General features: G+C 54.8%; 50 protein-coding genes. 23 read left to right on the forward strand and 27 right to left on the reverse strand.

Translation table 11 applies throughout. The features are described from left to right. A partial coding sequence (locus tag AC222A_RS07435; protein WP_486774809.1) for a class I adenylate-forming enzyme family protein occupies nucleotides 1-1,053 on the reverse strand: 1,053 nt, incomplete at its 3' end. Next, entirely contained in the window at nucleotides 1,053-2,015 is a 963-nt protein-coding gene (locus AC222A_RS07440; protein WP_372763783.1) for a Rieske 2Fe-2S domain-containing protein, read from the reverse strand. The genes AC222A_RS07435 and AC222A_RS07440, both read right to left, overlap by 1 nt. Before the next feature lie 84 nt (nucleotides 2,016-2,099). On the opposite strand from AC222A_RS07440, the gene AC222A_RS07445 reads away from it, so the two are divergent. After that, entirely contained in the window at nucleotides 2,100-2,738 is a 639-nt protein-coding gene (locus tag AC222A_RS07445; protein ID WP_372763784.1) for a TetR/AcrR family transcriptional regulator, read from the forward strand. On the opposite strand, the gene AC222A_RS07450 is transcribed toward AC222A_RS07445, so the two are convergent. Beyond that, on the reverse strand, nucleotides 2,728-3,684 hold the full coding sequence (locus AC222A_RS07450) for a LysR family transcriptional regulator (protein WP_372747383.1): 957 nt from the start codon (nucleotides 3,682-3,684) through the stop codon (nucleotides 2,728-2,730). The two genes, AC222A_RS07445 and AC222A_RS07450, sit on opposite strands and share 11 nt — an antisense overlap. 151 nt (nucleotides 3,685-3,835) lie before the next feature. Further along, complete coding sequence (locus tag AC222A_RS07455) at nucleotides 3,836-6,016, reverse strand: malate synthase G (protein WP_372747384.1); 2,181 nt, start codon at nucleotides 6,014-6,016, stop codon at nucleotides 3,836-3,838. A gap of 383 nt (nucleotides 6,017-6,399) precedes the next feature. Between AC222A_RS07455 and AC222A_RS07460 the strand changes: the two genes are divergently transcribed. The 4 genes from AC222A_RS07460 (at nucleotide 6,400) to aceK (ending at nucleotide 11,534) form a co-directional block, all read left to right on the forward strand. Then, nucleotides 6,400-7,998 (forward strand): isocitrate lyase, encoded by a 1,599-nt coding sequence (locus AC222A_RS07460; RefSeq protein WP_372747385.1) that lies wholly within the window; start codon nucleotides 6,400-6,402, stop codon nucleotides 7,996-7,998. A gap of 118 nt (nucleotides 7,999-8,116) precedes the next feature. Then, nucleotides 8,117-8,626, forward strand: a complete 510-nt coding sequence (gene rraA, locus AC222A_RS07465; RefSeq protein ID WP_372747386.1) for a ribonuclease E activity regulator RraA — start codon at nucleotides 8,117-8,119, stop codon at nucleotides 8,624-8,626. Between the two features lie 26 nt (nucleotides 8,627-8,652). Continuing rightward, nucleotides 8,653-9,687 carry an LLM class F420-dependent oxidoreductase gene (locus AC222A_RS07470; protein ID WP_372747387.1) on the forward strand — a complete coding sequence of 345 codons (1,035 nt, stop codon included), beginning with the start codon at nucleotides 8,653-8,655 and terminating at the stop codon, nucleotides 9,685-9,687. A 128-nt stretch (nucleotides 9,688-9,815) separates the two neighbouring features. Continuing rightward, nucleotides 9,816-11,534 carry a bifunctional isocitrate dehydrogenase kinase/phosphatase gene (aceK, locus tag AC222A_RS07475; RefSeq protein WP_372747388.1) on the forward strand — a complete coding sequence of 573 codons (1,719 nt, stop codon included), beginning with the start codon at nucleotides 9,816-9,818 and terminating at the stop codon, nucleotides 11,532-11,534. Between the two features lie 67 nt (nucleotides 11,535-11,601). Here aceK and aceF read toward each other — a convergent pair whose 3' ends face one another. The 5 genes from aceF to AC222A_RS07500 all read right to left on the reverse strand — a co-directional run bounded on the left by aceF (nucleotide 11,602) and on the right by AC222A_RS07500 (nucleotide 20,509). Then, nucleotides 11,602-13,245, reverse strand: coding sequence for a dihydrolipoyllysine-residue acetyltransferase (gene aceF, locus AC222A_RS07480; RefSeq protein WP_372759789.1), 1,644 nt, complete (start codon nucleotides 13,243-13,245; stop codon nucleotides 11,602-11,604). A 17-nt stretch (nucleotides 13,246-13,262) separates the two neighbouring features. Further along, on the reverse strand, nucleotides 13,263-15,938 hold the full coding sequence (aceE, locus tag AC222A_RS07485; protein ID WP_372747390.1) for a pyruvate dehydrogenase (acetyl-transferring), homodimeric type: 2,676 nt from the start codon (nucleotides 15,936-15,938) through the stop codon (nucleotides 13,263-13,265). A gap of 396 nt (nucleotides 15,939-16,334) precedes the next feature. Then, a complete protein-coding gene (locus tag AC222A_RS07490) occupies nucleotides 16,335-19,175 on the reverse strand; it encodes an insulinase family protein (protein WP_372809402.1) in 2,841 nt (946 codons plus the stop codon). After that, nucleotides 19,175-20,260 (reverse strand): AI-2E family transporter, encoded by a 1,086-nt coding sequence (locus tag AC222A_RS07495; protein WP_372758765.1) that lies wholly within the window; start codon nucleotides 20,258-20,260, stop codon nucleotides 19,175-19,177. The genes AC222A_RS07490 and AC222A_RS07495 overlap by 1 nt, the downstream gene beginning before the upstream one ends. Nucleotides 20,261-20,275: 15 nt before the next feature. Then, on the reverse strand, nucleotides 20,276-20,509 hold the full coding sequence (locus AC222A_RS07500) for a sulfurtransferase TusA family protein (RefSeq protein ID WP_372747393.1): 234 nt from the start codon (nucleotides 20,507-20,509) through the stop codon (nucleotides 20,276-20,278). Between the two features lie 183 nt (nucleotides 20,510-20,692). On the opposite strand from AC222A_RS07500, the gene AC222A_RS07505 reads away from it, so the two are divergent. Beyond that, complete coding sequence (locus AC222A_RS07505; RefSeq protein ID WP_372809403.1) at nucleotides 20,693-22,144, forward strand: M48 family metalloprotease; 1,452 nt, start codon at nucleotides 20,693-20,695, stop codon at nucleotides 22,142-22,144. An 81-nt stretch (nucleotides 22,145-22,225) separates the two neighbouring features. Here AC222A_RS07505 and nadA read toward each other — a convergent pair whose 3' ends face one another. The 3 genes from nadA to AC222A_RS07520 form a co-directional block, all read right to left on the reverse strand. After that, nucleotides 22,226-23,269, reverse strand: a complete 1,044-nt coding sequence (nadA, locus tag AC222A_RS07510; RefSeq protein WP_372747395.1) for a quinolinate synthase NadA — start codon at nucleotides 23,267-23,269, stop codon at nucleotides 22,226-22,228. Between the two features lie 99 nt (nucleotides 23,270-23,368). After that, nucleotides 23,369-24,970: a DUF1501 domain-containing protein gene (locus AC222A_RS07515; protein ID WP_486774810.1), complete on the reverse strand. Its 1,602-nt coding sequence runs from the start codon at nucleotides 24,968-24,970 to the stop codon at nucleotides 23,369-23,371. Between the two features lie 12 nt (nucleotides 24,971-24,982). Next, nucleotides 24,983-27,007, reverse strand: a complete 2,025-nt coding sequence (locus tag AC222A_RS07520) for a DUF1800 domain-containing protein (protein ID WP_486774811.1) — start codon at nucleotides 27,005-27,007, stop codon at nucleotides 24,983-24,985. A 271-nt stretch (nucleotides 27,008-27,278) separates the two neighbouring features. On the opposite strand from AC222A_RS07520, the gene AC222A_RS07525 reads away from it, so the two are divergent. Both AC222A_RS07525 and AC222A_RS07530 read left to right on the forward strand, forming a co-directional pair. Next, nucleotides 27,279-27,911, forward strand: coding sequence for a MarC family protein (locus AC222A_RS07525; protein WP_372749581.1), 633 nt, complete (start codon nucleotides 27,279-27,281; stop codon nucleotides 27,909-27,911). Between the two features lie 3 nt (nucleotides 27,912-27,914). Next, on the forward strand, nucleotides 27,915-28,379 hold the full coding sequence (locus tag AC222A_RS07530; protein WP_486774812.1) for an acyl-CoA thioesterase: 465 nt from the start codon (nucleotides 27,915-27,917) through the stop codon (nucleotides 28,377-28,379). Here the strand turns inward: AC222A_RS07530 and AC222A_RS07535 are convergent. Next, nucleotides 28,366-29,166, reverse strand: coding sequence for a sterol desaturase family protein (locus AC222A_RS07535; protein ID WP_486774813.1), 801 nt, complete (start codon nucleotides 29,164-29,166; stop codon nucleotides 28,366-28,368). The genes AC222A_RS07530 and AC222A_RS07535 overlap by 14 nt on opposite strands. A gap of 258 nt (nucleotides 29,167-29,424) precedes the next feature. On the opposite strand from AC222A_RS07535, the gene AC222A_RS07540 reads away from it, so the two are divergent. The 4 genes from AC222A_RS07540 to AC222A_RS07555 all read left to right on the forward strand — a co-directional run bounded on the left by AC222A_RS07540 (nucleotide 29,425) and on the right by AC222A_RS07555 (nucleotide 34,148). After that, nucleotides 29,425-30,378 (forward strand): M23 family metallopeptidase, encoded by a 954-nt coding sequence (locus tag AC222A_RS07540; protein ID WP_372748197.1) that lies wholly within the window; start codon nucleotides 29,425-29,427, stop codon nucleotides 30,376-30,378. Beyond that, on the forward strand, nucleotides 30,282-30,761 hold the full coding sequence (locus tag AC222A_RS07545) for a bactofilin family protein (RefSeq protein ID WP_372748198.1): 480 nt from the start codon (nucleotides 30,282-30,284) through the stop codon (nucleotides 30,759-30,761). Before AC222A_RS07540 ends, AC222A_RS07545 begins: the two co-directional genes overlap by 97 nt. Before the next feature lie 124 nt (nucleotides 30,762-30,885). Next, nucleotides 30,886-33,483, forward strand: a complete 2,598-nt coding sequence (locus tag AC222A_RS07550) for a TonB-dependent receptor (protein WP_372798056.1) — start codon at nucleotides 30,886-30,888, stop codon at nucleotides 33,481-33,483. Nucleotides 33,484-33,653: 170 nt separating this feature from the next. Further along, the gene (locus AC222A_RS07555) at nucleotides 33,654-34,148 is read left to right on the forward strand and encodes a porin family protein (RefSeq protein ID WP_372748200.1); all 495 of its coding nucleotides are present in this window, start codon (nucleotides 33,654-33,656) and stop codon (nucleotides 34,146-34,148) included. A 24-nt stretch (nucleotides 34,149-34,172) separates the two neighbouring features. Here the strand turns inward: AC222A_RS07555 and AC222A_RS07560 are convergent, their stop codons facing one another. Continuing rightward, a complete protein-coding gene (locus tag AC222A_RS07560; RefSeq protein WP_372748201.1) occupies nucleotides 34,173-35,333 on the reverse strand; it encodes an iron-containing alcohol dehydrogenase in 1,161 nt (386 codons plus the stop codon). A gap of 221 nt (nucleotides 35,334-35,554) precedes the next feature. Here AC222A_RS07560 and AC222A_RS07565 point away from each other — a divergent pair, with 221 nt between their 5' ends. The 7 genes from AC222A_RS07565 (at nucleotide 35,555) to AC222A_RS07595 (ending at nucleotide 40,405) form a co-directional block, all read left to right on the forward strand. Continuing rightward, nucleotides 35,555-35,866 (forward strand): DUF2789 domain-containing protein, encoded by a 312-nt coding sequence (locus tag AC222A_RS07565; protein ID WP_372748202.1) that lies wholly within the window; start codon nucleotides 35,555-35,557, stop codon nucleotides 35,864-35,866. Between the two features lie 83 nt (nucleotides 35,867-35,949). Next, nucleotides 35,950-36,879, forward strand: coding sequence for an alpha/beta fold hydrolase (locus AC222A_RS07570; RefSeq protein ID WP_372748203.1), 930 nt, complete (start codon nucleotides 35,950-35,952; stop codon nucleotides 36,877-36,879). Between the two features lie 3 nt (nucleotides 36,880-36,882). Further along, nucleotides 36,883-37,557 (forward strand): class I SAM-dependent methyltransferase, encoded by a 675-nt coding sequence (locus AC222A_RS07575; protein ID WP_372748204.1) that lies wholly within the window; start codon nucleotides 36,883-36,885, stop codon nucleotides 37,555-37,557. Between the two features lie 57 nt (nucleotides 37,558-37,614). Further along, on the forward strand, nucleotides 37,615-38,070 hold the full coding sequence (locus AC222A_RS07580) for a VOC family protein (protein ID WP_372748205.1): 456 nt from the start codon (nucleotides 37,615-37,617) through the stop codon (nucleotides 38,068-38,070). Then, the gene (locus AC222A_RS07585; RefSeq protein WP_372758811.1) at nucleotides 38,063-38,782 is read left to right on the forward strand and encodes a PaaI family thioesterase; all 720 of its coding nucleotides are present in this window, start codon (nucleotides 38,063-38,065) and stop codon (nucleotides 38,780-38,782) included. Before AC222A_RS07580 ends, AC222A_RS07585 begins: the two co-directional genes overlap by 8 nt. Nucleotides 38,783-38,821: 39 nt before the next feature. Continuing rightward, the gene (locus AC222A_RS07590) at nucleotides 38,822-39,472 is read left to right on the forward strand and encodes a hypothetical protein (protein WP_372758812.1); all 651 of its coding nucleotides are present in this window, start codon (nucleotides 38,822-38,824) and stop codon (nucleotides 39,470-39,472) included. Nucleotides 39,473-39,547: 75 nt separating this feature from the next. After that, nucleotides 39,548-40,405, forward strand: a complete 858-nt coding sequence (locus tag AC222A_RS07595) for a hypothetical protein (RefSeq protein ID WP_486774814.1) — start codon at nucleotides 39,548-39,550, stop codon at nucleotides 40,403-40,405. A gap of 21 nt (nucleotides 40,406-40,426) precedes the next feature. On the opposite strand, the gene AC222A_RS07600 is transcribed toward AC222A_RS07595, so the two are convergent. Continuing rightward, nucleotides 40,427-40,990 carry a DUF411 domain-containing protein gene (locus AC222A_RS07600; protein ID WP_486774815.1) on the reverse strand — a complete coding sequence of 188 codons (564 nt, stop codon included), beginning with the start codon at nucleotides 40,988-40,990 and terminating at the stop codon, nucleotides 40,427-40,429. Between the two features lie 180 nt (nucleotides 40,991-41,170). Between AC222A_RS07600 and AC222A_RS07605 the strand changes: the two genes are divergently transcribed. After that, nucleotides 41,171-42,943, forward strand: coding sequence for a DEAD/DEAH box helicase (locus AC222A_RS07605; protein ID WP_372749366.1), 1,773 nt, complete (start codon nucleotides 41,171-41,173; stop codon nucleotides 42,941-42,943). A 58-nt stretch (nucleotides 42,944-43,001) separates the two neighbouring features. Here the strand turns inward: AC222A_RS07605 and acnA are convergent, their stop codons facing one another. Beyond that, nucleotides 43,002-45,644 (reverse strand): aconitate hydratase AcnA, encoded by a 2,643-nt coding sequence (gene acnA / locus AC222A_RS07610; protein WP_372810813.1) that lies wholly within the window; start codon nucleotides 45,642-45,644, stop codon nucleotides 43,002-43,004. Between the two features lie 173 nt (nucleotides 45,645-45,817). On the opposite strand from acnA, the gene AC222A_RS07615 reads away from it, so the two are divergent. Next, the gene (locus tag AC222A_RS07615; protein ID WP_486774816.1) at nucleotides 45,818-46,984 is read left to right on the forward strand and encodes a methyltransferase; all 1,167 of its coding nucleotides are present in this window, start codon (nucleotides 45,818-45,820) and stop codon (nucleotides 46,982-46,984) included. Here AC222A_RS07615 and AC222A_RS07620 read toward each other — a convergent pair. Next, nucleotides 46,981-47,274 carry a superoxide dismutase family protein gene (locus AC222A_RS07620; RefSeq protein ID WP_486774817.1) on the reverse strand — a complete coding sequence of 98 codons (294 nt, stop codon included), beginning with the start codon at nucleotides 47,272-47,274 and terminating at the stop codon, nucleotides 46,981-46,983. The two genes, AC222A_RS07615 and AC222A_RS07620, sit on opposite strands and share 4 nt — an antisense overlap. 41 nt (nucleotides 47,275-47,315) lie before the next feature. On the opposite strand from AC222A_RS07620, the gene AC222A_RS07625 reads away from it, so the two are divergent. After that, nucleotides 47,316-47,609: a hypothetical protein gene (locus AC222A_RS07625; RefSeq protein WP_486774823.1), complete on the forward strand. Its 294-nt coding sequence runs from the start codon at nucleotides 47,316-47,318 to the stop codon at nucleotides 47,607-47,609. A 64-nt stretch (nucleotides 47,610-47,673) separates the two neighbouring features. Here AC222A_RS07625 and dmpG read toward each other — a convergent pair whose 3' ends face one another. From dmpG to AC222A_RS07660, 7 genes are all read right to left on the reverse strand, one after another. Continuing rightward, complete coding sequence (gene dmpG, locus AC222A_RS07630) at nucleotides 47,674-48,702, reverse strand: 4-hydroxy-2-oxovalerate aldolase (protein WP_372781244.1); 1,029 nt, start codon at nucleotides 48,700-48,702, stop codon at nucleotides 47,674-47,676. A 15-nt stretch (nucleotides 48,703-48,717) separates the two neighbouring features. Next, entirely contained in the window at nucleotides 48,718-49,632 is a 915-nt protein-coding gene (locus tag AC222A_RS07635; protein WP_372759416.1) for an acetaldehyde dehydrogenase (acetylating), read from the reverse strand. 97 nt (nucleotides 49,633-49,729) lie between these two features. Continuing rightward, entirely contained in the window at nucleotides 49,730-50,515 is a 786-nt protein-coding gene (locus AC222A_RS07640; protein ID WP_372799612.1) for a fumarylacetoacetate hydrolase family protein, read from the reverse strand. Further along, the gene (locus AC222A_RS07645) at nucleotides 50,508-51,338 is read right to left on the reverse strand and encodes an alpha/beta fold hydrolase (protein ID WP_372750030.1); all 831 of its coding nucleotides are present in this window, start codon (nucleotides 51,336-51,338) and stop codon (nucleotides 50,508-50,510) included. Before AC222A_RS07645 ends, AC222A_RS07640 begins: the two co-directional genes overlap by 8 nt. A 15-nt stretch (nucleotides 51,339-51,353) precedes the next feature. After that, entirely contained in the window at nucleotides 51,354-52,565 is a 1,212-nt protein-coding gene (locus tag AC222A_RS07650) for an acyl-CoA dehydrogenase family protein (protein ID WP_486774818.1), read from the reverse strand. 205 nt (nucleotides 52,566-52,770) lie between these two features. Continuing rightward, nucleotides 52,771-53,196 carry a GlcG/HbpS family heme-binding protein gene (locus AC222A_RS07655; protein ID WP_372759669.1) on the reverse strand — a complete coding sequence of 142 codons (426 nt, stop codon included), beginning with the start codon at nucleotides 53,194-53,196 and terminating at the stop codon, nucleotides 52,771-52,773. A gap of 10 nt (nucleotides 53,197-53,206) precedes the next feature. Further along, entirely contained in the window at nucleotides 53,207-54,070 is an 864-nt protein-coding gene (locus AC222A_RS07660) for an SDR family NAD(P)-dependent oxidoreductase (protein ID WP_372750352.1), read from the reverse strand. A gap of 129 nt (nucleotides 54,071-54,199) precedes the next feature. Between AC222A_RS07660 and AC222A_RS07665 the strand changes: the two genes are divergently transcribed. Continuing rightward, nucleotides 54,200-55,420, forward strand: coding sequence for a hypothetical protein (locus tag AC222A_RS07665; protein WP_486774819.1), 1,221 nt, complete (start codon nucleotides 54,200-54,202; stop codon nucleotides 55,418-55,420). Here the strand turns inward: AC222A_RS07665 and AC222A_RS07670 are convergent. The 3 genes from AC222A_RS07670 to AC222A_RS07680 are packed head-to-tail and all read right to left on the reverse strand — an operon-like array spanning nucleotide 55,349 to nucleotide 57,658. Beyond that, nucleotides 55,349-55,765, reverse strand: a complete 417-nt coding sequence (locus AC222A_RS07670; RefSeq protein WP_372783446.1) for a hypothetical protein — start codon at nucleotides 55,763-55,765, stop codon at nucleotides 55,349-55,351. The two genes, AC222A_RS07665 and AC222A_RS07670, sit on opposite strands and share 72 nt — an antisense overlap. A gap of 18 nt (nucleotides 55,766-55,783) precedes the next feature. Beyond that, on the reverse strand, nucleotides 55,784-56,542 hold the full coding sequence (locus AC222A_RS07675; protein WP_372759349.1) for a class II aldolase/adducin family protein: 759 nt from the start codon (nucleotides 56,540-56,542) through the stop codon (nucleotides 55,784-55,786). Nucleotides 56,543-56,590: 48 nt separating this feature from the next. After that, the gene (locus tag AC222A_RS07680) at nucleotides 56,591-57,658 is read right to left on the reverse strand and encodes an NAD(P)H-dependent amine dehydrogenase family protein (protein WP_372783444.1); all 1,068 of its coding nucleotides are present in this window, start codon (nucleotides 57,656-57,658) and stop codon (nucleotides 56,591-56,593) included. Nucleotides 57,659-57,671 lie beyond the last annotated feature (13 nt).

Raw genomic sequence — 57,671 nt, forward strand, 5'->3', positions numbered from 1 at the left:
ACCTGCCGGCACGGGTTGATCATTTTCGTCCAGCAAGGCCACGTCGATGTCTGCGGCTGGCGTTCCCAGAGAGTTTGGCGGCCAGATTTTATTGCCATCATCAAACCGGCGCATCAACAGCATGATTTCACTCTGCCCAAAGCCCTGGTGTATTGCATCAATACCAAAACGCTCTTTGAAAGGCTCACGGATCGCATCGGGCATAGGAACCATCTGCGCACTGCGCACCGGATTGTCTCTATCACTCTCGAGTGCAGGCGCGGCCCATAGAAACATATGCATCGCGCCAAGGGTAAAGACGTGACTGGCGTTGTAATAACGGGTTCGATCCCAGAAGGTCGATGCGGAAAATACCGGATCGAGTGCGCAGGTTGTGCCGGTTACAAGGGCTGGGTAAATACCTGTTACCCACGCGGCCGAGTTGTAAAGCGGCAGGCAATTGTATGCCACATCACCGTCGGTAACGCCTCCCATCTGCGCGGCGCTGAGCGCACTGCGCACCCAGGCATTATGACTTTGCATAACACCCTTCGATTTCCCCGTGGTACCGGAGGTCCACATGATGGATGCGGTATCGCCGTAATGAATCGCCGGAACGTGCAGTGCACTGACATCACCAAACAAATCGGCGTCGTTGTCGCCGAGTACGCGTACGCTCACATCCGGCTCAATATCGATTTCAGCCAGTCGTGCATTAAAGCCTGCATCGGTTATCACCAGCTTTGGCTGACTATCGTTCAGGGTGTCGCGTAGCCAAGCGCCCCGGTAATCTGTATTCACTGGAATCCAGTGCACGCCGATCAGGTTAGCTGCGAAGGCCAGCAGTATAAACTCCGGGCTGGACCCCATATAGAGACAGAGCCGGTCCCCCTGATTTAACCCCATAGTCTGCAGGCCTGCTGCGTAGCATTGCGCCTGAGCGTACACCTCGGCGTAACTTAAACAGCGCTCATCGGCTTGCAAAAAGACCGCGTCTGGCCGGGTTTCAGCGTAGTGGGCGAGTATCGTCGAGAGCACACGGTTTTCGTGCCGATCAAAATCCAGGGCCGCCATTAAACGCCCTCCGCGTAAAACTGTTGCGCCCACTTGCGATAGCGAGCGATCGGACCATCGCCATCACATAATTTCGGCGACGGTTCATAGCGCTTGTTTTCCCAGATAAACGCATCGTCGGTAAGCTGACGGTTAACTTCCTTGTTAAACGCTGCGCCAATGCGATCTATTTTCGGGTCGCGCTCCGGGTTTTTATAGGATACGTGGAAGTATTGCATCACGGTTTCCTCATCTACCGGTACATTCGTCGTTAGCATGCACACATCAATCAACGTCTGATAGCGCACTTCTGCCCAACCAAAACCGACACTGGTCGATTTAAGAGTACCTTCCACGGGCCCACCGGAGCTTGGAAAAACCTGCGAGCTTTCCATAATCATAAAATGATCGCGGAATTCAAAATTGCCATATTCTGCCGAGCCGGGATGCCCATGAACCGTGACAAAGTGGGCACCATCGGCGGTATTCTCGCCCATCTCCTGGATGCAGGTTTTTATGGTGTGAACCGTGGTAAGCGGTGTGACATAGTCGGGATCATCCAACTCCGCGACAAAGGGGAGCTCATACAGAGGTGCTATGCCCTGCGGATGATACCAAGCCATGACAATGCCGTGGCGCACAGCCAAGGGATAAGTCCGCACACAAGCCTTTTCATTCAGGCGTTTGGCATAAGGAATCTCAATCACCCTACCCTCACCATTGAACACCCAATGATGAAAGGGACACTTGATTCCGTCGCCAACCACTTCGCCACCGGCACCAAAATTGGCGCCCAAATGCGGGCAGTAGGCATCCTGCAAATGCAGGTCACCCGACTCTGAGCGCCACAATACAAGCTCTTGTCCAAAATAGCGCACGGGCTTGATCTCTCCGGGCGCAACTTCATTGTCCAGCCCCACATGGAACCAGCCATAAGGAATGGGAAAGGGAAATCGCTTTTCTCGGGCTAATAACTGACTCATGATCCTGACTCTATTTGCTGACACAACTGTCAGTGACAGTAGGTTATGCTAACATGTCTGTCAATGAATAGTCGGTAATGTTTCATGACCCTACCCAGCAAACGCGAACGCCAGAAGGAGGCCACCCGCCAGGCCATTCTTGGCGCCGCCGTGGAATGCTTTGCCAGTCTCGGCTATGACGGCACCAATTTCCGGGAGATCACCCAGCGCTGCGGCGCGGATAGGCCGTTGATCCTGTATCACTTCAAAAACAAGGAAACGTTGTGGAAACTCGCTGCAGAAACCGTGGAGCAGCGCTTTACCCTGTGCTTTGAGACTCGGTATCAACCTGAAACACAAAGCCTGCGCGACGACCGCGCGAGGATCCGCTATCTGATGAGCGCCTTTATCGACGCACTAGTTGAAGTGCCGGCTTACGGCCAGATATTACTGCGCGAAGGCAGTAGTGAAGGGCCTCGAATGGAATGGCTGGCGCGCCACTTTGTGCCCGGCTCGGCCATTAATATTGCGCTGGACGACCCAACCATAATCCACCGGATACAAAAAACGGTTCTGCGCGACATACTGGCCAGCGTGATGGTGTCGTTCGTGACTCTGGGACCACTGATGGACCGCTCACTGGCACTGGTTACCGGTAAAGATTCTGCCGGAATTCACCCGCTGGCCGACCACAGCAAAGAAGCCTTTATCGACTATCTGCTGGCAATGGTATTCAGCGGTTAGGAGACTCCTGAATAATCCGCTGCCCAAGGTCAACAATTTCGCGGCGCAGCCAGATATGTCCGGGATCATGCTGCAACAGCGGACTCCAGGCGATTTTCAGTTCAATAGGAATGATCATGAACGGCGGTTTGCGGATGGCCAGGCGCGGGTCGTTGGCATTGAGCAATGCCACCTGCGTGGGCAGCGTGGCAATCAGGTCCGGTTGCCCGGCAAGCAGCGCAGCAACCTGATAGTGACGAGTAAAAAGACGGATACGACGCGTATGGCCCGACTCACCCAGGGCTTCATCAACCCAGCCCAGACGCTGCGGATCTTTTGTGCTCATACCACGTCCAACACCCATACCGGTTTTGCTTACCCAGATATGACTGGCCTCGAGATAGCTCTCAAGCGTGAAGTTTTCCAGCACCGGATTGTCAGCGCTCATCAGGCACGAAAAACTGTCGCGCCATACGGTGGCTTGATGGAAGGATTGGGGCAACTGATCGAAGCGATTGATCGCCATATCAATTTTGCCCTGTTCCAGATCCTGAAAGGACACATCACTGGGCGTGAGGATATCCAGCGTAATATCAGGCGCCGTTTCACGGAGCTTATTGAGCAGAGGCGCCAAAAGAGTTGATTCCGCATAGTCGGTAGCCATGATGCGAAATACCCGGGCGCTGGTTCCTGCATCAAACTCGGCCACCGGCAACACGGCTTTTTCTACCGAAGCCAATATGCCGCGCACCTGGGGCTGCAATTCGTTGGCGCGTTCGGTTGGCGTCATGCCTTCGCTGGTTCGCACCAGCAGCGGGTCGCCAAACAGCTCCCGCAATCGACGTAGACCATTGCTCAGAGCCGGCTGAGTAATACCCAACTGCTCTGCCGCACGTGTTACGTTCTTTTCGCGCAGCAGGACATCCAGATAGACCAGCAAATTGAGATCGACGCGGGACAGATTCATAAGGGTAATGCCTCGATGATGCTAATAATTTTTGAAAATCATTAAACCAGAAGCGTCATACAATAGAAATAATTGGAAAATCTAAAAAAAGCCCGGCAAATTGCCGGGCAAGCCTCACACTGACAGGTATGAAGTCGGTTAGGCAAAACGCTTACGCGCGTTTTGCCTTAAGCTCACGGCGTCGGGCGTGCAGTACCGGCTCGGTGTAGCCACTGGGCTGCTCGGTGCCCTTGAAAACGAGGTCACACGCGGCCTGGAAAGCAACGTTGTCATCAAAGTTTGGCGCCATATTCACGTAGTCAGGATCACCTGCATTCTGACGATCCACTACCTCAGCCATACGCTTCAGGGTTTCCATAACCTGCTCTTCGGTGCAGATCCCGTGGCGCAGCCAGTTGGCAATATGCTGACTGGAAATACGTAGGGTGGCTCGATCTTCCATCAGACCAACGTCGTTGATGTCAGGTACTTTTGAGCAACCGACGCCAGCATCGATCCAGCGCACTACATAACCGAGAATACCTTGCGCATTGTTATCCAACTCACTTTGGATTTCCTCGGCACTCCAATTGGTTTCCTTGGCAAGCGGAATTGTCAGAATGTCTTCCAGTGCGGCCCGCTGGCGCTCGGCCAGTTGTTTCTGGACGTCGGCCACATTCACTTGGTGGTAGTGCATCACATGCAGCGTTGCGGCTGTCGGCGAAGGCACCCAGGCACAGTTGGCACCCGCCTTCGGGTGGCCGACTTTGGCATCCATCATCTGGGCCATCTCGTCAGGCATAGCCCACATACCCTTACCAATTTGAGCTTTGCCAGACAGGCCACACTCCAGACCAATATCCACGTTCCAGTCTTCGTAGGCCTTGATCCAGGCCTGCTGCTTCATATCCGCCTTGCGCACGAAAGCGCCGGCTTCCATGCTGGTGTGAATCTCATCACCTGTGCGGTCAAGGAAACCAGTGTTAATGAAAATGACGCGCTCTTTCGCCATCGCAATACAGGCTTTGAGGTTGACCGTAGTGCGCCGCTCCTCGTCCATAATGCCGATTTTCAGTGTATTGCGGGCCAGGCCCAATGCATCTTCAATCCGATCAAACAGCTCGCAGGCAAAGGCCACTTCATCTGGACCGTGCATTTTCGGTTTAACGATATAGACGCTGCCCTCACGGGAATTGCGCAATGTACCGGTCTGCTTGAGGTCATGCATGGACGCCAGCGCGGTAACCATGCCGTCCATGATGCCTTCAGGCACTTCATTGCCGTCGGCATCGAGAATCGCTTCGTTGGTCATTAAATGACCCACATTGCGCACCAGCAGCAAACTGCGGCCGTGGAGCGTCAGCTTGGAGCCATCTTTGGCAGTAAATACTCGATCATCAACCAGACGACGGGTAATGGTTTTGCCGCCCTTCTCCAGCGATTCCTGTAGGTCACCTTTCATCAGACCCAGCCAGTTGCTGTAAACGACCACTTTATCTTCAGCATCAACAGCGGCGACGGAATCTTCACAATCCTGAATGGTGGTCAGCGCGGCTTCCAGCACAACGTCTTTTACATTGGCTGGATCGGTTTTGCCGATGGGGTGTTCCGCATCAACTTGAATATCGATATGCAGGCCGTTGTTCACCAACAAAATGTTGCTAGGCTTGCTCAGATCACCAACGTAACCCACAAATTGCTCTTTGTTGGCAAGCGCCTGCGTAGTGCCGTCTTTAAGACTGACCGCCAGCTCACCGTCAACAACCGCGTAACGGGTGGCATCAGCATGTGAACCGCTGGCCAGCGGGGTGTGCGTATCGAGAAACTTACGGGCGTAGGCAATAACCTTTTCCCCGCGCACGGGGTTGTAACCCTTGCCTTTGTCGGCGCCATTATCTTCGGGAATCACATCGGTGCCGTAGAGGGCGTCGTAGAGGCTACCCCAACGCGCATTGGCTGCATTCAGGGCGTAGCGAGCATTCATGACCGGCACAACCAGCTGCGGCCCGGCCAATGTTGCTATCTCGGCATCAACGTTTGAGGTGCTTACCTCTACGTTTGCAGGCTCTGGCAGGAGGTAGCCCAGATCTTCAAGAAAGCTGCGGTATTTATCTGCATCAAAGGTCGGATTTTCCCGATGCCAGCTATCTATAGTGGCCTGCATTTCGTCGCGCGCAGCTAGCAAGCGCTTATTCTTGGGCGCAAGGTCTTTAAGGATGGCGGCAAATTCAGACCAGAAATGATCCGGCTCTATGCCAGTACCCGGTGCAATTTCTTCATTGACCAGGCGATATAGCACCTCTGCAATCTGCAGTCCGCTATGTTCTATACGCTTGGTGGAGGTTGAAGACATGCTTGCTCCTTATATACAGGTCTGTTCGTAAAGGTGCTTCGCTACTGTGACCCTGCGTCTACAGGGAAACCGCTGATTGCACTACCGCTTTGGCCGAATCTTAGCGAGGGCAGGATAATTTCGCAAATTAATCCATATTATCCGCGCAATTCATTTGAAAAATAAACAATACTACCGAGATTACTCTCACGTCTTTCATTTATAGACGCTATATCTCTGTCTACAATACTTTTTGTTGGCAGTAATTCTCCTGAATGATGAGAAACAATTTATTAATATAGAAAATACTCGCTATAGAGTCTATAAATTAGATAAATTAACAGCCCGACCCTAGAATACATGGCATCCGACCACTCCACTTTCGACACTAGAAGGGATCGAATATGTCTGATTATCGCTCTACTATCGAACACATCGCCAAACTGCGCGAGCAGATGGGTGATTCCTGGCGCGACATCCAGCCCGAATACGCGGCTCGCATGAAGCTCCAGAATCGTTTCAATACCCACCTGGACATTGCCAAGTACAACGCTGGCATCATGCGCAAGGACATGGCCGAGTACGATGCGGACAGCAGCAAGTACACCCAGTCTCTGGGCTGCTGGCACGGCTTTATCGGTCAGCAAAAGCTGATCTCAATCAAAAAGCACTTCGGCAAAACAGACAAGCGCTACCTCTACCTGTCTGGCTGGATGGTCGCAGCGCTGCGCAGCGAATTTGGTCCCCTGCCCGACCAGTCTATGCACGAGAAGACTGTCGTTGCTGACCTGATCCGTGAACTGTACACCTTCCTGAAGCAAGCTGACGCTTGGGAACTGAACCACCTGTTCCGCGCTCTGGACGACGCTCGCGAAGCTGGTGACAGCGCCAAAGAAAACGAAATCATCGACAAAATCGACAACTATGAAACTCATGTTGTGCCGATTATTGCTGACATCGACGCTGGCTTCGGTAACGCAGAAGCAACTTACCTGCTGGCCAAGAAACTGATCGAAGCAGGCGCCTGCTGTATCCAGATCGAAAACCAGGTATCTGACGAGAAGCAGTGTGGTCACCAGGACGGTAAAGTCACTGTGCCGCACGAAGATTTCCTCGCGAAAATTCGCGCCTGCCGTTACGCCTTCCTCGAGCTGGGTATTGACGACGGTGTTATCGTTGCCCGTACCGACTCTCTGGGCGCAGGCCTGACCAAGCAGATCGCCGTTACTACTGAGCCGGGCGACCTTGGCGACCAGTACAACGCCTTCCTCGATGGCGAATACATCGACTCTGCCGACCAAATCGAGAACGGCGACGTTGTCATCAAATCCAACGGCAAACTGCTCAAGCCCAAGCGCCTGCGCTCTGGCCTGTTCCAGTTTAAAGCCGGCACTGGCGAAGACCGCGTGGTTCTGGACTGTATCACCAGCCTGCAAAACGGTGCTGACCTGCTGTGGATCGAAACCGAGAAGCCCCACGTCGGTCAGATCGCTGGCATGGTAAACCGCATCAAAGAAGTTGTTCCCAACGCCAAGCTGGTTTACAACAACAGCCCATCGTTCAACTGGACGCTGAACTTCCGCCAGCAGGTATTCGATGCTTGGGAAAAAGAAGGCAAAGACGTTTCTGCCTACGACCGCGCCGGCCTGATGAACGAGAAATACGACGACACCGAGCTGGGCAAATTGGCCGACGAGTGGTGCCAGAACTTCCAGCGCGACGCGTCGCGTGAAGCCGGTGTATTCCACCACCTGATCACTCTGCCGACTTACCACACTGCGGCTCTGTCTACTGACAACCTGGCCAAAGGCTACTTCGGTGACGAAGGTATGCTGGCATACGTTGCTGGTGTTCAGCGCAAAGAGATCCGTCAGGGCATTGCCACTGTTAAGCACCAGGATATGGCTGGCTCTAACATCGGTGACGACCACAAAGAATACTTTGCTGGTGACGCCGCTCTGAAAGCTGGTGGTAAAGACAACACCATGAACCAGTTTGGCTAATGAGAACGAGGTTCTCACGCTAAACAAGTGTGTAAAAAGGGGCGGCAGCGATGTCGCCCCTTTTTTGGTTTAAGGGATTAGACATACGGTTTAAGGATGACACTCTCAAGGAGGCACTATGACATCACGAATTTCCACCCCTGATCTTTGCGACGCCTACGGCGACAAGATTCAGGTTGCAGAGCCAGTGTTCCGCCACTTTGGCGGAAGTGAAAACTTCCACGGTGAAATTGCTACCGTCAAATGCTTTGAAGACAACTCCAAAGTAGGCGAATCCCTGCGCACAAACGGCGACGGCAAAGTACTCGTGGTAGATGGTGGCGCATCGCCACGCCGCTCCCTACTCGGCGATAAGTTGGCGCGCATGGCGCTGGACAATGGCTGGAAAGGCATTATTGTGTATGGCTATATTCGCGATCTCGAAGAAATCGCGGACATGAACATCGGCGTTATGGCCTTGGGCAGCATCCCACGCAAAACAGAAAAGCGCGGCGAAGGGCGTACGGGCGTCAATCTGCAATTTGCCGGACTGAGCATTCAGCCGGGCAACTATATCTACGCCGACCGCACCGGTGTTATCGTATCGGACGACGCGCTAACATTGACTGATCTGGGTGACGAAGGCTGACCGCTTCCAGACCACAAGGAGAATCTATGAAACTCGGAATGATGCTGGGCTATTCCGGCAAAAAACTTACTATCCCAATGGATCTAATCAAAAAAGCCGAATCGCTGGGCTTTGATTCGGTCTGGACAGCTGAAGCCTATGGCTCTGATGCCGTAAGCCCTGCAGCCTGGATTCTGGCGCAAACGGATAAAATCAAAGTAGGCACCTGCATTATGCAAATGCCGGCGCGTACCCCCGCCATGGCAGCCATGACTGCCAATACCCTGGATCATCTGTCTAACGGCCGTTTTCTGGTTGGTTTGGGCGCTTCCGGCCCACAGGTCGTTGAAGGTTGGCATGGCGTACCCTACGGCAAGCCGGTCACCCGCGCCAAAGAGTACATTCAGATCATGCGTAAGATCTTTGCGCGCGAAGCACCGGTGGAGTTCGACGGCAAGATGTATCAGATGCCGATCAAAGGCGAAGGCACTACCGGTCTTGGCAAGCCGCTGAAATCCATACTCCACGGCAATACCAACATCCCCATTTACCTAGCTTCCATCACCCCGGCGGGCCTGGCCAATTCTGCTGAAGTGGCTGACGGCGTATTCCCGGTGTTCATGATTCCCGAGAAATTCGACGTATTGAAGAAAGACCTGGATCGCGGCTTTGAAAAAAGTGGCCGCAGTATGGCCAACTTTGATGTTGCGCCTAGCGTACCCGTGGTTATGGACGACAATTTGGATGGTTGTCGCTACTTCATCAAAGATTTTCTCGCCCTGTATATCGGCGGCATGGGCGCCAAGGGCAAGAACTTCTACACAGACTACGCAACACGTCTTGGCTACGGCGACGCGGCCGAAAAAATCCAGGACCTGTACCTGGCTGGCAAGAAAGACGACGCCAGAGCAGCCGTACCTGATCAGTTGGTGGACGATATTGCCCTGGTTGGCCCAGAAGCCCGCATTCGCGAACGCGCCCAAGACTGGAAAGCAGCCGGCGCACGCGGTGAGATTGGCACCATGCTGATCAATGCCCAGCAGCCTGAAGTACTGCCTATATTGGCTGACGCCCTGCTGTAAGCCCATCACTTCGCCTACCGATATGGTCCCCTGCGGTACCGCCGCAGGAGACCTTTGCAGGCAAAGTCCTTCGCAACACCGCCCACAGTCGCTATCATCCCTTTTTTGCTTGTGGAGTTGTCCCGCCCGTGACCACTGTTACCCGTCGTCTCGCTCTTGCCATTCTTAATGGCTTCGATGCCTTTTTCGCCGAATACAAGAACATCACCCTCGGCGCTCAGGCGCGCTTTGAGGCTGCCGATTGGCAAGCCGCCCAGATCGCCATGCGCGACCGGCTGGAGCTGTGGAAGCAAAAGCGGAAAATTGTCGCCGAAGCCGTGACCACCATAACCGCCGGTGGCATCTACGACCGAGACAACTGGGAAGTCGCCAAAGCCGAGTATTCCGAGTTAATCCAGCATCACCCCAACTTTGAAATTGCCCAATCGTTTTTCAACTCGATTTACTGCTACATTTTCAAACACGAAAAGGTACGCGAACAACATGCGTTTGTGTCTGCGCCACACGGTTATAAACCCGAGGGTAGCGAGCGCATTATTCATGTATACCCGTTTCGCGGCGATGGCACCGACGTGGTTAGAGAAATGCTGGATAATTGCCACTTCAACGTGCCTTGGGAAGACCAAGAGCGGGATATCGGTTTTATCATGGATGTGGTCAATCGCGAGCTGCTGCCAAAGCTCGATACCAAGAACCACCGCGCTCGAGCTGAAACACTGGAATCACTTTTCTTCCGCAACAAAGCCGCTTACCTCGTCGGCCGTATTGTCTGCGGCGACGTCACCCTGCCTTTTGTTCTACCGATACAAAACACAGGCAAGGGATCTGTCTACATAGACACCCTACTCTACGACCCCGACGACATCAGTATCGTATTCAGCTTCAGCCGCAGCTACTTTATGGTGGATGCGTCTATCCCATCGGAATATGTGGCCTTCCTGCACAAGCTTATGCCGCACAAGGAAGTATTCGAGCTGTACAACGCCATGGGGATGCCCAAACACGGCAAAACGGAATTCTTTCGCTTTGCCGTAGATGACACCCTCAATAGCACCGCGCCATACATCATCGCACCGGGCATCAAAGGGATGGTGATGCTAGTGTTTACCCGGCCGGATTTCGACTACGTTTACAAAGTCATCAAGGATCGCTTTACCCCGCCCAAGGAAATGACCCAGGAGCATGTAAAGGCTTGTTATAGCCTGGTAAAACGCTGGGATCGTGGTGGACGTATGGCCGATACACAGGAGTTTAACAATCTCGCGTTTGACCGGCGTAGATTCTCAGATGAGTTGATGGCAGAGCTGGAAAAAGAAGCGCCTTCAAAAATTGTGGAAAGTGGTAACGCGTTGGTATTCAAGCACGTATACGTCGAGCGCAAAATGATACCGCTCAACCTATACCTGAAAGACTGCGATGAAGAACAACTCTACAGCGTGATGGATGAATACGGCAATGCCATCAAACAGCTGGCCTCCAACAACATTTTTCCCGGTGATATGCTGCTGAAAAATTTCGGGGTTACTCGTCATGGCCGGGTTGTATTTTACGACTACGACGAAATCTGCCCTCTACTGGATTGCAACTTCCGCTCATTGCCAGAGCCCCAAAACGACGAACAGGCTATGGCGACCCAACCCTGGTACGAGGTAAAGCCGGAAGACGTATTCCCGGAAGAATTTCGCCTGTTCTTCTCAGGCAATCAGCGGGCGAAAAAAGTCTTTGATAAGCTGCACAGCGACCTTTACGACCCGGAATTCTGGCAGGATTTGCAGGAAAAGATTCGCAACGGTTTTGTACCGGACCTGTTCCCGTATCGACGCAAGCAGCGCTTTCAACTTCGTTAGATTCCCCCTCCCTCACGGCAGGGGGGTGTATCGGTACTACGCGCCTTTCTCCCTGCGGGAGACGGGCTTACAGTAACAAGCGCCGAATATCCCCCAGCACCTCATTCAAGGTACTGAAGAAACGCCCCGCGTCAGCGCCATTGATAGCACGATGATCATAGGACAGCGACAACGGCAGCATCTCCCGAGGCACAAACTCTTTACCATTCCACACCGGCTTCACGGTCAGTTTTGACACCCCGAGAATTCCCACTTCCGGCGTATTCACGATCGGTGTAAAACCCAGACCACCAATACTACCCAGACTGGAAATGGTAAAACAGCCGCCCTGCATATCCTGCGGCTTAAGTTTACGATCTTTTGCCTTCGCCGCCAGCTCCGCCGTTTCTGCCGCAAGCTCCCACATTGACTTCTTATCAACATTGCGAACAACGGGCACCACTAGTCCAGCCGGCGTATCGACCGCAATACCAATATGAACATATTGCTTGTAGACGATGGTTTCGCCGTTATCAGCCAGCGAGGCATTAAATTTCGGGTTGGCCTTGAGCGCTGCAGCGCATGCTTTGAGCAGGAAAGGCAACGGCGTCATTTTAACGCCTTTCTTTTCAGCCTCACCCTTCAGACCTTTCCGAAAAGCCTCCAGATCTGTGATGTCAGCATCATCCCACTGAGTCACATGCGGCACATTCAGCCAGCTGCGATGCATGTTGGCCGCGGTGAGTCTATGCAACTTACTGGCCGCCTCAGTTTCGATATCACCAAACTGCGCGTAATCGACTTCCGGCACCGCAGGGATACCTGCCCCCGCCGCACCGTTGGCAACAGGGCTTTTATTCTCCACCAGGTTTTTAACGTAGTTCTGCAGATCTTCCTTTACCACGCGACCTTTCGGGCCACTGCCGGTCACGGCCTTGAGATCAATTGAGAACTCCCGCGCCAGCTTGCGTACAGCCGGCCCCGCATACACCTCAGCACCGCTACTGCGGTTCGCCTGTTCGGCCGGAGCGGGCTTCGTCGCAGACTGGCTGGCTTTCTCAGCCGGTGCAGATTCCGGCGTTACAGCGGGCCTTGGCGATTCACTCTCGCCAGCAGGCTGAGCCGCCGTAACATCGGCTCCAACGACCTGCATAACCAGCACCTGGTCGCCTTTTTTCGCCTTGCCACCCTCTTTCAACGCAACGGATTCAACTGTCCCGCTATAGGGCGATGGAATCTCCATTGAGGCTTTATCGGACTCCAGCACCACCAGTGAATCACCTTCACTGATTTCATCGCCTGCGCTGACGCAGACTTCAATCACGTCGACCTCATCCTCGGTGCCAATATCCGGCACCGAGACGGTCTGCGGACCTGCCGCCGATTGGGCTGGCTCGACCGAACTCGACGCTGCTTCAGGCGCTGTCTCTTTCTCCTTTTCAGCCTGAGTTTCTTGCGTTGGCGCGGCAGACTGCGGCTCAGGCGAAGAGTCCTCACCCACCACTTCAATCTCCACCAGATCATCACCTTCGCTAATGCTCTGCCCTTCTTTCACCAATATGGCCACAATTTTTCCCGCTTTCGGGCACGGCACTTCCATGGAAGCCTTGTCCGATTCCAGCACTACCAGCGAGTCATCAACCCCCACCTCGTCGCCCACGGATACGCTGATCTCAATGACTTCTGCTGTGTCGGAGCCGATATCGGGAATCTTGATAGTTTCTTTACTCACGATTCTATCCTTAACGCTCAGGCGTACAGTGGGTTGGGTTTATCCGGGTTAATACCCAGCTTCTGAATGGCTTTGCCAACGACCGACCGCTCAAGCGCTCCCTCGTCGGCCAAAGCCTTCAGCGCTGCCAACGCGATGAAATTACGATCCACTTCAAAGTGGTGACGCAATTTTGCACGGGTATCTGATCGCCCAAAACCGTCGGTACCCAACACCACAAGCCGCTTGTTGATATAGGGCCGAATTTGCTCGCCGTAGGATTTGATGTAGTCGGTAGCACAGATGACCGGACCGTCACGCCCCTCAAGCATCTGCTGCACATAAGGCACCTGCGCTTCGTCGTCCGGGTGCATTAGGTTATAACGCTCACAGTCAGCGCCATTACGTTGCAGCTGATTGATACTGGTCGCGCTCCACACGTCTGCAGCCACACCGTAATCGGCGAGAATATCCACCGCTGCCTCTACTTCCCGTAGAATCGTTCCAGAACCCATAAGTTGAACGCGATGTTTTGGCTTCTTCTGCTGGCTCTCACTCAGCAAATACAACCCTCGAATAATGCCCTCTTCACAGCCTTGCGGCATCTCCGGATGATGATAGTTTTCATTCATGAGCGTGATGTAGTAGAAGACATTTTCTTTGTCGTGATACATCCGCTTCATACCATCCTGAATAATGACCGTCAGCTCGTGCGCGTAGGTCGGGTCGTAGGACAGGCAATTGGGAATCATGTTCGCCATCAGGTGGCTATGACCATCCTGGTGCTGCAGACCTTCGCCATTGAGGGTAGTTCGGCCGGCTGTGGCTCCCATCAGAAAGCCGCGCGCCTGACTATCACCAGCGGCCCAAGCCAGATCCATGATGCGCTGAAAGCCAAACATGGAATAGAAAATATAAAAGGGCACCATCGGCAGGTTGTGATTGCTGTAGGAGGTCGCCGCCGCCAGCCACGCACTGAAGGCACCCGCTTCGTTAATACCCTCTTCCAGAATCTGTCCGCTTTTGTCCTCTTTGTAGTACATAATCTGATCAGCATCGTGCGGCGTGTAACGCTGCCCCTGCGACGAATAAATTCCGAGCTGACGGAACATGCCTTCCATTCCAAAGGTACGCGCCTCATCGGGAACGATAGGAACGATGACCTTGCCAACCCCTTTATGCTTAACCAGTGACGACAGCGTTCGCACAAACGACATGGTGGTAGAAATTTCCCGCTTGCCGCTGCCCTTGAGCTGTCCGCTCAAATCGTCGAGTGTGGGCACATCCAGCGATTCAAAATCTGCCTTGCGCGCCGGCAGATAACCACCCAACGCTTCGCGACGCTTGCGCATATAAACCATTTCCGGGCTGTCTTCTGCCGGACGGTAATACGGCACCTCTTTTAACTCTGCGTCGGAAATAGGAACCGCAAAGCGGTCACGGAATTTTTTCAGGCTTTCCAAATCCAGCTTTTTCACGCCGTGGGTTTCGTTCTGGGCTTCGCCGCCCTTCCCCATGCCGTAACCTTTAACAGTCATTGCCAGCACGACCGTCGGCTGGCCCTTGTGCTCCACGGCGTTGGCATAGGCCGCATATACCTTGTAGGGATCGTGGCCACCACGATTGAGATACATGATGTCGTCGTCTGACAGGTCCTTGACCAATTCCAGCAGTTCGGGATACTTGCCAAAGAAATGCTCACGGGTATAGGCGCCGCCATTAGCCTTGTAGTTCTGCAGCTCGCCATCGCAAACTTCGTTCATGCGCCGTTTTAGGAAACCCTCTTTGTCTTTTTCCAGCAGCGGATCCCAATGTCGCCCCCAGATCACCTTATTGACGTTCCAACCGGCCCCGCGGAAAACCCCTTCTAATTCCTGGATGATTTTTCCGTTACCGCGCACCGGACCGTCCAGCCGCTGTAGGTTACAGTTGACCACGAACACTAGGTTGTCGAGCTGCTCACGCCCGGCCAGCGCGATAGCACCGAGCGACTCCGGCTCATCACACTCACCGTCACCGAGGAAGCACCAAACCTTTCGATCATCTTGCTGCACCAGACCGCGACTGTCCTGATACTTCATCACGTGCGCCTGATAGATGGCCTGAATCGGGCCCAGACCCATACTAACCGTGGGAAACTGCCAGTAATCCGGCATCAACCAAGGGTGTGGATAGGAGGAAAGACCGTCGCCATCGACTTCGCGTCGAAAGTTATCGAGCTGATCTTCATTCAAGCGCCCTTCAAGATAAGAGCGAGCGTACATACCCGGCGCGCTGTGCCCCTGGTAATAAATCAGATCAGGCTTGTCGCCACCGCGGAAAAAATAATTAAAACCCACATCGTAGAGCGTCGCAGCCGAGGAGAACGAAGAAATATGACCGCCCAATGCTTCGTTGTTGTCATTAGCGCGCATGACCATGGCCAGCGCGTTCCAACGAATTAAAGACCGAATCCGGCGCTCCATAAATAGGTCGCCCGGCATACGTTTTTCAGCCGTCGGTTCAATGGTGTTGCGAAAAGGAGTGGTTATGGCGGGTGGCAACTTGGTGCCGTTCTGGGCGGCATGCCGCACCAGCATTTTCAGAAGATAGGCTGCTCGCGCTTTGCCCTGATGCCGCAATACACCGTCCAGTGCATCCAGCCACTCTTCCGTTTCCTGAGGATCCAAATCATCGCGCAGGTGTTCGCGAAGTTCTTCAAGTTCCTGAAGCATGAAACCGTCCTTCCATCGAATGTCAGTGTGATGGGCTGAGTTGAGCCCATTGTGGCCAGTGGGACCACCTTCTGCACCTTCGATATCGCGACGAGCAAACTTCGTCGTCAGACGAGTGAATGGTTGCCTAAAGTGAAGGTTATCACCTGGCCAGTTTACGCGTTCTCGCCTTGTGGGCGGAGACCCGTTTTTGTGTTTTGTTCAGATGCAAAAACGGGCCGGTCAGGCCCGTATTGCATGTAAAAATTTTACATTGAATACATAAACTTGCAAGGACAAATTCGAAACGCAAGAGAAAACCGCGAGTACTCACTGAAAACACTGACATTTTAGGTGCTTACCAGCCAAGCATCACTACATAAAATGTAGTAAAACTACATGAAATGCACTCACACTCTACTCTCCGAGTTTCGGGTGCTCATAGAGAAAAAATTCACGCTTGCCGCCCGCCTTGATCACCCCTTGCAGACTTCGTGTACCGAGATCCTTCTCTCCACGGTCACCGCCCGCCTGTAGCCACAGTGAACGCCTGTTAGCTGGCGCCATGATAGCGCCAAGTTCGCGCCGCCATACGTCGTAACCCATGGAGTCCAACACCTCAACTAACTGCTCGCGACTATTAAAAGAGGTATAGCCGTCCATCAGATCGCGCCAGTAGCGATCACCGGCCTCCCAAAGATTGCGTGGCGTCTCCATCAGCTTGACCCGCAAGGCCAGTCGATTGCGCTCGTAGAGCTCCTCGCTAATACCGTTTTCCAGCCAGCCCGACAAAAACGTGCGAAAGCGATCCTGCAAATCGGCAGTATCTGTTACCGGCGACTGCACCATGAAATAGAGTCCGGGCACTTCGCGTACAGGATAAGCACCGGCGAAGACCACGTAGCCCAACTGATCTTGCGTGCGCAACTGATTGAAAAACGCAGGCCCGACCATCTGGCCGGCAATGCCCAGCACTACGCGCGCCCGGTGTCCGGGATCCGGCGCTTGCACATACCACAGCAGCGCGGCGTCGTTGTGCTTCAGGTTATAGCTCTCGCCAAAATCTCCCTGGGGAATCCGGCGCACCTGTTCCGGGCGAGCGTCAGGTACTCGGTCGCCGAGCAGGAAGTCGGCCGCAATATTGGCGTATTCTCGCGCTTCGGTAGAGCTATAGTTACCGTGCGCCATAACGTAGAGCTGCGTGGCAGACATCGCTTCACGGCTGTAGGCCTTGATGTGCTTCATGGTGAATTTATTGGCGGCCGCAAGCCGTTCTTCGATTGACCAGCGATAGCGTTTAAGGTTTTCCGACAGACTCGCCGAAAGAAAGCGGTACGGATCGTTCAAGCGCTGATTTTCCAGATCGCGAATATAATCCAGTTTCACCCGCTGAAAACGCACCTCATCCCATTCCGGCGATCCCAGTCGACTGGCCAGGCTGTCCAGCAACATGCCCTGCTTGTCGTTAAACCCGCGAATCTCTAACTCGATTCCATCCCAGCGCGCATGCAGTGAATAATTCAACCCCGCAATCTGCGCCGGATAGGCAAAGGCATTAAGCTCGTCACGCACCATACGCACCCAGATTTCTGCGGCAGCCTGCCGCTCGGGATCACGACTGACGCTGGGCGAGCGAATAAGGATATTCAGATTGCCCTTGGGGATTGCAAACCGTTTGTCGAGCATGTGCCAGGCACCCACACGGCTGGTATTGACTACCTGTTGCGGGGTAGTCGAACCTTCTCCTGCTCGCAACGAAAGATCTGACGCGATAAACGGGTTGGGCTTAGGCAACATCAAACCCGGCATGCCGGTGCGCTGAGTCCAGCGATCACGCATGGCCGCCGTCACACCAGTGACCTTATAAGGCACCTGATAGAGCTCAGAAACCTTATCTCCATCCAGTTCGGGACGAGTAATCGCAATAACCGCGTTGTCCAACGTCAGCTGATCCGCGAGCGATTGAATCAGTTCGGCGTCAAAATCAGAAATGGCGTAGTCGCCTCGAATGATATCCGAAGGGCTATAGTAGTGAAGATTGTGCGCCAGCTGGCTTGCCTCATGGATCTCACTAGGTCTCGTTCGATAATTGAACTGCAAACGCGCATTGTCCACCAGCTCCTGAAAGCGCCAGTTTTCAACGCCGCGCTCCTGGACCAGAGCAATAGCCTCAAAAACCGTGTCGGTCACAACGTCAACAGCAGCAAGACCAGCCGGAGTCAGCTCAACGTCAATGGAAAACAGCGCACCACCGTCATACTCCAGACTGGTGCCTGCCCGCAGCCCCTCAGCCCAACCGTTTTTCTTGAGCACATAGAGCAAGCTGCCCTCACCCTCATGACCCAAAAGGTGTCCTAGGTAATGTAAAGGTTTCTTGTGATACTGCTGGCGCACATTCGGCATCGGGAAACTGATCGAGAGCTCGCGCAACTCTTTGTGGGGCTTGAGTTCAAATCGCAGCGGGAGCTCATCTACCAGTGTCTCCGTGACAGGCTTGATCTTTACGCCCCGGTTTTCTATTTCGGAGAAACGCGGCGCAACCATTGCCTGCAACTCATCCAGGCTTTCACGACCAATAACAACCAGCGTCATGCGATTAGCCGAATAATACTTTTTATAAAAATCCAGGAGATCCTGACGCAATGCCTCTTCACCACGCCCTCCCAACAACGTCGCCAGGTTACCTACCGTAAACTTGGTAAACGGATGCTCAGGATTGGCCAACTCCTTAAACACATCAAGGGTGCGGCGATAATCATTTTGAATGCGAGCCTGGTACTCAGAATTGACTGCGTTGACTTCACGACCGACGAATTCAGCATTAAATAGCGGCGCCACAAAAAACTGCGAAAACCGGTCCAGCGCATCGTCGAGATGACCTGCCCCAATGTCGAAAAAATAGTTGGTGTGCTCAAACGAGGTATACGCGTTGTGTGAACCGCCGTGACCGGCAACAAAGGTTTGATACTCTCCGGCATCCGGATATTTCTCAGTACCGAGAAAGAGCATATGCTCAAGAAAATGCGCCAAGCCTTGACGATCGCGTGGATCCTGCCGGCTTCCCACCTTGATATCCAGTGACGCCGCAGCCTTGTCCACCCGCGGGTCTGAAATCAACACCACCTGAAGGTCATTATCTAGACGCAAATGGCGCGCCTGGCGTTGATCGGTCTCCGGTAAAATGATCTGTTCAACAGGGCGCTCGCCACAAGCGGTGAGCCAGAAAACCAGAAATACCAGAGACCAGCGTTTTAACATCAAACCTTTTCCTCCTGAAGCGTTACTGACGACGAGAGCGTACCCGGCGTCGGCCAGGCATTGAGTATGGCCTTAACCAGGGTCGCCAGCGGTATGGCAAAAAAGACACCCCACAAGCCCCAGACACCGCCAAATACCAGCACGGACAATATGATGGCCACCGGGTGCATATTAACCACCTCTGAAAACAACAGCGGCACCAGAACGTTGCCATCGATGGCCTGAATCAAGCCATAGACAAACAGCAGCGTATAAAATTCCGGTCCTATGCCCCATTGCAGATAGCCGACAATCACGACAGGTATCGTGACCACCGCCGCGCCAATATAGGGAATGACCACCGACATCCCCACCAACAACGCCAACAGTGCGGCATAGTTGAGGTCGAGCCAAATAAAGCTCACATAAGTCGCGGAGCCGACAATAACGATTTCGATGCCTTTGCCCCGAACATAATTGGCGACCTGATCATTCATCTCAATCCAGATTTTGGCCATCAGTGGCCGCCGGTGCGGCAGAAAGGTTTTCAGCCAATCGAGAATCTGATCCTTATCTTTGAGAAAGAAAAACACCAGTATGGGCACCAGGATCAGGTAAATCAGCACACCCAGCAAATTGGGAAGTTGCGCGATGGAGAACGACACCACCCGCTGACCCAGCTTACCGAGCTCGGCACCAGCCGCCCCCACCAGGTCACGCACCTGTGCCTCCGAAATCAGATCGGAACGCTCCGGCCACTGCATGAGCGTTTTCTGAAGTTCACGCAGCAGCACGGGTAGCTCTTGGATCAAACTCGTCAGCTGCTTCCAGACCAGCGGCATCAAGCCGAAGATAAACCCGAAGAACAGCCCCATAAACAACAGATAGGCAAGCGTGATTGCCAACCAGCGCGGCGCGCGCCAGGCCACCAGCGTGGCGATCATACCCTGCATCATAAAGGCAAAGACCAAGCTAGCAATCACCGGAGCCAGCACATTACCAAGCGTCACAATAAGCAGCAGGCCAACCAACAACAACAGCAACAGCACTACCGTTTCTTCTTCGGCAAACAGCCGGTCTATCCAGTTGCGAATAATGCGCAACATGCTTAGCTCTCCCCCTCAGGCTTTTCTGAGAATATAACGGTACTCGCCGTTGGACTCTTCAGACAACAACAATGCATGGCCGCTCTGCTGAGAAAACACGGCGAAGTCTCGCACTGAGCCTTGGTCAGTGGCTGTTACCTCCAGCGTTTGTCCAACAGTCATTTTATTCAAGGCCTGCTTGGCCTTGAGTAGAGGCAACGGGCAATCCAGCCCCCGGGCATCCACGGAAACGTCACACGGTTGATCCATCAAGCTTACTCACACCCGACAATGGCAAAGCAGGCAGTATAACGGTCGAACCGAGCGTCGCCCAGCGTACAACGTACAGTATCAGTGCGGCACTTTTCACGATTTATCTGGTCAGAGAGAGTTAAGCTTGTTTTCATAGCCTACAAACCGCTAAAGTTGTTTTCATTTCATGAATGTAGTTACGTGATAAGAATCCTACTCCTGTCCCTGATATTCCTCCTGCCATACAGTGTGCTCGCCCAGAGTAGCAACGCTGGGGGCGGCAACGAGTATGACCTTCCCGAACTTGGTGACGGCAGCTCCCGGCACTTCAGCCTGGATCAGGAGCACGAGCTGGGAAGGGTTTGGCTGAAAGCCTTCCGTAGCCGAGTAGATACCGTTGCCGATCCGCTGATGCAGGATTATCTCGAAGACCTGACCTACCGTTTGGCCCGCCACAGCCAGCTCAGCGACAAGCGACTGGAGCTGGTTATCGTCAACAACCCGGAGCTGAATGCCTTCGCGGTACCCGGTGGCGTGGTAGGCATCAACAACGGCCTGCTAACTTACGCGGAAAACGAGGCGCAACTGGCTGGCGTACTCAGTCACGAACTGGCCCACCTTAGCCAACGCCACTTCGCACGCTCGCTCGATAAGCAACGGGCTGGCAATCTATCGATGATGGCCGGCCTGCTGGCGGGCATAGTCCTGGCAGCCACCACGGGCAGTGACGCCGGCATGGCCGCAATCGCTACCGGGCAGGCGGCCGCCATGCAGTCACAATTGCGCTTTAGCCGCGAACACGAACAGGAAGCGGATCGGCTTGGCATGCAGACCATGGCCAATGCCGGTATGGACCCCGCCGCGATTCCCGCCATGTTTGAAATCATGAATCGACGGCTGCGTTTCAACAGCAACAAACCGCCGGAATTTCTGCTTACTCACCCTCTGACCGACAGCCGAATCAGCGACAGTACCAACCGAGCTCGCAACTACAAGCGCGCGGTGTATACCGACAGCCTTAACTTCCAGTTGATGAAAAAACGGGCTGAGCTTTCACTCGCAGCCAATAAACGCGACATACTGAATCAATGGCAACACGACCTGAAAAACAATCCGTCCGAATCAGCAACCTACGGTGTGGTGATAGCACTGATGGCAAACGATCAGTGGGAGGAAGCCGGTAAGCGCCTTGAGCCGCTGCTGGCTGACGACCCCAACCGTATTGCCTATGTCGTAGCTCAGGCCAATACGCTGGCCGGCAAAAAAGCCTTCCGCGACGCCAGTGAGTTACTGCGCAAACACCTGGATCTAAACCCGGGCAACAACGCCCTGACGATGACCCTGGCAGATGTTTTGCAGCGCGGTGGCCGCCCCCATGAAGCCGAGGAATTGCTCTCGGACCACAGCAAACGACGCCCCCAGGATCCAGCCCTGTGGTATCAGCTGGCCGAATTGCACGGGCTGTCTGGCAATATTCTGGGGGTACACATGGCGCGCGCCGAGTATTTCATGCTGCGCGGCTATCTCGACAGTGCAGAAAAGCAGATGCACTACGCCTGGCCGCTCACCGCCGACAGCAACGTGGCACGCCACAAATTGCGGCAGCGGATGAAGGATTTACAGGATTTGAGGGAAACCCTCAAGAAATTCTAGTCAGGGACACTATTTGAGGGAGGCGCTGCCTGTTCCAGCGGGAACAGGCATCATCAAGGGCTTCACCTATAACGCAACCGCCTAGAGATTGCGACTGGCAAAATCAAGCATACGGTCAAGTGGCACCAGCGCGCGATCGATCAGACTGGAATCCACAAAAACCTCGTTGAGCCCCTTATCCAGTGCATCCGCCAGATTATCCAGCGCATTCATCGCCATCCAGGGGCAATTGGCACAGCTGCGGCAAGTCGCGCCATTACCGGCGGTGGGTGCAATAAGAAACTCTTTATCAGGCACCATCTGCTGCAATTTGTAGAAGATGCCTTGATCGGTCGCCACAATAAAGCGCTGATTTGGAAGGTCCCGAGCGGCATTAATGATCTGCGTGGTAGAACCCACCACGTCGGCCAGCTCCACCACCGCCTGCGGTGATTCCGGATGCACCAGCACCGCCGCATCTGGATAGACCGCCTTCAGGTCCAACAAGCCCTTGGCCTTGAACTCTTCGTGAACGATGCAAGCACCATCCCACAACAGCACATCAGCGCCGGTTTCGCGCTGCACATAAGAGCCCAAGTGCTTGTCAGGCGCCCACAGGATTTTCTTCCCCTGGGAGTCCAGATAGTCCACAACCTTTAAGGCAATACTGGAGGTGACCACCCAATCTGCCCGGGCTTTAACTGCTGCCGAGGTATTGGCGTAGACCACCACAGTTCGATCGGGGTGTTGATCACAGAAAGCCGCAAACTCATCGGCAGGACAACCAATATCCAGCGAACAGGTTGCCTCCAGCGTCGGCATCAGCACCCGCTTGTCGGGTGACAGGATTTTCGCGGTTTCGCCCATAAATTTGACGCCCGCCACCACCAGCGTGGAGGCTGGATGGTCTCGACCAAAACGGGCCATCTCCAACGAATCGGAGACACAACCGCCGGTTTCTTCGGCTAATGCCTGAATTTCCGGGTCTGTGTAGTAATGGGCAACCAATACAGCGTCACGCGCCTTTAACAAGGCCTTGATACGCTCTATCTGGGCTTCGCGGTCAATATCGACCGACTCGACGGCATTCTGGAGAGAATCCAGATGATCGCGCACCAGCTGTTGAGGAGATACTTGCTGCTCCATCCAACGAAAACCTGTGTAGTAACAACGTGGCCGCCGATTTTATCAGGAAAGCGCCAGCCAATCATGCCTGAAATGCACGTATTGCACCTTGACGCCAGCTCATAGCGATAAAGGCAAACCGGATTCCTGCGCTTTATTGAGCGCAAGGTAGGCCGACGAAGCCTCGCCTGGAGTGGCTTCAAACGCGCTCAGGTTGGGAAATAGACCCGCCATCTCGTTTTCAGCCACCCCAAACCAGTCGCACAGGGTGGCCAGATACTGGTCAATGGCCGTGGTTGGAATCAGGCGCCCCTTGGCGCGACCCGGGTTGCTGGCAGTATCGCTGTCGCCGCCCAATCTAAGGTCAGGCAACTCCCCCAATACCCGGCCGCCGTCAATACCACCGCCCAACAGGATATTGCAGCCCGCCCAGGCGTGATCTGTGCCATCGCCGTTATTGCCCAGCGTTCGCCCAAAATCGCTCAGGCTGGCCACTAGCACTTCATCGGCAATGCCGCCATTCATGTCGTCCAGCGCTGTCGTAAAATCATTGAGCGCGAGACTGATCTCCCGCAATAGCAAGGGATGCTTGCTCGCCAGATCTGTGTGATTATCAAAGCCGCCCATGCCGACAAAAAATATCTGCCGATTTAAACCAAGCTGATTGCGACCAACGTGAATCATTCGCGCAACCGCATGAAAGGACCGCAACGCCTGCCCAGACAGCCCGCGACTCAATGCCAGGTCGGCGGCATCTGGGGTGCTGAAAAGGTCGCCACCGTAGGGGTTCTGCAAACTGCCAAACATGCCTTCGGTATCGGCGTAGTAACCGGATAGCAGATTGGAAAGATCAACCGAGCGCCGGTTGGCACTGCGCAACACTCGATGCAGAGGGTGGTCGTCGGGTAGCTCTCGATTGAGCTGCCGAAAGAAATCCGCGTCGAAACGATCTTGCCTGGTATCGAACAATCGACTGCTGCTAGGCGATAGCACAGAGGGTGCATTCATCCGCCCGGTCATGAGTCGACTGTTACCGCCAAAGGAAACATTGAGCCCCAAGGCTGAGCCACCATTTACACCGCTGGCCGTATGCGCTTCCCACAAATCTGCCAGACGTCCGGCCCAGCCCATCGCAGACAAATTGTCGGCCCAACCGGTCTCCATCGCTCGAGTCTGGTGATTATGGGCAAACAGAAAGGGCGGCAGTTTTTTCTCCCCCAGCTGGTTTTTGGTCACTGGCTCCACCAAACTACCCACATTTACCACAGAAGCTGCACGGCCATCGCGGTAGAGCTGCGCCAATTCCGGCATCATGGCGTTGATGCCAATATGGGTCTCGGGCCGATAGCCATCCAACCCGGCAACATAGTCGTCGAAGGTATAAAGCCCGCCCAGATATTTTTCGGCGTCGCTGTTGCCACCTGCCGCATAGGGATTGTTACCCTGGCGATCCGCCGTCAAACCCTTGTTCGCAACAGCGATTCCTCCGCGGCTATTAGCGTATTCATCGTAACTGCGAGTACCGCTACCCATGGGAATAACCATATTGTATGCATCGTTGCCGCCATACAAATAAAACACCACCAGCGCTTTATAGTCATCAAAAGCGGGGGCGGCAGCTCGGGCAAACCCCGAGTACAGCGTGCCGACACCACCGCTTGCCGCGAGCGCCCCGCCGCCGAGCACCGCTTTAAAGAATTCCCGTCGATTTAATTCCGTCACTGTCTTTTCCTCTTACTGCTGCGCCAGATAGTCGGCGGACAGCGCAACATATTGCACAGCGCCACTCACCACCCGCAAAGCCTGTTCTGCCGGCGGCAACTGATCGTCATTAAAATAGCGCCCACCATCCAGCTGCACCATAAGATCACTGCGCAGCGGTTCTGACAGCGGACGACCGCCCAGCAGGATGTGCTCAAGCGCGCGCAACACCGCATCAATGCCCGCCTGTTTTGGTGTCTGCCCCTTTGCATTGGTATTGCGACGGTTAATATTCTGGAAATCACCGTCAGTATCGCCGTCTATTGCGAGCTCAAAGGCATCAAGCACGGGCCCAAAATTCACGTGCGCAATCATTGGCAGTACCACCCAGCGTTCCTGCGCGCGCACAAAGGCATCGACATTCCCGTGGGTCAGCACCAATCCGTTTTTTTCCAGCAATGGGCCACCGGGCAGCAACAACGACTGAAAGCCGGCAATATTGGTCGGTGTGCGCAATTGCATTTCCGGCAACACCAGGGCCGCCCCGTCGCGACCGCTATTGTAAAAATGATCCTGGGGCACAAAGTCGGGGCTGTAAAAGTTAAATACCGAGGGTGAACGCAGCGCAGCCTGACCCAGCGGCCAACGATGATCAGAGCGGAAAAAATAGAAGCCGTTCACCCGCGCTGGCTCCGGGTATTCAAGGCGCTCGTTGTACCAACCTGCAACCGGCTCGGCGTTAAAGGCACGCAGAATACCCGTCAACGTCAGCAGGGGTTCCACCACTTTGCCATAATCGGCTTGTTGAACCAGTGTCGATTTGCGCGCTTCTGAATCCAGTAAAATGGCCTTCAGCGTCGCCTTTAAATCACCGCGCACGCCCTCGCCATTATCCGCAAATACTGCAGCAACCCGCGCTACGTAGTCTGGCGTAGGATTAGAAGTAACCAGCCTCTGAATCAGGTGCTTACTGATAAAGGGAGCCGTATTCGGATGTTCAAACAGGATATCCAGAGCAACATCGAGATCGCGCCCTGCGGGAATATTTGCGGCAATCGTCTGCCCTAAAAGCTGCTTCTCGCCAAAATCATGTTCGTCGGGATTGAACTCCATCGGGTGCACAACACTACCCTCATGCTGCCACAAGCGACCGTAGGCGCTGTTAAACTGCAAATCCCAGCCAGTCACTACCCGTGACAGTTCTTCGATATCCTCTTGCGTGTAGGTTGGCACGAGGTTACCCGCCGCGTCAGTTTTCGCTGTCCCATCCTGATTGAGCTCATACAGCCCAATGGTGAACAGCTGCATTAGCTCCCGGGCAAAATTTTCGTCCGGCAGGGTTTTACGCGCAGTGTTGGCTTTTCGGTTACCCTGATGCGAAAGGTAGATACCCATGGCCGGGCTGCGCGCCATAGCACCGAGCAACACCCTGAAATTGCCAAAAGCATGTTTCGCCAGCAGGTCGTAATAGTGAGCCAGTGCTTCCGGGCGGGCATTCAGCGGAAACTCCGTGTGCGATACCACCAGAATCTGGCTGAGGGCATAGGCCATGCGCTGTCGCAACTGATCCGGCGCGTCCAGTGCCTGTTCAAACCAGATACTGTTCTGGTAGTCCAATGTATGTCTGGAAGCAGAACCGTCGAATAACGGCATACCTGATTGCGACTGCAGCGTTTGCGGGAACCAGTCGGTCATCGGCTCAACGGCCACCGCCATTGCCTGCAAACGCTCAAGATGGGTTTTGCGAAAATCCGTTGTCGAGTCGTAGGCTGAACGCATGGAAAGCTGATTATCAAGCCAACCTTCCAGACCCTGTTGCCGAATGGTACCCAGTGTTCGCGCATCAGGGCCGAAGGTAGCCTGACGCGCCAGACGAAACGCGTCGTACAGGCTGGGCGGCGTAATGCTTTTTTCTACAGCCTCTTCCGGCGCACTTGGCGTACTCTGCGGTGCATCGCTATCACTTGAGCCATTGTTACACCCTGTCAGCAACGCGCAGCACAGCATGACTGTTCGCGCTATTACCGGCACCCTCAAATCGCGTCGTATTCCATACACCCTGAATCTTCCTGTACTGGCGTGCGCGCCTTCGCACACAGGCTGTTCGTTACATGTGGTGATGCCGTGCAGCAGGCCACTTTTAGCGTTTATTGTTATGGTAGGCAATTCAACTAAGAACGCCGCTGCTGGTTATACCCCAAAATTCCCTGCTGTACAGCGCCATTGACCTTCACTGTGAAGGTGGTCACACCAGTGCGCGCAGCAGAAGCCAACAAAACGCCCAGTAAAGCACTGGACGGCCACCGAACTTCCCAGTACTTTAGCCGCCATGTACGAATACGCTGCCGTCGCCCTTACTACCTTCTTTGCCACCATCGGCCCGATCGATGTTGCCACGATGTTCGCTGCTTTTACCGTGGCCATTCCGCGACGTGAGCGCCGCAGAATTGCGGTAAAAGCCTGCCTGATTGCGCTGGGCATCTTGTTCGTGTTCGCCATCGTCGGCCAGTTCATACTGGAAAGCCTTGGCATTTCACTAGCGGCACTGCGTGCGGCGGGCGGCATTCTCCTTTTACTTATTGGCATTGATATGGTCTTTGCCCGCCCATCGGGCGCCACCAGCACGACCATCGATGAAGATAATGAAGCCATAGAGAGACACGATATCGCGGTGTTCCCGCTGGCAACGCCGCTTATTGCCGGCCCGGGCGCTATCGGCGCTACGCTGCTATTAATGGCAGATGCTCATACCAATGTGTTACATCAAGCCATGGTACTGGCGTCGATGGTCGTCATCATTGGCGTCACACTGGTATCGATGTTGATGGCGAGCGAAATTAACCGATTTCTTGGCCTTACCGGCATCCAGGTTATCACCCGTGTATTCGGCATCCTGTTGAGCGCGCTTGCCGTGCAGTTTCTATTTGATGGCATTGCCCAGGCCAATCTGTTTGGGGGCTGAGCAATGAGCGAACATAATCTGTGGGATTTGCCCACGCCCTTCATCCTCAAGTACACCGCCGAAGCTGAACATATCGACAGTCTGAACCATGTAAACAACGCCATTTATGTCGGTTGGTGCCAGCAGGCTGGTTGGCAGCATTCGCAGGCCCTGGGTCTGGGTATTGAAGACTACCGCCAGCTCGACGCGGCCATGGCCATTCGTCACGCCGAATACGACTACATCAGTGCAGCCTATATCGGCGAGAATTTGGAATTGGGTACGTGGCTGACACAGTGTGACGGCAGACTACAACTGGAGCGACGCTTTCAGCTAGTAAGGCTTGCGCGCAACGGCCAAGCTCGCGCCGAAACGATACTGCGGGGTACTTGGAAACTGGTAAGCATTTGCATGTCCAACGGCAAAGCTCGGCGCATGCCGGAAGCGTTCAAGCGGATCTACGGCGACGCTGTCGTCACTGAGCCCTGAAGGGTTGTATCAGCAGTGCCTTCAAGGTTTGCTCTTCTGGTTGTCGAAACCGCTTCAAGCCCAGCTCCATTGTCTGTGGATTCTGCTTGGCTTCCCGGCAGTAGCTGTTAAATAGCCGATCCCACACCGACAGCATAAAGCCGAAATTGCGATGGTGCTCCGCAGGGTTCACCGAGTGGTGAATGCGATGCATATCCGGCGTCACAATCAGCCCGCGCAAGTAATACTCAAACCGCGTCGGCAACTTGATATTGGCATGATTAAAGAGCGCACTGGCATTGAGCAGCATCTCAAACAGCAGCACTGCCAATAGTGGCGCGCCTAACACCGCCACCACGCCCATTTTCAGCAACATCGAAACAACAATTTCCAACGGGTGAAAACGCAGTCCGGTGGAGGCATCAAACTGAACATCACTGTGATGCATCGCGTGCATTCGCCAAAACACGGGGATCCGATGAAACAAGCGGTGTTGCCAGTACACAAGTAGGTCCAGCAGCAATAGCGATAACACCACCGCACACCAGACCGGCATCGTGATGATATTGAGTACCCCGAACCCGGTTTGCGTCGCCCAGTGCGCCACACCCACCGCCAACATTGGAAAAAACAGGCGCAAAACCCCCGCATCAACTACCGCCAACAGCAGATTGGTCCAGCGCCGTCCACCACGGGGTCGCGGCCGAAAAGGTCGCCAGCTTTCCCAGCCAGACATCAACAGCAAGACTAGAACGAACACCCATAGGCGCAAAAATTCAGCATTCACATGCTCACTCAAAGTCGCCATTCTCCAGTTCTATGCCGTCAAACCCTTTGAGTTCGGCGGTTTCAGCGAATTTTGCTGCCAGACTAACACTTTAACGATAGCGCCTTGCACCCCTTTCCCGAAAACGCGACCGTGCGACACACCTGATTAAAGATTGCGCAATACCGTGAGCTAGGTCACAATAGCCCAATAATAGGTAATATTACCGACAGAATTTTGTGTCAAAGGTAAGACGCAACAAGTTCAGCGACAAGATGTGCGAAAACAAGAGTTTAATCAATGCGAGACAGATATACCGTCACCATTACAGATTATCGAGGCGCACGCCATTTCAACTTTAGCCAGCTAATGCGCCGCATACTTGGCGCAGTTGGCACCGTGGTCACACTGGGTTTCGTAGCAGGCGGGTTGTCAATTTACTTTCTCTCGGCCAAAGTTGCCGCGCTGAACAGCAATCTGCAATCACTGGAAGAATATCAGGCCCACATTAAATACCAGAACCAGCAACTACTGAACAAGCAACGTTCCCTACTCCATGCTGTCGATGAAAAAGCCGCAGCACTGACTAAGGTTCACGAAGAGCTGGGCGACCTGGAAATTCTGATTGGTCTGAAGCCTGAGCCCAACAGCACGATTGGCGAAAGGCTCGATACGGCCAATATCACAGCCCAACAAAAGCGGCTGATGCTGGAATCCATCCCCAGCGGCATGCCGCTACAGGACACCCGGCTGACCAGCAAATACGGCATGCGTATGCATCCCGTCCTAAACCGCAAAGCAATGCACGGCGGGCTGGATATGAGTGCGGCAATCGGCACCCCTATTTTTGCCACTGCTAGTGGCGTTGTTGAGTGGGCAGCCCCCCACAAAAGCAGCGGTCTGGGGAATATGATCAAGCTGAACCACAACTATGGATTCAGCTCAACCTATGGTCACCTCAGCAAAATTCTGGTCAAAACCGGCGATTACGTTCAACGTGGCGATCTGATTGGCCATACGGGCAATACCGGCATGAGCAGCGCCCCTCATCTGCACTACGAAGTTCGCTACCTGCACCGCAGACTTGATCCAAAACCATTTACGGAGTGGTCGTTCGAGAATTATGATGTCATCTTCGAACGAGCGGAGCATATTAAATGGGAATCCTTGGCCGAGTCGGTAAGGAAAGCAGTGATCAGCCCGGAACGACTGTTGTTGCAAGCGGAACCAAGATTGTCGGTGATCTCCAACTAAACGACGACTTTCATCTGGACGGCAGAATGTCAGGCAAGGTCAATTCGAGCCTGAATGTATCTGTCGGCAAGGGTGGCGAGTTTGACGGCGCAATCCAAGCCAAAAAAGTTGTGATCAGCGGTTGCGTAGACGGCACCATAGATGCCGAGCGACTGGAAATTGTCAGCGGCGGGCGCGTAATTGGCGAAATCTTTGTTACCGAGCTGGTCATCGAACCCGGCGGCCACTTCAGTGGCACTAGCCATATCAAAAACACCGATGACGCTGAGCCACGCCGCCTGTCTCACCAAACCGCGACCGCAAACGGCGACAACCCAAATACATCAGACGACTCACTCGCGACCCAGAGCGCGTCAGAGCAGACAGAACCTCAACTCACCTAAACGGGTGATTCTCAGAGTCTCTCCACTTCCTAGAATAGCTATGGCTGCGAGATCCTAGCAGCCAACATAATTCCAATAATCAGCTGCCAGGGGAAAGCCTCCCCTGCCCTAGGGAAAGCCCACCATGAATCGAATTGCGTCGGCGGGTCTTGCTGCCACGATCACCCTTGTCTGCCAGCTTGTAAATGCGCAACAGACCGACACCAGTCAGCAAACTGCCAGTAGTAAGCGTAACTTCTCCGGAGCACTGGAAGAGGTTGTAGTTACCGCGCGTAAGCGCGCCGAAAGCATTCAGGAAACGCCGGTTGCGGTCACTGCTATCAGCGGCGACGATCTCCGTGCTCAGGGCATCGTGAATACCACCGAGCTCACCAAATCAGTCCCCAGCCTACAAATCAACGACAGCACCAGCACCCAGATATTTATTCGCGGTATCGGACAGCGGGCTGGCCTGATACGGCAAGATCCGTCGGTCAGCGTCTATCTGGACGGCATCTTCATACCCCGCGCTGATGGCCAATTACTCGATACCATCGATATCGACAGCGTGCAGGTTCTGCGCGGTCCTCAAGGCACTTTGTTCGGCAAAAACAATACCGGCGGCGCTCTGGTATTCACCCTGACCAAGCCCTCGGAAGAACAGCAGGGCTACGTCGAAGTGGCACTGGGCAACTACAATGATCAGCGTATTCGCGCTGCCTATGACTTTCCGGTGAATGACGACTTCTATACCCGCATCGCGTTCAACAGCCATCGCCGCGACGGATTTATTAAAGATCTGTCCACCTCGAACAACCAGTCGGTGGATCGTCTCTCCGCAATTTTTCAGACCCGATGGTTGATCAGCGACGAGCTAACCTTTGATACTTTCACCTTTCTCGGCAAAATTGATGAGCGCTATCCCTCCTATCACTGCAAACTGGTCAACGAAAACGCACTGTTTGTAAATGGCCTGGGTATCTTATGGCCCGGCGATACCGATCCCGCCAACCCCCGCGCCTACAAAGACAACTGCGCGGCCAATGATCGCGACACACTGCCGGATCTAACCACCAACATGGGCGCCAGCCAGCGGCAGACCAAAAAACTCGACACCCTGATGTTTGGCGCCACCTTTGACTGGGCACTCAGCGACACACACGACCTGAAGGCCATTGTGGGTTATCGGGACGCGTTGAAAACAGGGCCCCAGACCAATAGCGACGACGCAGGTCCGGAGGAATATCAAAAAGCCGTCATACTCGGCGAAGGCGACCAGGATTCCCTGACACTGGAACTCCAACTCAATGGCAGCGTGATGGAAAGCCGTGTCGATTACACCGCCGGCGTATTCTGGCAGCATGAATACAAATCAGAAACCTTCCTCACTTCCGACCCTATCATTGGCGTCGATGCCGTGGTGCTGGCAGGGCTGTTGGGTGGTCAGTATGCAGGCACACCGCCATCACTGCTGCCGCAGATCATTGGCACCCCGCTACCCATTGTGGCGGCATTGTTGCCGTTGGATACACGGCAGAATTTCGAAATCGAGGGTCAGACCAGCGCGGTTTTTTCCCAAGCCACCTGGCATATCACCGAAAACCTGGAGCTGACCGTGGGCGGACGCTACACCGAAGAACAGCGCGAATCAAAACTCGTCACCCAGATTGCAGACAACGCGGCTGTCAGCGCCATCGTTGGCGCCGATCCACGCTTCAATACCTTGTATCCCGACCTTGCCATCCATACCTTTAACGGCGCCTGGTTGCAGGACCCCATTCGCATTGCCAACCAGATCCTCAAGAACGCCGTTGGCCACCCGGATATCAGCTCACCACTGAGCGCACCAAAATACGACAAGCGCGATTCAACATTCAGTCAGTTTACCCCCATGGCGTCGGCTTCCTGGTTTGTGCCCAGCGAATGGCTCGATGACAATGCGTTGAATTCACTGCTGGTGTATGGCACCTGGAGTAACGGGTTCAAATCCGGTTTTCTGGAGCCCAGCGGCCAAGATGGACTGGTCGTAGTTGACCCCGAAAAACTTGAAAATCGGGAAATTGGGGTAAAAATCGATGCATTTGAGCGCTCGGTGCGTCTCAATATCGCACTGTATTCCATGATCTTTGAAGATATGCAGCTGATCACAGTGAAAACAGATTCCGCGAACACCCTCGTAGTAACCTCACAGAACGCCGGTGAATCGGTGATTGAAGGCGGCGAGCTCGAGCTTATGTGGATCCCCACCGCGCAAATGATGGTGACCCTGAGCTACAGCAACAACAATTACAAATTTAAAGAGTTCGTTGACCAGGACCTCACGGCACTGGCTACTCAGGGGCGCAGCGTGGAGATTGATCGCAGCGACGAGCAGTTTCCGGTATCACCAGAGCAAACAGCCTCACTGGGTATGCAGTACACTTTTGTCACGCCAGTCGGGCTGATTACGCCGCGCATTGATTTCAGCTACAAGAGCGAGATTTACCTTGGGTTTGATAACGGGTCCTGGGATGTTCGTCACACCAACCCTGAAGGCGTCTACTCAGACGCCTACACTCTGGTCGATGCCCGGGTTACCTGGAATAACAACGAGGACGACCTGAGCATTTCTGCGTATGTAAAAAACGCCACCGATGAACGTTACGACATTGGCGCTGTAGCCACCGGGGACTCTATCGGCACCTTCGCTCAGGCTCTAGGAAATCCGCGCTTTTACGGTGTTGAGCTACGCAAAACCTTCTAACCCGCGCCCAACCTGCCGCAGAGCCCGCCGCTAGGAAGCGCGGGCACTTTTTCTCATTAATTGAATAAGTTCCATGAGCTCTTTGAGGCAAATTCACACAGTTTTCCACTGAATGCCGCCCCAATTTAGGGCAGACTCGCACCACCTAACCGTGATGTGTGGAGGACTGAATGAAAGCCAAACTCGGAATTGCTGCCATTGCCCTGAGCCTGTCAGCGTCAGCCATGAGCGAAATGTATGGAAGCGCCTCTTACGGCCTGCTGGAAACAGAAGCCGGGACTACCGACTTTGACACCCCAACTCTCAACCTGACCTTTGGCGCAACGCTCAACCCCAATTTTGCACTGGAAGGCCGCCTGGGCTTCGGCGTTGATGACGACACCAAAGGGCCTTTCACCGTCGAAATCGAAGATTTTATCGGCATTTATGCCAAACCGATGCTGCCCATTTCTGACGTGGTAACACTCTACGGCCTGCTCGGCGTAGCCGAAACCAGCATCGACACCAATTTCGGCGACGACGACGATGACGACATCAGCTACGGTCTGGGCCTGAGCGCAAAACTACAGAACAATGTAGACCTGTTTGCGGAGTACATTTCCCTGTACGACGATGACGATATTGAAGTGAACGGCTTTAACCTCGGCGCCAGCCTGCGCTTCTAAAACCCGCGACACCCAGGGCGGCCATTAGGCCGCCCAAACCCTCTCGTAGAGCGCAATAATCTCACCCTTATCAGGAATCCTCGGATTATTGGCCGGCGAGCCTGAGGCAAGCGCCTGTTCCGCCATCAATGGCAGCAAGCTTTGCCACTGGGTTTGCGCAATACCAAACTCCGCAGGGCCCGGCACTTTCAGCGCACTACACAGCGCACGCAAACCCGCAACCAGCTTATCCGCAGCCGCGCCATCATTATCCTCAAGCTTCGCATAACCCATTGCCCGCGCGGCCTCGGCGTAGCGTGATCTGGCACCGTCAATAGACCAGGCGGTTATCTCGGGTAGCAACATCGCATTACTCAGGCCATGCGGCACATGAAAATGCGCGCCAATCGGTCGGCTCATTCCGTGAATCAGCGTGACCGACGCATTGGAAAACGCGATGCCGCCCTGAGTGGCCGCATGCATCATGGCCGCTCGCGCCTCCAGATTGTCGGGCTGTTCACAGGCAACCGGCAGATACTTAACAATGCTCGACATACAAGCCAGCGCAATCGGGTCTGTAAACGGGTTGGCCTTTCGGCTCACAAAGGCTTCCAACGCATGGCACAGGCTGTCGATACCCGCATCCGCCGTTAATCGATACGGCATGGTCACGGACAGCTCATAGTCAACCAGCGCCGCGACCGGCATCAGCCCCAGCCCCATACAAAGCATTTTCTCCTCGGTTTCGGAGTCGGTTGCCACTGCCGCCCGGGTTGCTTCGGAGCCGGTACCTGCCGTTGATGGAATCGCGATCACCGGTAAACCATCATCAATCGTCACGGGTACTTTGTAATCGCGTAACTTGCCACTGCGATTGGCCATCACGGCCATAAATTTGGCGGTATCAATCGCGCTGCCGCCACCCAGTGCAATCACGCAGTCATGGTCACCGCCGCGCAGCTCAACCAGACCGGCATCGATAGACTCGGTAGTCGGATCTGGCACCACCCCGGAAAACTGCCGCAGTGGCAGCCCCTGCTCAGCCAGTGAACTTTCCAGCGCTGCACCATGCCCCTGCCCCAACAGAAAGGCATCAATCACCAGAAACGGCCGACACAAGCCCAGGTCAGCCAACACCTTGCCCAGCTCGTGGCGCGCGCCGCCGCCCACCCGGAGAATCCGGGGCAGATAGACTGTCATATCCATAAAGGGTACCTCTCCAATGCAATGTTCGGCTTGTCAGTAGCACTTGATGCCAACGTTCGGGGCTTGAAACTCAAGCTTATAAGCAGTCCTCTCTATAGAGCACTTTGATCCAAGACCCCACGCCATACTTTGTTATGATCAAGTCACAATTAAAGCGGATTGGCAGCTGTCTCTGCCTTAACCGCACCTCATCCTATCACCCAGAGGGAGTAACTGTTTATATGGAACCCATTGTCCACAGCATGAACACCCTTTTCAGGCAACTCGGACTGCCCGATGATGACAAGGATGTTGAGCATTTCATAAACAGCCACCAGCCTCTGCCGAGGGAAATGCCATTACCCGACGCCGCATTCTGGTCGCCCGCACAGGCAGAATTTCTGCGTGAAGCCATCAGCGATGACGCCGACTGGGCCGAAGTGGTCGACGAGCTGGACACACGTCTGCATAACTCGCCACGCCATGCGCGGCCGGGCCAACCCTGGTTAAGCAAACAATCCAGCAGCTACCTGCCTGAAATGTGCGGCTACTAAACTGCAGCTAATGAGCCGCGGCAGCGGTTAACCCGGACGTCATTTTGTCGGTATACTCACGCCTTCTCTAGGGAGGTGTGATTTTGCGTTTACTGCTGGGTTTTATTGTTGTTGCCGCGCTACTGGTTTTACCCCTGCTGGCGCCCAAACTAGAGCGCAATACCGCGCTGCAGGAATACCGGGAACAGGTTGGCGCCAAAACCATCCAGTCCAAACACGGTAAAACCCGCTATCAAACCTGGGGCAACCCGAACAATCCCACAGTCATACTGATTCACAGTTTCAACGGCTATCTGGAAACCTGGCAGCCCAATGTCGACGCGCTGGCGGCAGCTGGTTTTCACGTGGTGGCCTACGATCTATTTGGTCGCGGCCTTTCGGATCGTCCGCTGCGCCCCTACACGCCACCACTGTTCCACGAACAACTGGACAGCCTGCGCGCTGAGCTCGGGCTCACGAATCCGGTACATCTGGTTGGCTCCTCGTTTGGCTGCGTGCTGGCCAGCGACTATGCTGTGAAGAATCCTTCGGCGGTGAGCAGTTTGGTGCTTACCGGCCCCGCAGGCTGGCCTGATGGCCAGGAAAAATTGCAGCAACTGGTAAAAACTCCATTTGCTGGCGAGTACGTTTTCTATTACGCGGGCAAATCCATTTTGAGTTCCAAAATCAGCAACTACCTGCTCAACCGCGAGGAAAATGACTGGGCAATGGCTTACTGGAAGGTCTACGGTCAGTTTCCGGGTGTCACCCGCGCTGCCCTGTCCACCTTGCGGCATTCACCTGTGCTGGACAATACCCGGGGCTGGAGTGCCCTGGGCAAAACGTCGTTACCCGTGATGATGATCTGGGGACGCCAGGACAGCAGCTTTCCTTATTACAACGCAAAGATTGCGGCGCGCCAGATTCCACAAGCAGAGATTGTCGGCATTGACGGCGCCGAACACTGGGTCAACATTGATCAGGCGGAGGAAACAAACACAGCCATGATCAGGTTCCTGCAGGCGCAGCGCTAAACCATGGCTAGCGACGGCCAGCGCGATCAGGCCATTCTCGCCTCTTGGGAAATCAACGCATCCCCCTGGGTGCGTGCGGTGCGCGAACGACAGATTGCCAGCCGCGAACAGGTGACCAATCAGGCCATCATTAGCACCTTAACCGAGCTGGCCCCATCGAGCCTGCTCGATGTCGGCTGCGGCGAAGGCTGGCTGTGCCGGACGATGCGTGCGCAGGGCTGCGATTGCCTAGGTATTGATGCCATTGAATCTCTGGTCAGCGCGGCGCGCGAAAAGGGCGGACACTACCGCTGTCTGCGCTATGAAGACCTTTCCGACGCCGACTTTTCTCAACGATTTGACTGCGCAGTATGCAATTTTTCACTCATCGGCAAAGGTGCAACAGAGTTAGTCTTTGCCGCGATGGCAGAGTTGCTGTCACACGGCGGCCACCTCGTTGTGCAAACCCTGCACCCTCATGCCACCACGCATACCTCAAGCGGCTGGCAGGACGGTTCCTGGGCTGGCTTTTCCGAAGATTTCCAGCAACCCGCCCCCTGGTACTTCCGCACCCTCAACGACTGGCGCGCTTTGTTCCAAAACCATAACTTTACTATCGAACAAGAACTCGCCCCATCCGCCAGCGATGGCAGTCTCCCCCTCTCCCTTATCCTGGTAGGTAGATTAAACAGTCAGTAATTTTTGTCGGCCAACGGCTATGCCACACTCCAGTAAAACCATAAGGAGTAGCCCCCTATGCCCATGCGTCTGAACCACATGGAATTAACCTTTGCCGAAGGCGCACTCACGCCTGCCAAAAAACAGCAAATCACCGATTTTTACCGCGACCTGTTTGGCTGGAACACACTGGAAATCGACATCATGGATCAGAAGGCACTCTTGCTGATGCTGGACGAGGATGTCAGTCAGTTTATCCTTCTCGCTGAAAGCCCCGAACCCATGCAATCACCGGGCTACGACCATCTGGGGCTACTGTTTGACAGCCGCGAAGAAGTCGATGCCCTGCTCGCCAAAGCGAAGGCAATGCAGGCGGTGAATAACGAGATTCAGATTAAAGAATACGAAGACCTGGATGAAGGGGGTACCATTGTCCATTCTTTCTACGTAAGACACCTGCTGCCGATCTGGTTTGATGTTCAATCCATTGACTATCAAAATGGCGAACCCGCCCGGAAGTGGCATTATGGCTGATATGCCAGCAGGCTCCGACAATAGCTCAGGACGCCGTATGCTCGAAGATTTGCACAACCCTTTCCTGCCATTGGAATCGCGTACACCAGCGACGCCCCACTGGGAAGCCAAACGCGAAATGGCGCAAGCCATGCGTGATTTCGCCGAGGCGATGATGACATCAACGCCCTCGCCCGAGCAGATGACAGAGATGACGCAGTGGCTGCAAATCGCCACCGAACAGCTTACCCAAGCGCCGCGCGTCTACGGGCGAAACGGCTACGTCGAAGCCAGTGAAGGCACCTTTAGCGAGGTGTTTCAGGAAGTGGGCCCTCTGTGTGGACACAGCAACCCCATCGCACCGCCGCTGGAAATGTGGGCCGAGGGCGATACCGCCTACGCCCGCGTGACCATGGGGTGGCGCTATGAAGGGCCACCGGGCTGTGTTCACGGCGGCTTTGTCGCCGCACTGTTCGACGAGTTTCTCGGTATGGCGCAGTTTATGGGTGGCCATCCGGGTATGACCGGCACGCTTACCATCAAGTACCGTCGACCAACGCCACTCAATATGGCGCTGAAACTGTCTGCCTGGATCGACCGAGCCGAAGGCCGCAAGACCTTTGTGCACGGAAAAATTGAAGCCGGCGGCATTGTTACCGCAGAGTGCGAGGGCATCTTCATCCGTCCCAATCAGCCCGTCACGGAGCTGCTGGACGCTGTCACTCAGGGCTAACAGGCGGCCGATACGCCCGAATTGGCATATAATTCGAGCATGACCATTCGCTGCTGGCATCTACCCTGGGCCACTGCGCTGTTGCTTCTGGCTACCTTGCATACCAGCTTTGCCATAACCGGCTGGGAAGGCTTTATTAGCTGGTGCAATCCGTACTGGGCAGACTGCATCAGCATCAGCCACAGCGGCCGCCACGGCCTCGCCTACTTTGTCTTCAAAGGCGGCATGATCCCAGCCGCCGTTTTACTCTGGCTATTCTGGTACCTGAACACACACTGGCTGACAACTATCGGCCAACGACAAGCCGGCCTGATTGCCATTGCCAGCGTTGCCAGCCTGGCGCTACTGGTCTATACCCTTGTTCTAGGTCATAGCGGCGACGGTTTTCGCACGCTACGCCGTTTCGGCGTCGTGCTCTTTTTTGGCCTCAATTTCGTCAACTTTGTGCTGTTGGCAAAAGCGCTTTTCCGCAGTCACCAGCCCCAGCTGGGGCGTGTACTCACCCGCGCCAGCGCCGTCACGCTTGGCGTTGCCCTGATCTCACTGCTACTGGATGCGCTGCTGGGAGACGCTTACGACCGGCTCGAAAATGCATTTGAGTGGTGGCTAAGCCTGATGCTGACTGGCCTGCTCGTCCATGTCGGCCAGCTTTGGCAACACACGGATTTCCGGCTATACAGCCGCCGATGATCAGGGTCATCTCGTATTCACAGCTGGCCGACTAACCGCTATCATTTGTGAAAAATTCACACTCGGCATGTGCTAATGGGTTTACTGGACGAACTACGAGAAAAAGCTGAGGAACAGCGTACGCAATCCGAGCGGCTTGCCGCGCTCGAAGCCGAACTCGCCGATTTCTACCGCGAAGAACTGCGGCCCCGGATGCACCAGGCCTACAACTTCTTTCAACAGCTGGTGGAGCACCTGAAAGAGGTCAACGAAGAATGCACCGCCAATTACGCGCTGCTACCTGAAGATGGCCAGGTCACCTGCCTGCAGAGCGACTACTCAATTATTATCGATAGCAGTGAAGAGCCCACGCAACTGGAACTGCGCTGCAAAGCCCACCTGCCCGAACCGATCGAATTTGACATAAAAGGCAAAGCCGAGGTGCTGCGACACTCCAAGCTACTCGACAAGTTCGACATGAAGTATGAACGCACCGACAGCAAAGACGCGCGCTTTGATCTGGCAAGTGCACGCTTCAAGGTCATTGGCCCCATTCCCATTCGCGTGGCAATCAAGGCCAACCTCGAAAACAAAAACCTTAGCGTCATTTTCAGGAATTTCGATGCTTCAGGCGTAAAATCGGCTCGCATTGTTCCCAGTAAATTCAACGACGATTTTCTCGATACGCTGGGTCGCTATATACTGCGCCAGCCGGTCAATCTGTTTGGCGGCGAGTTATCCAAAGAAGCTCGCCGTAAATTGCGGGAAAAACTCGAGCTGCAGCGAGAAGAGGAAGCGCGTGAGCGGCGCGCACTCGAAGCCGAACGCGCCGCATTGGAAAAATTCGAATATGAAAATCGGACCTCAGTAAAACTTGCCCGTGCGGTCAGCTCCGCGACCGACAAGCTTAAATCCCAGCTTGCACGCCTGAAAACACCGGGCAAATCAGACTAGGTATGCGCACAGAACAGCCTGTTATTGCTGATCGGCAGTGGCCACATGTCGAAAAACCTCAGTGCTGCCATCTTTCTTGAGCAATAAAACGTTGTAGGGGCTGAAGCGGTCTCCCACCTCCATTCCGGGGCTGCCCACTGGCATGCCCGGCACCACCAGACCAATAGCGTCCTGGGGGGGTGACGCCAGAAAGTCGCGAATATCACGCGCTGGTATATGCCCTTCAAAAACATATCCCTGTTCTGATACAGCGGTATGACAGGATTGAAACTGGGACGGTATGCCGCGTTCAAGCTTTACGACATCGAGGTTGTCCGGGTGATGCACTGCTGTGCTAAAACCTTCGCGCTGCATGTAATCCACCCATTCGCCACAGCAACCGCAGGTTGGGCTTTTGTATACCTGAAAGTCTGTCGCGGTAGCCGACGATTGCTGCGTTACCGGGTCTTGCGTCACCGTCGCTTCCTGCGCAGTCGCTGTCTCGCTCTGAGCGGGCGCATCGTCGCCGCCAGATCCCCCGCCGCCTCCACAGGCAGTTACGGTAGCCAGCAAAGCCATTACAATCAGACGCAAACACACCGCCATGTCACTTTCTCCTAGCAAATACACAATCAGCATCCGCCACTTTATGGTGGCGAGTCAAGGACATGGCGCAGAATTGTCTGGCCAGACATGGTTATTTCGCGTACAATTTTCGCCCTTTTGCCCGCCCCGCCTACGGTTCTGTACAATGAACCCGTCAGCCCGAACCACCAGGAAGAATTGATGACCCAAACTGCCCCCGCCACTTTTGCGGACCTCGGCCTCCCCTCCAGCCTACTCGACGCGCTTGCTCAGGTTGGCTACGAACAACCATCTCCCATTCAGGCTCAAGCCATTCCCAGCCTGCTTGAGGGTAAAGACCTGCTGGGCACAGCCCAAACCGGAACCGGCAAAACGGCGGCCTTTGCCCTGCCCGTGCTTGCCCAGATTAACGCTTCCGTCCGCAAGCCGCAGGCACTGATTCTGGCTCCCACACGAGAATTGGCGATTCAGGTGGCAGAAGCCTTTAAAACTTACGCCGCCAAATTGCCCGGCTTTCGCGTATTGCCTGTTTATGGCGGCCAGGGCATGGGCCAGCAGCTTAAAGCCCTGCGTGAAGGCGTACACGTGATCGTAGGTACGCCCGGCCGAGTCATGGACCATCTGCGACGCGGCACACTATCGCTCGACGCACTAAAAACTGTCGTACTAGACGAAGCTGACGAGATGCTGCGCATGGGCTTTATCGACGACGTCACCTGGATTCTCGATCAAACCCCCAAACAGCGCCAGGTTGCGCTGTTTTCAGCAACCATGCCACCGCCGATTCGCAAAATAACTAAGCAGTATCTCAACGACCCCGTCACCGTGGCCATCGAGCCCGAGAAACGCGCCGTAGCCCGTATTGAGCAGTGGGCCTGGCAGGTCTCCGGAACCAATAAGCTCGACGCCCTGACGCGCATCCTCGAAGTGGAAGACTTCGACGGGGTGATCATGTTTGTACGCACCAAAAACCAAACGGTAGAGCTAGCGGAAAAACTCGAAGCCCGCGGTTATCGCACCGGCGCTATCAATGGTGACATGACCCAGCAGCTACGCGAACGCACCATCGAACACCTGAAAACTGAACGCATTGATATTGTGGTCGCCACCGATGTGGCCGCGCGCGGCATAGACGTAAGCCGCGTGACCCACGTAATCAATTTCGACATTCCCTACGATGCCGAAGCCTACACCCACCGTATTGGTCGTACCGGCCGCGCCGGTCGCAGCGGCAAGGCCATCCTGTTTGTGGCGCCGCGCGAAAAACGCATGTTGAAAACCATTGAGCGCGTTACCGGACAAACTGTGAATTGGCTGGAACTGCCATCGCGCGAAGCGGTGAACCTGAAACGCATTGATCAGTTCAAGGACATCATCAGCAGTACACTGGAAAGTGAAGATCTGAGTTTCTTCACCGATCTGCTCGACAGCTATCTGGCCGATACCGGTGCGGACCCGGCCAGCGTGGCCGCAGCGCTGGCTTTTATGGCCCAGAGCGAACGCCCCATTGTGCCGCCCCCCGCGCGCAAAGATGGCCGAGGTGAAGGCAAAGAACGCAGTGGCGACAGAGTGCTCCACGAGCCAACCCTTGCGCCCGAAGACGTCGCCATGGAAACCTTCCGCCTGGCGGTAGGCAAGCAACACAACGTTGGCAAGGGCGACATCGTTGGTGCCATCGCTAATGAAGCCGGCATTGAAAACCGGTATATCGGGCGTATTCGTATCTTCCAGGATTACAGCCTGATCGATCTACCCGAGGGTATGCCCAACGACCTGCTGGCACAACTGCGCAAAGTACGCGTGCGACAACAGCCGATGATGCTGGAGCGAGCTGGCGACGAAAAGCCGCGCAAAGGCAGCGGCCCCAAAAAGGGACCCAAGAAACGCCCAGCCGCCGACAAGAAGAAATTTTCAGACAGCAAGGGCCAGGGAAAGCCCGCGGGCAAACCAGCTAAACGCAAAAACGATAATTAAACCCCAGAAGCCAGGCCTGCGCGTTCACGTTGTTACGTAACGGCAGGCCCCGCGACAGCTATGCATCGCTCTGCAGTTGATGCAGTACGTAATGCAAGATTCCGCCGTGACGGAAGTAATCCATCTCACTAACCGTATCGATACGGCAACGCGCCAACGCTTCATGGCGATTGCCATCGTTGCGACTGACAATAATCTTAACCTTCATCCCCGGCTCAAGAATATCTTCCAGCGGCACAATATCGACGGTTTCGTCACCGTGTAACTGCAACATTTCACTATCGTTGTCCAACTGCAGCGGCAACACGCCCATCCCAACCAGATTCGAGCGGTGAATGCGCTCAAAACTTTCCGCAATCACTGCCTTCACGCCCAGCAGGTTAGTGCCCTTTGCCGCCCAGTCCCGACTGGAACCGGTGCCGTACTGTTCGCCGGCAAAGATCACCAGCGGTGTATTCTCCTCGCGGTATTTCATCGCCGCATCATAAATACTCATCTCTTCGCCCGCAGGCATAAACCGGGTGTAACCACCCTCCCGGTCCACCATCTTGTTGCGTAGACGCACATTGGCAAAGGTTCCGCGCATCATCACTTCATGATTGCCTCGGCGGGAGCCGTACGAGTTGAAATCCTTGGGCTCCACGCCCTTCTCCCGCAGATATTTCCCGGCAGGGCTTTCTAGAGCGATGGCACCGGCTGGCGAAATATGGTCGGTAGTCACACTGTTACCCAGCAGCGCGAGAATCCGCGCGCTTTTCACCACGGGGAATTCCTGTAAGGGTTCACCCAAATCATCGAAGAAGGTCGGGCAGTGAATATAGGTAGACTCATCGTCCCAACCGTAGGTCTTACCGGACCCCGCATCCAGTGCCTTCCAAACATCAGTGCCTTCAAATACACCAGCATAGGCAGACTGAAACATCTCTCCGTCGATGGATTTACGCACCGCCTGAATTTCGTCGTTACTGGGCCAGATATCCAGCAGATACACCGGCTTGCCGTCTGCATCCTGGCCTAGCGGCTCAGAATGCAGATCAATTACCGTAGTGCCCGCCAGCGCATAGGCCACCACCAGCGGCGGTGATGCAAGCCAGGCAGCACGTACATTGTTGTGGATACGCCCCTCAAAATTACGGTTACCGGACAGCACCGCACTCACCACCGCATGCTGGTCGGCGATCGCTTTGTCGATAGCCTCAGGCAGTGGTCCCGAGTTGCCGATACAGGTGGTACAGCCATAGCCGACCAGATTGAAGCCCAAGGCATCCAGATCCACTTGCAAACCGCTTTGCGCAAAATAATCACTTACCACTTTGGAGCCCGGCGCCAGCGACGTTTTCACCCAGGGCTTCACCTTCAGCCCACGCTTGTTAGCCGCTCTGGCCATCAACCCTGCGGCCAGCATGACATCCGGGTTAGAGGTATTGGTACAGGAGGTAATCGCCGCAATAACGACCGCGCCCTCGGGCATGGTAAAGCCCATTTCCGGCACGGGTATTTCGTCATTTTCGCGACGGTCAAATTCGTGAATACACTCGGTAATGGCCGATTTTAGGCCGCTCAGTGTAACCCGATCCTGCGGTCGCTTCGGTCCGGCCAAGCTCGGCTCCACCGTGCCCAGATCCAAGGTGAGCTCCGCGCTGAACACCAGCTCGGCATCATCGTCCCGCCACAGGTTCTGCGCCTTGCTGTAGTCTTCCACCAACTGCAACGTCGCCTCATCGCGGCCAGTAAGACGCAGATACTCGATCACTTTTTCATCCACGGGAAAGAAACCGCAGGTCGCGCCAAATTCCGGTGTCATGTTGGCAATGGTCGCGCGATCCGTTACCGCCAAATCTGCTAAGCCGGGACCGTGAAATTCTACAAACTTGCCCACCACACCGTGCTTGCGCAACATTTCCACCACCGTGAGCACCAGATCGGTAGCGGTCACACCTGCCTTGAGCTTTCCGGTCAATGCCACACCGATGACTTCCGGCAATAGCATCGATACCGGCTGCCCCAACAGTGCAGCCTCGGCTTCGATTCCGCCCACACCCCAGCCGAGCACGCCCAAACCGTTGATCATGGGCGTGTGGCTGTCAGTCCCCACCAGCGTATCGGGATACGCTTCGCGAACACCGTCAGCATCACGCTGCCACACAACTTTGCCCAAGTATTCGAGGTTAACCTGGTGGCAGATACCGGTACCCGGCGGTACCACCTGAAAGTTTTTAAAGGCCTGCTTGCCCCACTTCAGAAACCGGTAGCGCTCGCCATTGCGCTCCATCTCCAGCTTCACGTTATCGTTGAATGCTCGCGCTGAGGCATAGTGATCCACGCTGACAGAGTGATCTATTACCAGATCCACAGGGACTTGCGGGCTAATCACCGACACATCACCACCGCGCCGGGCAACGGCCTCACGCATCGCCGCCAAATCGACTATGGCAGGCACACCAGTGAAATCCTGCATCAACACCCGCGCTGGTGAGAAGTTGATATCGGTACCCTGCTGGGGTTTGTCTACCCAATTGAGAAAAGCATCAATATCGCTTTGGCTGGCGGACTGATTAAAGAAACGCAGCTGGTTCTCCAGCAGCACCTTAAGCGAATTGGGTAGGCGCTTGTAGCGCGCGTCACCCAGCTTTTCGAAAGCGTAGTAACGGTAGCTCTCATTATTGGACTGCAGGCTGGCGCTAAAAGGGTTTTTGCTCATCCGTAAACTCCCGCTATGACAGACAAATGAAATGGCTGGTAATCCGTATTGACCAATATAGGCTACAGCACCTTATACGTATTGCAAAACCTGCGGTTTTCACACCAAAAAATTGCCTACCGGGCGCCTCGCCCGGCTGTTAGAATGCGCCCTTTACCGGCTCATGCAAATTAATGGCTCACTATCGGACGCAGTTTCTGGCACTCGACGCCCTGCTCCACAGTCACCGTGACTACTGGCAATGCCAGCCCTTTGTCAGCACACCGCCCTGGGCGGATGACGTGGCTTTTCTGGACAAGGTCGGTGACGATGCCATCGCCGACGCGCAAGCTAACGATGACGCACTGCTTGAGCTGTTTCATCGTCATTTTCCAACCCTGTGCAATGACATATCGCGGCTTACTGACATTGCGAAGTTTGAACCTGCGCAAACGACACCTGCACCGCGTTTTGTCCCAGGAAGAAAATGGCAGCAGATTGAACGCTTTGCCCTGGCACTGAGCCCGCTATACCAACCGACACTGGAGTGGTGTTGTGGCAAAGGCCATCTGAGCCGCTACCTGTATCAACTGAGCCAGCGCGAGGCCCGCGGGCTGGAAATCGACACTGCGCTTATCGAGGCCGGCAATCAGCTCGCCCAACAGGAGCTCAAACCGGTCCGTCTAAAAAAAATGGATGTGCTCGATGCTTCAGCCCGTTCAGAAATAGCACCCGACGACCATGTGGTAGCCCTGCACGCCTGCGGTGGTCTGCACCGCAAACTGCTTACTGACGCAACCCAACAACGCGCCCAGCGGATCAGCTATTCTCCCTGCTGCTATCACAAGTTTCAGGTAGACTTCAGACCACTCTCCACGCTGGCACAGAACAGCGCACTGACCCTACAACTTGCCGACCTGCGCACCGCCGTGCGGCAAAACACCACCGCCGGTCGCGCCGAGCGGCAGCGCCACCAGCAACAACAATGCTGGCGACTCGGATTTGACGCGCTTCAGCGCGAACTGCGCCACAGTGACACCTATCTGCCCACGCCGCCAGTGCCGACAAAAGCTCTGAAGGGTAACTTTTCCGACTACTGCAAATTACTGGCCGCACATAAGGGCTTAACCCTGCCGCCCGGACTGGATTTCGCCGGCTACGAGAAACGCGGAACCGAGCGCTATCATAGCGTTAGTCGTCAGGAACTGATGCGTGCGTTGTTCCGACGACCGCTGGAACTATGGTTGCTTCTGGATCAGGTTCTGCATCTACAGGAGTTCGGCTACTGCTGCACAGTAAGACGCTTCTGTCCGCCACACATGACACCGCGCAACTTGCTGATCGATGCGCACCTGGCTTAGGTAGCATCGCTTTGGGTATCCGTTGTTAGCAAAGGTTGAATAACACCACAGGCAATCCGCTTGCCCGTATCGCCGGAGGCTTGTGACCTGAGGTTATCCGCCTTCTGGTGGATGATGACCACTTTGCCTTCAATTGAGGTTTCGCCGGTTAACGCCATCGAATCTGACATAAGAGCGGTCTGCAAGCCGACTTCTTTGCCTGTCAGATTACCCAAATCGCCAGCATGGTGTTTGTCATCGGTTGGAGCACCATATTTGCGATTTGTACAGGTAGTAGCGTGACCTCGCAAATGCTGAATTACATTTCCGGCAAATCGACTGGAGAAATTCCATGACAGAAAAACACACCACCAATGATGCTGGCATTCCTGTAGAAGGCGATGAACGCTCCCTGACAGTGGGCGCTGATGGCCCAATCGTGCTACACGATCACTACCTGATCGAGCAGACGGCAAACTGGTGCGCTCTGCCTATAGCAAACGTGAGGACGACGATGACCTCAATCAACCACGCGCCGATCCGCGAGGGGATGGACGATGCCCAGCGTGAGCACTTGGTCAACAATGTGCTGGGACACTCACGTAAAGAACGAAGTAAGTCAGCCCGTACTTCAACGAGCTTTTGAATACTGGAAAGAGATCAAAGCTAAGCCTATAGCGCGTCAGACGCCTGGCGTCTGACGCAACCACTTACAGCTTGCCTTGCTCCTTGGCCATATCCAGCGCCAAGTCTTCGATCATATCTTCCTGACCGCCAACGGTGCGACGACGACCCAGTTCCACCAGAATATCGCGAGACGATACGCCGTACTTCTTGCTGGCGCGTTGGGCAAACAGCAGGAAAGAAGAGTACACACCGGCATAACCCAGTACCAGCGCGTCGCGGTCAATACGGATCGGTTGATCCATAATCGGCGTAACGATTTCTTCGGCCACATCCATGATTTTGTAGAGGTCAATGCCGTGTTGCACGCCCATGCGATCAGCGACGGCGGTAAACACCTCCAATGGTGTGTTACCGGCACCGGCACCCAGACCCGCAACGGAACCGTCGATACGGTTGGCACCGTGCTCAACCGCCACAAGCGAGTTCCACACACCCAGGCTCAAGTTGTGGTGAGCGTGAAAGCCCAACTCGGTTTCCGGCTTGAGTTCTTTGCGCAACAGGCTGATACGCGCAGCCACATCGTCTGGCAGCATAAAACCTGCAGAGTCGGTGCAGTAGATGCAGTTTGCGCCATAGCTTTCCATCAGCTTGGCCTGCTCCAGAATTTCTTCCGGCTCGATCATATGCGCCATCATCAAAAAGCCAACCGTATCCAGACCCATCTCCGAGGCCATTTGGATGTGCTGTTCAGATACATCAGCTTCAGTGCAATGCGTGGCTACCCGAATGGTGGTTACACCGCAATCAACTGCCATCTTCAGGTGATCTACAGTTCCAATCCCGGGCAGCAGCAGCGCTGAAATTTTCGCTTTTTTAACCGCACCGCAAACTGCCTTCAGGTATTCCTCGTCGCTGTGCGCAGGAAAGCCGTAATTCACCGACGCGCCGCCAAGGCCGTCGCCGTGGGTCACTTCGATCATCGGCATACCGGCGTCATCAAGGCCCTTGGCCACGGCTACCATTTCGTCGAGGCTGATCTTGTGCTGCTTGGCGTGCATACCATCGCGAAGACACATATCGTGCAGGGTGACTTTTTTACCTTTCAAATCCATGCTGCAAATCCTCTCTTAAGCGGCAACCGGCTTGGGCTCGAAACGGCCAGCCTGAATTTCCTGAGCGTACATTTCTGCTGTGCGCAGTCCGGCGGCGGTCATGATATCCAGATTGCCCGCATACTTGGGCAGGAAGTCACCCAAGCCTTCTACTTCCATAAAAATGGACACGCGCTTGCCGTCGAATACCGGGCCATTTTTCAGTTTATAGCCGGGCACGTATTTCTGTACTTCAACAATCATCTCGTCGACAGACTTGCGAATCGCATCCTGATCCGGTTCGTCTTCTGTCAGGCAATGAATGGTGTCACGCATGATCAGCGGTGGCTCGGCCGGGTTGATCACGATGATCGCCTTGCCCTTGTCGGCACCACCTACGGTTTGAATACCATTGGCCGTAGTACGGGTGAATTCGTCGATATTTTTTCGGGTACCGGGGCCAGCAGACTTGGACGACACCGTTGCCACAATTTCACCGTAGGTTACTTTCTGTACTCGAGATACCGCAGCCACCATCGGGATGGTCGCCTGCCCGCCGCAAGTCACCATGTTTACGTTCATGGCCTGCGCGGCGACCGCGTCTTTCAAATTCACCGGAGGCACACAAAAGGGGCCGATGGCAGCCGGAGTGAGGTCTATCATGACGGCGCCCTGCTCGTTCACCTTGCGCGAATTTTCCGCGTGCACGTAAGCAGAGGTGGCATCGAAGCAGATCTGTACACCATCTGCCTTCATGGTTGGCAACATGCCATCTACGCCATCGGCGGTCGTTTTCAGGCCCAGCTCCTGCGCGCGCGCAAGACCGGGGGAATCAGGAACCACACCGACCATCCAGACCGGTTCGATGTAATCGCTGCGCAGTGCCTTGATCAGAAGATCGGTGCCGATATTGCCGGGACCAATGATTGCTGCCTTGATTTTTTCAGCCATGATGCCTCTCTTTTGCCATGCTTTTTCGCGGGCAGGGCCCGCCCCCACATGTCGGATAGTAATTTGTGGGAGCGGGCCCTGCCCGCGAAGAATCTACTTAAACAAATTGACAGCTCGCGCTGCCAACCCCTTCCAGAACCATTTCCATATTGTCGCCAGCCTTCACGTTCTCCAGCGGCACCAGAGAACCAGACAAAATCACTTCGCCGGCTTTAAAGGGAATATCGTAGGCGCCCAGCGTATTGGCCAACCAGGCCACTGCCGTCAGCGGGTTACCCTGCACCGCACTGCCCAAGCCTTCGCTGAGAAACTCGCCGTTCTTCTTCACCACCACTTTCAGATTCGGCAGATCCACATCGCGTGGATCAACCTTTTCGCTACCCAGCACAAATACACCACAGGATGCATTGTCTGCCACGGTGTCCTGAATCTTGATCTTCCAGTCCTTGATACGTGAATCAACAATTTCAAAACACGGCATAATGTAATCGGTAGCATCGAGCACATCCTGCTCGGTAACACCGGGGCCGACCAGATCCTTTTTCAACTTAAAGCCGATTTCTGCTTCGGCACGCGGTGCAATCAGATTGCCCGCAACTGGAATATCAGCACCGTTTTCATATTCCATTTTATCGGTCAGGAAACCAAAATCCGGCTGGTGCACGCCCAGCATGTCTTGTACTACCTTACTGGTAACACCTATTTTTTTGCCGATAATCTTTTCACCGGCTTCGACCCGGCGGCTGACCATGCGCAGAGAAATATAGTAGGCGTCATCAATGGTGATATCGGCCTCACGCTCGGTAAAGGGCGTCAACGTAGTCTGGGTCGTCAGAGCGTGATACAGCTCATCGCCCAGCGCTTCCTGTCTGGCTTTATCCATTTTTCAAGAAATCCAGTGTCATGCGGTTAAACAGCTCCTTGTGCTCCACCATCACCCAATGGCCGCACTCGGAAACGATTGTCAGGCGTATGTTCTTACACTTTTTGGTGAGCTTGGCGATACCGGTTTCCGGCATCATGTTTTCGTTAGCACCCCAGAACGCAATAATCGGGCAGTTCAGCTCACCCAACCGGTCTTCAACATTGGGAACAACCATAGTGTTGATCACCTGCATATTCTGCTGCTGAAAAATGCCCCAGCGCTCGTTGACCAGTTGTTCGTCCACCACCGACTCATCATATACCAGGCCGCGACGGATAAACTGTTCCAGCGCGTCCTTATTCGGGCCACCGGTAAACACCTCCTTCATGATCGCCATGCCAGGCATCGCGAAATACGAGGGCTGGTCTTCGATGCCGCCTGGCGCCATCAGGTTCAGGGTTTTTACCTGATCCGGATAGGTCAGCGCATAGCGAATCGCTATCGCGCCGCCCAGGGAATTGCCAATCAAGTGCACGCTATCGACGCCGATGACATCGAGCGTCTGTTTAACGCACTCCACAAAAAAATCGATGTGATATTCCACATCATCGGGCTTGTCCGAATAACCGTAGCCGATCAGATCCGGCACGATGGAACGATAGCCATTCTCGGCCAGAAAGGGATAATTGAATTTAAAGTTACTGTGACCACTGGCGCCGCTGCCTGAACCGTGTAAAAACACCACCGGCTCACCACTACCCTGATCCAGATAGTGAATGGTGTGGCCGTTGGCCAGCTTGGCGTACTTACCTTCAGGTAATCCTTCTACCAATTGTGCCATCGCTCAGCTCCCTGCTTAGAGGTTCAGATCTGTATTGTCGTTGCCAAACTGTACACCGCCAAAGTTGTTGGCGTACATGTTTACATTATTGGCCACGTGGGCCTGACTGGCCATGATATCCAGATGCCGCTCCAACACGTCATTACCCAGAAATATCCCCTTGCTGCCCACGGCTTTAAGCATGCGGGCGCTCAGTTCGGCGCAGCGATCTGCCACAACGGCCGAATCAAAACGATACTGAACACGGTCATCGATAGCGATGGGCTGACCGGCGCGGGCGCACTCCATCATGGCGTCGAAATTGCTGAACATGGTGCGTTTCATTTCCACAATCGCTGTTTTCACATCGGCGGCCAAACGGCGGGCAAACGGGTCATCTGCCATTTTGGCCGGACCAACCATTCGCGTTTTGGCGGTTTCAACGTAAGCAGCCAGTGCGCCCTCAAGCGCACCCAGCGAGGCGGTACAGACCGCGCGCACAAATACCTGGCCGAATGGCAGCCGGAACACCGGCGCGTCATTGACCTTATTGCCGGGGTTATCGCAGTTGTGGCCGTCGATCAGTTTGTGCGTGCGGTGCTCAGGTACAAAGGCGCCTTCCACACGGACATCCTGGCTGCCCGTGGCTTTCAGGCCGACTACGTGCCAGGTGTCGATAATTTCGTAATCGGCTTTGGGCACCAAAAAGGTTCGGTAATTGCGCATATCAAAGGGCGCGCCCTCTTCCGGTACTACCGCGCCGAGGAACACCCAGTCGCAATGCTCGCTGCCGCTGGAAAAGCCCCATTGACCGCTGAGCTTGTAGCCGCCGTCGACCTTTTCAACTTTGCCAACCGGCGCGTATGAGGAGGAAATCAGGGTGGTTGGGTCATCTTTCCACACATCCTGCGCCGCCTGATCGTCAAACAGAGCCAGCTGCCAGTTGTGCACAGCGACCACGCCCAGTACCCAGGCGCTGGACATGCAGGCTTCGGCAATCTTCATTTGAACTGCGTAAAACACCTGCGGATCAAGCGCATAGCCGCCCCATTGCTCGGGCTGAAGCATTTTGAAAAAGCCCGCTGCCTGAAAGTCGGCTATGGTTTCATCGGGAATACGACGGATCTCGGCGGCTTTGGCGCTGCGCTCACGCAATACCGGCTGCAAATCCTGCGCTCGCTGGAGCAGAGTTTGTGCCAGTTCGGAATTCAGACCCTTGTCGCTGCTTACGTGAACTGTTCCGTCCATCGCCATTACTCCCAGTTTGAACTAAAGGCGAAAATTTTAGCGGATTGACGCCCCGCGCCTATAGTCCAAATGGGCCATATTCGGTTCTGGAATTGGGCCACTACCCGGGGAATTTATGCCAGTGTGGCAAGGGTTTAGTCCGGAAAGGAAGGAAAGAAGCCGAGCCAGCGCCAATGCGCTCACTCGCAATGCACTTGCGCGGCGACTACATAGACTCTAGCACCGCCAACGCTGCCTCGCCGATTTTGACATCTTCTTCAGTCAACGCACCGCCGACACCAATAGCGCCGATGATCTTTTCGCCGGAACGAATCGGCAATCCGCCACCGAGTAAAGTGACATCCTTCATCGTTACCATCGACAGCAGGTTTGCCTGGTTATTGCTCAGGGCTTCCGCCAGCTCTTCCGTGCTCAGCCCCATCAGTGCCGCCCGCGCTTTCGCCGGCACGGCGTCTACAGCTATGACCGGGGTATGATCCATGCGATGAAAGGCCTTGAGCATGCCATCGGTATCGACCACGGCAACTGCAACCGCAACCCCCATGGCATTTGCTTTGTTAACCGCAGCATCAATGAGCGCCAGCGCCGCAGCAGACGAGATAGATTCTGTTGAAAAGGTCAGGGCAGCCACATCAATACTCCTACTCAATGACAGCATCGCTGAAAGTGGTTACATCACCCAACATCGGCCGGTGAGAAGGCGGCTTTTTGCCGTCTACATCCACAACCGAGTATTCCTCGGCCAATTCGGCCCCCACCCAAACTTTGCCAGTACGTTCCATCAGTGTAGGATCTTTCGCCAGAGCGTCAATAACACGCCCCGGAAATTCCGGACTCTCAGCGGTTGCTTCCATCTCCCGATACAGCTCCGGATCAGCATCAAATACCTGCTGGCTGCGCTCAGTTTTCAAGAGCCCCATCCACAGGGAAACCACCGCGACATTGTAAGGCTTGAAATCGACAGCCATATCGTGGGCCATTTTATCCACCGCTGCCTTGCCGGCACCGTAAGCCGGGCCGTGCATGTAGCAACGCCCGCCAAAGGAAGAGGTGTTAACCACGAGCCCAGCCCCGGCCTTCAGCAGCAGCGGCGCCGCATAATAACTGGCCACATAGGTCGAGCGCATTCCCACATCCAGAATTGCCTGCAAGCTAAGCGGCTTTTCCCAAAACGGGCCGTGCTGCACCAGTTCCGGAGGAACATAGAGCGCATTGTTTACCAGAATATCAATGCGTCCCTGCTCGCGTTCAACCTGTTCAAACAGCGCCTTTACTTGGGTGTCGTCGCTGTGATCACACACGACGGCGATACCTTTGCCGCCGCGCGCGGTCACCTCATCGGCAGTCGCAAAAACGGTTCCCGGCAGCGGTGCATCGCCCTCGCGCTGGCTGCGCCCGGTCACGTAAACAGTCGCGCCCGTGGCACCGAGCGCTAGCGCAATACCCTTGCCTGCGCCCCGACTGGCACCCGTAACAACCACTACCCGATCTCTAATCAGCCCCATATCTCACTTTCCATATTATTGGCTACCAATGGCCAGTATCGCAGCTCGCCCAATGCGCTGCCTCCTCCATTTGTAGCAGCGGCCCGCAAATGACGGCACAATGGCGTAAACCCTGTTAGAGAGCACGCTGTGGAACTTGTCGAATCGTTGGTTGGCTCACAACTTCTGGCCCATGGTCTGGTCGCCCTGCTCAATATTATTCTGATTATCGCAGCGCGACCGATCTCACTGGCCTTCAATGACGGACGCAACACCGACTTTCAGCAGGGTCTGCTGCGCGTCATGGCCTACATGCTGCTGGTGCTCACCCTCGCTGACCTTGTACTGGTATGGCTACTGCCGGATTACCACCAGTTTTTCATACGGTTGGGACTGTCATTGGTGCCGGTATACGGCGCGATTTTTGTCTTCAATGTGATCTCCCATTTCATTCGTCAGCGCTTTGGCATTGAGCGGAAAATCGACGACAAGCTGGTCTATCTCGACAGCTACAACAGTCGCTTGATGGAGTTGTTTGCCGTTGTCGTTCTGGTACTGGTAGTCATCTATGCCCTGATCAAAATCTGGGGCCTGGACAGTCTGCTCGAAACCACCGGGATTTTTGGTCTGCTCTTCGCCTTTATGGCACTGACCAACCAAATCTGGGCGCCGGATATTTACTACGGCATGGTGATTCTCAATTCCGACATGATGTCAGACGGAGACACAGTGCGCCTTGAGGGTGACCCCAATATCTACATCATCAACAAAGTGACATTCATCTACACCATTTTGCTAAACATTCAGAACAACCACCGCTCCCTGATTCGCAACAGCAAACTGATCAACCTGACGGTAGAAAACCTCACAAAACGCGCCTCTATAGACGGCCTGCGGGAATCCCTACAATACAACATTGGCTACCCCGAAATTCAGGCGACCGACCCAGAAGAGCGCAACATCGAATTGCAGAAATATCGCCGTCGCATAGACACAATGTTTAGCGCTGTCGCTGAAGCGCTGGGCGACAACGAGCAAAACCGGATCAACGCCAACTGTGAATTCGAATGGGCGCTTACTCAGGCCGGCGACTACGCGCTCACCTACACGCTGTGGTACTACCTGGAAGCAATCCCCAACACCAAGGTAACCCGCACCGTACGCCAGCATCTTTTCGGCACACGATTTATGATCAATCAGAAAGTCTTCGAAGAATCCATCGCTCAGGGTGTTGATCTATCCACACCGATTCTTGTCCACCAGACCGAAAAACTCGGGCGACGCCCATTACCTGCCTCTTCAGCTTCCGGTAATCGCCCTCAGCATCAGAAGCAAGGCGACGGGAATGGCGCCAATGGCCAAGGCAAGTAACACTGTCAGCAGTTTCAGAAGACGGGCGTAGCGTAACGCTGCCCTCCCTTCGCGCACTGGAGTATCGCGCAACAGCAATGTACCCGGTGGCGGAAAGCGTGTTGCGATTCGCGTCCGCTCTGCCAGACGCCACAACAGCACCAGCGGTATAGCCAGCGGCAGGCTCAGTAGCACGAGCAGCGCCACCAACCAACGCACTTGCAGTTCAAAAGACGCCGAAGAATCACCCAACCATTGCGGCAAGTGATCGAGCTGAGCCATCAGCGCCAGTAACGGCAAGCTGAGCACAATCAGCCAGAACAAAGCTCTGCGCCGATGGACCGGGTTTGCTTTGTCTACCGCCATGAAGCAAAGCGGGGCGGTTTAACAATCAAGAATCGTGGCATCGCTGCGCAGTTCACGCCGGGCCATGGCCTCCCATAAAAACGGGAAGCCATTGCCATCGATCATCTCGCCCACTGAATCGGCAACGCTCTCGACCATGGGCTTACCACCACCGAGCGCCTCTACCTCATAGGCAGTGCGCGCCCGCCGCTCGAGCGTTACAGCACGCAAATGGGCCTGCGCGATGCTGTCTGCCACAACCAACACGCCGTGGTTAGCCAGCAGCGCCCACTTTGCATCACCCAGCAATTCTGCGCAGCGGGCGCCTTCACTGGTGTCATTCACCGCCGCGTTGTATTCATCTACCAGCTTTAATTCACCGTTCACCTGCGCCGAGGTCTGATCGTAGATCGGTGGCACCCGCCCGGCATTAGCCCAGAGCGTGCCATAGCGGGAATGGTTATGAATGATAACGTTGACATCAGGGCGGCGGGCATGGATTTCAGTGTGAAGGTTGACTGCCGGGGTCACGTTCCAACCGCCCTCGATCACCTTGCCCGTTTTATCAAGTCGCAGGATATCCCCCGCTGTCAGCTCGTCCCAAGCCAGCTCCCAAGGGTTGATCAAAATCGTTTCATCATCCTGCAGGTAACTAATATGCCCCGCTATATGATCGTTGTAGCCGTCTCTGAATAACACCCGGCACAGTAGCGCCAGCTCCGCCTGCGGCGACAGCTCCGGCAACAGCGGGCGCTTTTGTGGCACCGGTGCCAGCAATTTGAGTAGCTCATCATTCATTGCGTTATTCTCCGACCTTGCTCAATCGATCACAAAACACCTGCACACCTAACATTTTATTTGCGCAGCGCCGGTGATTGCTGGCAAATCCCATGGCGACACAACGCCCGGTGCCGCTCCACAGACCGCCGGAATGGCATTCACCACACGGTTTGCCGCTGTCGCATTACCACCCGCGGCAGCACCAGAATCATGATGATCATGGCCGTGTACCGTAATCTCCAGATCAGGGTCGCCGGAAATCAACACCCGATGGCAACCACCCTCATTCGGTGGATACGGCCAGTCCGGTGCGCAGCTGGCATCAATACGCGTGATATGTTCCGCAACGATCAGGGGTTTACCGTTTTTCATCCCCATCACTTCAAAACGAAAAGCGCCCTGACCACCTTTTTCAAAAGTGCCCATACCTTTCACATCAACACTCTTTTCCAGTGGCCGTCGTTCCACCTGCGTTGTCACTTCGTCCAGCTCAACATTTACGCCCTGCGCAACCAGCCGCACCATAGGCTCCCAGATTTTCAGCAGCACTTCGCTGTGCAGCATAAGCGGGAGCTCTTCCATTGGCTGACCAAAGCCAATCACATAGCGGACAATATCTGGCGCGTCGTACAGCGCATAATTGAATATTTCCTGGCAGCGAATCTGGGTAATACCCGACACCATGCCGCTGCCGAAGACGGGCATGATATCCATCGCCCAGCCGGGATCGATACCCGACACAAACAGGCTCGCCTTACCCTCTTGGCAGGCAGCCTCCACCTTGTCCATCGATTCCCGGGGCGCCAGCGCCGGATGCAAAAAGTCGTAAAAGGAGGTACTGACCACATTGCACCCAGCCCTCAGGCAGGTCAGTAAATCTGCCAACGCTTCGTCGGGGCGGATATCTGCCGAGGCGGTGTAGATCATTGCGTCCAGGCCTTGGGCGAGCACGGCGTCATAATCGAGCGTGGCCTTCAAACCGACCGGCGCCACACCGGCCAATTCGCCCGCGTCGCGCCCCACTTTCGCCTCACTGGAAACGATCACGCCAACCAGTTCCAACTGGGCATGGTTTAGCACTGCCCGTATCGCCGGGCGGCCGACGTTACCCGTTCCCCAAACTGCGACTTTCATATCCGCTATCCTC

Source organism: Litorivivens sp. (assembly GCF_057445395.1).

What these genes read in the sequence shown, in the direction of transcription:
- AC222A_RS07550 (WP_372798056.1), top strand. Translation starts at nt 30,886, where the DNA reads ATGAATCGAATTGCGTCGGCGGGTCTTGCTGCCACGATCACCCTTGTC.
- AC222A_RS07590 (WP_372758812.1), top strand. Translation starts at nt 38,822, where the DNA reads ATGACCATTCGCTGCTGGCATCTACCCTGGGCCACTGCGCTGTTGCTT.
- AC222A_RS07625 (WP_486774823.1), top strand. Translation starts at nt 47,316, where the DNA reads ATGACAGAAAAACACACCACCAATGATGCTGGCATTCCTGTAGAAGGC.
- AC222A_RS07605 (WP_372749366.1), top strand. Translation starts at nt 41,171, where the DNA reads ATGACCCAAACTGCCCCCGCCACTTTTGCGGACCTCGGCCTCCCCTCC.
- AC222A_RS07535 (WP_486774813.1), bottom strand. Translation starts at nt 29,166, where the DNA reads ATGGCGACTTTGAGTGAGCATGTGAATGCTGAATTTTTGCGCCTATGG.
- AC222A_RS07555 (WP_372748200.1), top strand. Translation starts at nt 33,654, where the DNA reads ATGAAAGCCAAACTCGGAATTGCTGCCATTGCCCTGAGCCTGTCAGCG.
- AC222A_RS07455 (WP_372747384.1), bottom strand. Translation starts at nt 6,016, where the DNA reads ATGTCTTCAACCTCCACCAAGCGTATAGAACATAGCGGACTGCAGATT.
- aceE (WP_372747390.1), bottom strand. Translation starts at nt 15,938, where the DNA reads ATGCTTCAGGAACTTGAAGAACTTCGCGAACACCTGCGCGATGATTTG.
- AC222A_RS07545 (WP_372748198.1), top strand. Translation starts at nt 30,282, where the DNA reads ATGGGAATCCTTGGCCGAGTCGGTAAGGAAAGCAGTGATCAGCCCGGA.
- dmpG (WP_372781244.1), bottom strand. Translation starts at nt 48,702, where the DNA reads ATGGATTTGAAAGGTAAAAAAGTCACCCTGCACGATATGTGTCTTCGC.
- AC222A_RS07565 (WP_372748202.1), top strand. Translation starts at nt 35,555, where the DNA reads ATGGAACCCATTGTCCACAGCATGAACACCCTTTTCAGGCAACTCGGA.
- nadA (WP_372747395.1), bottom strand. Translation starts at nt 23,269, where the DNA reads ATGGAGCAGCAAGTATCTCCTCAACAGCTGGTGCGCGATCATCTGGAT.
- AC222A_RS07560 (WP_372748201.1), bottom strand. Translation starts at nt 35,333, where the DNA reads ATGGATATGACAGTCTATCTGCCCCGGATTCTCCGGGTGGGCGGCGGC.
- AC222A_RS07650 (WP_486774818.1), bottom strand. Translation starts at nt 52,565, where the DNA reads ATGGACGGAACAGTTCACGTAAGCAGCGACAAGGGTCTGAATTCCGAA.
- AC222A_RS07645 (WP_372750030.1), bottom strand. Translation starts at nt 51,338, where the DNA reads ATGGCACAATTGGTAGAAGGATTACCTGAAGGTAAGTACGCCAAGCTG.
- AC222A_RS07675 (WP_372759349.1), bottom strand. Translation starts at nt 56,542, where the DNA reads ATGAATGATGAGCTACTCAAATTGCTGGCACCGGTGCCACAAAAGCGC.
- AC222A_RS07450 (WP_372747383.1), bottom strand. Translation starts at nt 3,684, where the DNA reads ATGAATCTGTCCCGCGTCGATCTCAATTTGCTGGTCTATCTGGATGTC.
- AC222A_RS07680 (WP_372783444.1), bottom strand. Translation starts at nt 57,658, where the DNA reads ATGAAAGTCGCAGTTTGGGGAACGGGTAACGTCGGCCGCCCGGCGATA.
- AC222A_RS07440 (WP_372763783.1), bottom strand. Translation starts at nt 2,015, where the DNA reads ATGAGTCAGTTATTAGCCCGAGAAAAGCGATTTCCCTTTCCCATTCCT.
- AC222A_RS07585 (WP_372758811.1), top strand. Translation starts at nt 38,063, where the DNA reads ATGGCTGATATGCCAGCAGGCTCCGACAATAGCTCAGGACGCCGTATG.
- AC222A_RS07495 (WP_372758765.1), bottom strand. Translation starts at nt 20,260, where the DNA reads ATGTTGCGCATTATTCGCAACTGGATAGACCGGCTGTTTGCCGAAGAA.
- AC222A_RS07500 (WP_372747393.1), bottom strand. Translation starts at nt 20,509, where the DNA reads ATGGATCAACCGTGTGACGTTTCCGTGGATGCCCGGGGGCTGGATTGC.
- AC222A_RS07575 (WP_372748204.1), top strand. Translation starts at nt 36,883, where the DNA reads ATGGCTAGCGACGGCCAGCGCGATCAGGCCATTCTCGCCTCTTGGGAA.
- AC222A_RS07580 (WP_372748205.1), top strand. Translation starts at nt 37,615, where the DNA reads ATGCCCATGCGTCTGAACCACATGGAATTAACCTTTGCCGAAGGCGCA.
- AC222A_RS07670 (WP_372783446.1), bottom strand. Translation starts at nt 55,765, where the DNA reads ATGGCGGTAGACAAAGCAAACCCGGTCCATCGGCGCAGAGCTTTGTTC.
- AC222A_RS07660 (WP_372750352.1), bottom strand. Translation starts at nt 54,070, where the DNA reads ATGGGGCTGATTAGAGATCGGGTAGTGGTTGTTACGGGTGCCAGTCGG.
- AC222A_RS07530 (WP_486774812.1), top strand. Translation starts at nt 27,915, where the DNA reads ATGAGCGAACATAATCTGTGGGATTTGCCCACGCCCTTCATCCTCAAG.
- AC222A_RS07640 (WP_372799612.1), bottom strand. Translation starts at nt 50,515, where the DNA reads ATGGATAAAGCCAGACAGGAAGCGCTGGGCGATGAGCTGTATCACGCT.
- AC222A_RS07445 (WP_372763784.1), top strand. Translation starts at nt 2,100, where the DNA reads ATGACCCTACCCAGCAAACGCGAACGCCAGAAGGAGGCCACCCGCCAG.
- AC222A_RS07600 (WP_486774815.1), bottom strand. Translation starts at nt 40,990, where the DNA reads ATGGCGGTGTGTTTGCGTCTGATTGTAATGGCTTTGCTGGCTACCGTA.
- AC222A_RS07460 (WP_372747385.1), top strand. Translation starts at nt 6,400, where the DNA reads ATGTCTGATTATCGCTCTACTATCGAACACATCGCCAAACTGCGCGAG.
- AC222A_RS07490 (WP_372809402.1), bottom strand. Translation starts at nt 19,175, where the DNA reads ATGTTAAAACGCTGGTCTCTGGTATTTCTGGTTTTCTGGCTCACCGCT.
- AC222A_RS07540 (WP_372748197.1), top strand. Translation starts at nt 29,425, where the DNA reads ATGCGAGACAGATATACCGTCACCATTACAGATTATCGAGGCGCACGC.
- AC222A_RS07525 (WP_372749581.1), top strand. Translation starts at nt 27,279, where the DNA reads ATGTACGAATACGCTGCCGTCGCCCTTACTACCTTCTTTGCCACCATC.
- AC222A_RS07615 (WP_486774816.1), top strand. Translation starts at nt 45,818, where the DNA reads ATGGCTCACTATCGGACGCAGTTTCTGGCACTCGACGCCCTGCTCCAC.
- AC222A_RS07635 (WP_372759416.1), bottom strand. Translation starts at nt 49,632, where the DNA reads ATGGCTGAAAAAATCAAGGCAGCAATCATTGGTCCCGGCAATATCGGC.
- rraA (WP_372747386.1), top strand. Translation starts at nt 8,117, where the DNA reads ATGACATCACGAATTTCCACCCCTGATCTTTGCGACGCCTACGGCGAC.
- acnA (WP_372810813.1), bottom strand. Translation starts at nt 45,644, where the DNA reads ATGAGCAAAAACCCTTTTAGCGCCAGCCTGCAGTCCAATAATGAGAGC.
- AC222A_RS07470 (WP_372747387.1), top strand. Translation starts at nt 8,653, where the DNA reads ATGAAACTCGGAATGATGCTGGGCTATTCCGGCAAAAAACTTACTATC.
- AC222A_RS07595 (WP_486774814.1), top strand. Translation starts at nt 39,548, where the DNA reads ATGGGTTTACTGGACGAACTACGAGAAAAAGCTGAGGAACAGCGTACG.